General features: G+C 59.5%; 51 protein-coding genes and 7 pseudogenes (1 of these 58 only partly in view). 11 read left to right on the forward strand and 47 right to left on the reverse strand.

What is annotated here, in order from left to right; genetic code table 11:
* The 5 genes from MESCI2_RS1000000137165 to MESCI2_RS0122150 all read right to left on the reverse strand — a co-directional run.
* Positions 1 to 179 (reverse strand): transposase (locus tag MESCI2_RS1000000137165; protein WP_155936647.1); only part of this gene is annotated, 179 nt, incomplete at its 3' end.
* A 52-nt stretch (positions 180 to 231) separates the two neighbouring features.
* Positions 232 to 450: a sugar ABC transporter permease gene (locus MESCI2_RS1000000138015; protein ID WP_155936648.1), complete on the reverse strand. Its 219-nt coding sequence runs from the start codon at positions 448 to 450 to the stop codon at positions 232 to 234.
* 66 nt (positions 451 to 516) lie between these two features.
* Positions 517 to 1755, reverse strand: a complete 1239-nt coding sequence (locus tag MESCI2_RS0122140; RefSeq protein WP_027038476.1) for an ABC transporter substrate-binding protein — start codon at positions 1753 to 1755, stop codon at positions 517 to 519.
* Between the two features lie 201 nt (positions 1756 to 1956).
* Positions 1957 to 3036 (reverse strand): ABC transporter ATP-binding protein, encoded by a 1080-nt coding sequence (locus tag MESCI2_RS0122145; RefSeq protein WP_027038477.1) that lies wholly within the window; start codon positions 3034 to 3036, stop codon positions 1957 to 1959.
* A 40-nt stretch (positions 3037 to 3076) separates the two neighbouring features.
* Positions 3077 to 4336, reverse strand: a complete 1260-nt coding sequence (locus tag MESCI2_RS0122150) for an NAD(P)/FAD-dependent oxidoreductase (protein WP_027038478.1) — start codon at positions 4334 to 4336, stop codon at positions 3077 to 3079.
* A 986-nt stretch (positions 4337 to 5322) separates the two neighbouring features.
* Between MESCI2_RS0122150 and MESCI2_RS01000000135080 the strand changes: the two genes are divergently transcribed.
* Positions 5323 to 6150 (forward strand): MurR/RpiR family transcriptional regulator, encoded by an 828-nt coding sequence (locus MESCI2_RS01000000135080; RefSeq protein ID WP_155936649.1) that lies wholly within the window; start codon positions 5323 to 5325, stop codon positions 6148 to 6150.
* Between the two features lie 379 nt (positions 6151 to 6529).
* Here MESCI2_RS01000000135080 and MESCI2_RS0122160 read toward each other — a convergent pair whose 3' ends face one another.
* From MESCI2_RS0122160 to MESCI2_RS0122195, 8 genes are all read right to left on the reverse strand, one after another.
* Positions 6530 to 7528: an SIS domain-containing protein gene (locus tag MESCI2_RS0122160; RefSeq protein WP_027038479.1), complete on the reverse strand. Its 999-nt coding sequence runs from the start codon at positions 7526 to 7528 to the stop codon at positions 6530 to 6532.
* Between the two features lie 3 nt (positions 7529 to 7531).
* Positions 7532 to 8437 carry a BadF/BadG/BcrA/BcrD ATPase family protein gene (locus MESCI2_RS1000000139300; protein WP_027038480.1) on the reverse strand — a complete coding sequence of 302 codons (906 nt, stop codon included), beginning with the start codon at positions 8435 to 8437 and terminating at the stop codon, positions 7532 to 7534.
* A gap of 406 nt (positions 8438 to 8843) precedes the next feature.
* Positions 8844 to 9554, reverse strand: coding sequence for an HAD family hydrolase (locus MESCI2_RS01000000135085; RefSeq protein WP_050596627.1), 711 nt, complete (start codon positions 9552 to 9554; stop codon positions 8844 to 8846).
* Positions 9551 to 10348 carry a metallophosphoesterase gene (locus tag MESCI2_RS1000000137175; protein WP_197031580.1) on the reverse strand — a complete coding sequence of 266 codons (798 nt, stop codon included), beginning with the start codon at positions 10346 to 10348 and terminating at the stop codon, positions 9551 to 9553. Before MESCI2_RS1000000137175 ends, MESCI2_RS01000000135085 begins: the two co-directional genes overlap by 4 nt.
* Before the next feature lie 152 nt (positions 10349 to 10500).
* Positions 10501 to 11976, reverse strand: a complete 1476-nt coding sequence (locus tag MESCI2_RS0122180) for a sulfatase family protein (protein WP_032901196.1) — start codon at positions 11974 to 11976, stop codon at positions 10501 to 10503.
* Positions 11977 to 12054: 78 nt separating this feature from the next.
* Positions 12055 to 13356, reverse strand: coding sequence for an ABC transporter substrate-binding protein (locus MESCI2_RS0122185; RefSeq protein WP_027038482.1), 1302 nt, complete (start codon positions 13354 to 13356; stop codon positions 12055 to 12057).
* 25 nt (positions 13357 to 13381) lie between these two features.
* On the reverse strand, positions 13382 to 14206 hold the full coding sequence (locus MESCI2_RS01000000135095) for a carbohydrate ABC transporter permease (RefSeq protein ID WP_050596629.1): 825 nt from the start codon (positions 14204 to 14206) through the stop codon (positions 13382 to 13384).
* A gap of 4 nt (positions 14207 to 14210) precedes the next feature.
* Positions 14211 to 15089 carry a carbohydrate ABC transporter permease gene (locus tag MESCI2_RS0122195; protein ID WP_081738843.1) on the reverse strand — a complete coding sequence of 293 codons (879 nt, stop codon included), beginning with the start codon at positions 15087 to 15089 and terminating at the stop codon, positions 14211 to 14213.
* A gap of 477 nt (positions 15090 to 15566) precedes the next feature.
* Here MESCI2_RS0122195 and MESCI2_RS0122200 point away from each other — a divergent pair, with 477 nt between their 5' ends.
* The gene (locus tag MESCI2_RS0122200; protein ID WP_197031581.1) at positions 15567 to 16850 is read left to right on the forward strand and encodes a D-arabinono-1,4-lactone oxidase; all 1284 of its coding nucleotides are present in this window, start codon (positions 15567 to 15569) and stop codon (positions 16848 to 16850) included.
* A gap of 396 nt (positions 16851 to 17246) precedes the next feature.
* Here MESCI2_RS0122200 and MESCI2_RS0122205 read toward each other — a convergent pair whose 3' ends face one another.
* The 14 genes and pseudogenes from MESCI2_RS0122205 to MESCI2_RS0122265 all read right to left on the reverse strand — a co-directional run bounded on the left by MESCI2_RS0122205 (position 17247) and on the right by MESCI2_RS0122265 (position 29664).
* Positions 17247 to 17633, reverse strand: coding sequence for a hypothetical protein (locus tag MESCI2_RS0122205; protein ID WP_027038485.1), 387 nt, complete (start codon positions 17631 to 17633; stop codon positions 17247 to 17249).
* A gap of 129 nt (positions 17634 to 17762) precedes the next feature.
* A pseudogene (locus MESCI2_RS1000000138900) lies at positions 17763 to 17877 on the reverse strand (IS110 family transposase); the annotation flags it as partial.
* A 511-nt stretch (positions 17878 to 18388) separates the two neighbouring features.
* Positions 18389 to 18584, reverse strand: a pseudogene (locus tag MESCI2_RS1000000138905) (transposase); the annotation flags it as partial.
* A gap of 148 nt (positions 18585 to 18732) precedes the next feature.
* Positions 18733 to 19431, reverse strand: coding sequence for an FkbM family methyltransferase (locus MESCI2_RS0122215; protein ID WP_430981679.1), 699 nt, complete (start codon positions 19429 to 19431; stop codon positions 18733 to 18735).
* 806 nt (positions 19432 to 20237) lie between these two features.
* Positions 20238 to 21161 carry an SMP-30/gluconolactonase/LRE family protein gene (locus MESCI2_RS0122220; RefSeq protein WP_027038488.1) on the reverse strand — a complete coding sequence of 308 codons (924 nt, stop codon included), beginning with the start codon at positions 21159 to 21161 and terminating at the stop codon, positions 20238 to 20240.
* A 424-nt stretch (positions 21162 to 21585) separates the two neighbouring features.
* Positions 21586 to 23556, reverse strand: coding sequence for a relaxase/mobilization nuclease RlxS (rlxS, locus tag MESCI2_RS0122225; RefSeq protein ID WP_027038489.1), 1971 nt, complete (start codon positions 23554 to 23556; stop codon positions 21586 to 21588).
* 181 nt (positions 23557 to 23737) lie between these two features.
* Positions 23738 to 24421 (reverse strand): lytic transglycosylase domain-containing protein, encoded by a 684-nt coding sequence (locus MESCI2_RS0122230; RefSeq protein WP_027038490.1) that lies wholly within the window; start codon positions 24419 to 24421, stop codon positions 23738 to 23740.
* Positions 24409 to 24957: a S26 family signal peptidase gene (locus MESCI2_RS0122235; protein ID WP_027038491.1), complete on the reverse strand. Its 549-nt coding sequence runs from the start codon at positions 24955 to 24957 to the stop codon at positions 24409 to 24411. Before MESCI2_RS0122235 ends, MESCI2_RS0122230 begins: the two co-directional genes overlap by 13 nt.
* Positions 24954 to 25214 (reverse strand): helix-turn-helix transcriptional regulator, encoded by a 261-nt coding sequence (locus MESCI2_RS0122240; RefSeq protein WP_027038492.1) that lies wholly within the window; start codon positions 25212 to 25214, stop codon positions 24954 to 24956. The genes MESCI2_RS0122235 and MESCI2_RS0122240 overlap by 4 nt, the downstream gene beginning before the upstream one ends.
* Before the next feature lie 146 nt (positions 25215 to 25360).
* Positions 25361 to 25684, reverse strand: coding sequence for a DUF736 domain-containing protein (locus MESCI2_RS0122245; RefSeq protein ID WP_027038493.1), 324 nt, complete (start codon positions 25682 to 25684; stop codon positions 25361 to 25363).
* 537 nt (positions 25685 to 26221) lie between these two features.
* Positions 26222 to 27952: a ParB/RepB/Spo0J family partition protein gene (locus tag MESCI2_RS0122250; RefSeq protein WP_027038494.1), complete on the reverse strand. Its 1731-nt coding sequence runs from the start codon at positions 27950 to 27952 to the stop codon at positions 26222 to 26224.
* A gap of 76 nt (positions 27953 to 28028) precedes the next feature.
* Positions 28029 to 28445 (reverse strand): DUF2958 domain-containing protein, encoded by a 417-nt coding sequence (locus MESCI2_RS0122255; protein WP_027038495.1) that lies wholly within the window; start codon positions 28443 to 28445, stop codon positions 28029 to 28031.
* A gap of 59 nt (positions 28446 to 28504) precedes the next feature.
* Positions 28505 to 28705, reverse strand: coding sequence for a hypothetical protein (locus MESCI2_RS0122260; protein WP_027038496.1), 201 nt, complete (start codon positions 28703 to 28705; stop codon positions 28505 to 28507).
* Positions 28702 to 29664: an ArdC family protein gene (locus MESCI2_RS0122265; RefSeq protein ID WP_027038497.1), complete on the reverse strand. Its 963-nt coding sequence runs from the start codon at positions 29662 to 29664 to the stop codon at positions 28702 to 28704. The genes MESCI2_RS0122260 and MESCI2_RS0122265 overlap by 4 nt, the downstream gene beginning before the upstream one ends.
* Positions 29665 to 30019: 355 nt before the next feature.
* Here MESCI2_RS0122265 and MESCI2_RS0122270 point away from each other — a divergent pair, with 355 nt between their 5' ends.
* Positions 30020 to 31192, forward strand: coding sequence for an IS110 family transposase (locus MESCI2_RS0122270; protein ID WP_032901187.1), 1173 nt, complete (start codon positions 30020 to 30022; stop codon positions 31190 to 31192).
* A gap of 828 nt (positions 31193 to 32020) precedes the next feature.
* Here MESCI2_RS0122270 and MESCI2_RS0122280 read toward each other — a convergent pair.
* The 3 genes and pseudogenes from MESCI2_RS0122280 to hisC form a co-directional block, all read right to left on the reverse strand.
* A pseudogene (locus MESCI2_RS0122280) lies at positions 32021 to 32213 on the reverse strand (DUF932 domain-containing protein); the annotation flags it as partial.
* Positions 32214 to 32262: 49 nt separating this feature from the next.
* Positions 32263 to 33315, reverse strand: coding sequence for an LLM class flavin-dependent oxidoreductase (locus MESCI2_RS1000000137185; protein WP_081738850.1), 1053 nt, complete (start codon positions 33313 to 33315; stop codon positions 32263 to 32265).
* 143 nt (positions 33316 to 33458) lie between these two features.
* Entirely contained in the window at positions 33459 to 34547 is a 1089-nt protein-coding gene (gene hisC / locus MESCI2_RS0122285; protein ID WP_027038501.1) for a histidinol-phosphate transaminase, read from the reverse strand.
* A 1734-nt stretch (positions 34548 to 36281) separates the two neighbouring features.
* On the opposite strand from hisC, the pseudogene MESCI2_RS0122290 reads away from it, so the two are divergent.
* The 4 genes and pseudogenes from MESCI2_RS0122290 to MESCI2_RS1000000138025 form a co-directional block, all read left to right on the forward strand.
* Positions 36282 to 36587, forward strand: a pseudogene (locus MESCI2_RS0122290) (MBL fold metallo-hydrolase); the annotation flags it as partial.
* Between the two features lies 1 nt (position 36588).
* Positions 36589 to 36858: a nuclear transport factor 2 family protein gene (locus MESCI2_RS1000000138910; RefSeq protein WP_245270423.1), complete on the forward strand. Its 270-nt coding sequence runs from the start codon at positions 36589 to 36591 to the stop codon at positions 36856 to 36858.
* A 143-nt stretch (positions 36859 to 37001) separates the two neighbouring features.
* On the forward strand, positions 37002 to 37496 hold the full coding sequence (locus tag MESCI2_RS0122300; RefSeq protein WP_027038503.1) for a nuclear transport factor 2 family protein: 495 nt from the start codon (positions 37002 to 37004) through the stop codon (positions 37494 to 37496).
* Positions 37497 to 37604: 108 nt separating this feature from the next.
* A complete protein-coding gene (locus tag MESCI2_RS1000000138025) occupies positions 37605 to 37913 on the forward strand; it encodes a helix-turn-helix domain-containing protein (RefSeq protein ID WP_050596631.1) in 309 nt (102 codons plus the stop codon).
* Between the two features lie 26 nt (positions 37914 to 37939).
* Here the strand turns inward: MESCI2_RS1000000138025 and MESCI2_RS0122310 are convergent, their stop codons facing one another.
* The 6 genes and pseudogenes from MESCI2_RS0122310 to MESCI2_RS1000000137200 form a co-directional block, all read right to left on the reverse strand.
* Positions 37940 to 40360, reverse strand: coding sequence for a bifunctional diguanylate cyclase/phosphodiesterase (locus MESCI2_RS0122310; protein ID WP_027038504.1), 2421 nt, complete (start codon positions 40358 to 40360; stop codon positions 37940 to 37942).
* 259 nt (positions 40361 to 40619) lie between these two features.
* Positions 40620 to 40922 carry a DUF982 domain-containing protein gene (locus tag MESCI2_RS1000000138030; RefSeq protein ID WP_027038505.1) on the reverse strand — a complete coding sequence of 101 codons (303 nt, stop codon included), beginning with the start codon at positions 40920 to 40922 and terminating at the stop codon, positions 40620 to 40622.
* 294 nt (positions 40923 to 41216) lie between these two features.
* Positions 41217 to 41342 (reverse strand): annotated as a pseudogene (locus MESCI2_RS1000000139305) (transposase); the annotation flags it as partial.
* Positions 41343 to 41553: 211 nt separating this feature from the next.
* On the reverse strand, positions 41554 to 43509 hold the full coding sequence (locus tag MESCI2_RS0122320) for a putative bifunctional diguanylate cyclase/phosphodiesterase (protein WP_027038506.1): 1956 nt from the start codon (positions 43507 to 43509) through the stop codon (positions 41554 to 41556).
* A 943-nt stretch (positions 43510 to 44452) separates the two neighbouring features.
* Positions 44453 to 44884, reverse strand: a complete 432-nt coding sequence (locus MESCI2_RS0122325; RefSeq protein ID WP_081738851.1) for a c-type cytochrome — start codon at positions 44882 to 44884, stop codon at positions 44453 to 44455.
* Positions 44885 to 45505: 621 nt separating this feature from the next.
* Positions 45506 to 45766, reverse strand: coding sequence for a helix-turn-helix domain-containing protein (locus MESCI2_RS1000000137200; protein WP_081738846.1), 261 nt, complete (start codon positions 45764 to 45766; stop codon positions 45506 to 45508).
* A gap of 140 nt (positions 45767 to 45906) precedes the next feature.
* Between MESCI2_RS1000000137200 and MESCI2_RS0122335 the strand changes: the two genes are divergently transcribed.
* The gene (locus MESCI2_RS0122335; RefSeq protein WP_032901188.1) at positions 45907 to 46158 is read left to right on the forward strand and encodes a DNA -binding domain-containing protein; all 252 of its coding nucleotides are present in this window, start codon (positions 45907 to 45909) and stop codon (positions 46156 to 46158) included.
* A 337-nt stretch (positions 46159 to 46495) separates the two neighbouring features.
* On the opposite strand, the gene MESCI2_RS0122345 is transcribed toward MESCI2_RS0122335, so the two are convergent.
* From MESCI2_RS0122345 to MESCI2_RS01000000135120, 9 genes and pseudogenes are all read right to left on the reverse strand, one after another.
* Positions 46496 to 47782, reverse strand: a complete 1287-nt coding sequence (locus MESCI2_RS0122345) for an NAD(P)/FAD-dependent oxidoreductase (protein ID WP_027038509.1) — start codon at positions 47780 to 47782, stop codon at positions 46496 to 46498.
* Positions 47783 to 48252: 470 nt separating this feature from the next.
* On the reverse strand, positions 48253 to 48987 hold the full coding sequence (gene queE, locus MESCI2_RS0122360) for a 7-carboxy-7-deazaguanine synthase QueE (protein WP_027038510.1): 735 nt from the start codon (positions 48985 to 48987) through the stop codon (positions 48253 to 48255).
* Positions 48984 to 49340, reverse strand: coding sequence for a 6-carboxytetrahydropterin synthase QueD (queD, locus tag MESCI2_RS0122365; RefSeq protein ID WP_027038511.1), 357 nt, complete (start codon positions 49338 to 49340; stop codon positions 48984 to 48986). The genes queE and queD overlap by 4 nt, the downstream gene beginning before the upstream one ends.
* Complete coding sequence (gene queC, locus MESCI2_RS0122370; RefSeq protein ID WP_027038512.1) at positions 49340 to 50038, reverse strand: 7-cyano-7-deazaguanine synthase QueC; 699 nt, start codon at positions 50036 to 50038, stop codon at positions 49340 to 49342. Before queC ends, queD begins: the two co-directional genes overlap by 1 nt.
* Positions 50039 to 50199: 161 nt before the next feature.
* Positions 50200 to 50710, reverse strand: a pseudogene (locus tag MESCI2_RS1000000137205) (recombinase family protein); the annotation flags it as partial.
* A gap of 59 nt (positions 50711 to 50769) precedes the next feature.
* Positions 50770 to 51129, reverse strand: coding sequence for a type II toxin-antitoxin system PemK/MazF family toxin (locus tag MESCI2_RS0122380; protein WP_027038514.1), 360 nt, complete (start codon positions 51127 to 51129; stop codon positions 50770 to 50772).
* Positions 51126 to 51341 (reverse strand): antitoxin MazE family protein, encoded by a 216-nt coding sequence (locus MESCI2_RS0122385; RefSeq protein ID WP_027038515.1) that lies wholly within the window; start codon positions 51339 to 51341, stop codon positions 51126 to 51128. The genes MESCI2_RS0122380 and MESCI2_RS0122385 overlap by 4 nt, the downstream gene beginning before the upstream one ends.
* A gap of 369 nt (positions 51342 to 51710) precedes the next feature.
* Positions 51711 to 52040 (reverse strand): hypothetical protein, encoded by a 330-nt coding sequence (locus MESCI2_RS01000000135115; protein ID WP_032901189.1) that lies wholly within the window; start codon positions 52038 to 52040, stop codon positions 51711 to 51713.
* Between the two features lie 589 nt (positions 52041 to 52629).
* Positions 52630 to 52932, reverse strand: a pseudogene (locus tag MESCI2_RS01000000135120) (cation transporter); the annotation flags it as partial.
* Between the two features lie 237 nt (positions 52933 to 53169).
* Here MESCI2_RS01000000135120 and MESCI2_RS0122400 point away from each other — a divergent pair.
* From MESCI2_RS0122400 to MESCI2_RS0122410, 3 genes are read left to right on the forward strand one after another with little or no spacing between them, the layout of a single operon-like run.
* Complete coding sequence (locus tag MESCI2_RS0122400; protein WP_050596633.1) at positions 53170 to 53649, forward strand: DUF6932 family protein; 480 nt, start codon at positions 53170 to 53172, stop codon at positions 53647 to 53649.
* Positions 53646 to 54923, forward strand: coding sequence for an XRE family transcriptional regulator (locus tag MESCI2_RS0122405; protein WP_027038518.1), 1278 nt, complete (start codon positions 53646 to 53648; stop codon positions 54921 to 54923). The genes MESCI2_RS0122400 and MESCI2_RS0122405 overlap by 4 nt, the downstream gene beginning before the upstream one ends.
* A gap of 4 nt (positions 54924 to 54927) precedes the next feature.
* Positions 54928 to 55995 (forward strand): beta family protein, encoded by a 1068-nt coding sequence (locus tag MESCI2_RS0122410; RefSeq protein WP_032901192.1) that lies wholly within the window; start codon positions 54928 to 54930, stop codon positions 55993 to 55995.
* Here the strand turns inward: MESCI2_RS0122410 and MESCI2_RS0122415 are convergent.
* Positions 55949 to 56554, reverse strand: a complete 606-nt coding sequence (locus MESCI2_RS0122415) for a sce7726 family protein (protein WP_027038520.1) — start codon at positions 56552 to 56554, stop codon at positions 55949 to 55951. The genes MESCI2_RS0122410 and MESCI2_RS0122415 overlap by 47 nt on opposite strands.
* A gap of 188 nt (positions 56555 to 56742) precedes the next feature.
* Positions 56743 to 56904, reverse strand: partial view of a hypothetical protein gene (locus tag MESCI2_RS0122420; protein ID WP_027038521.1) — the 3' end only. The gene runs 231 nt beyond the window's last position; only the last 162 of its 393 coding nucleotides appear in the window; its start codon lies beyond the right edge, outside the window; the stop codon is at positions 56743 to 56745.

The following is a 56904-nucleotide window of genomic DNA, read 5'->3' on the forward strand; positions in this document are numbered from 1 at the left end:
CGTCGCGCCACAACCGACACCGGATCACCGGACTCCTGCACCTCACGCACAATCGCCAGCTTCTGCTCGACCGTCCAGGAGCGGCGCGTCCGCTGTCGGCCCGCATCCGGCGGCTGCGGCACAGCCGCGGCCGTGCTCGCTTCCAACGTCGACGGCTGCTCCATAGCCAGATACTTCATTCGCCAAGCGTCCACTTAAATCTAAGCGGACACTAACGCCTCAAGGTACGCGTCAGTAGGCGGCCTTCGTCGTATGCATACGCGGATCCCAAAGGGCCGCGATGTAGTTCCCGAAGCCGACAAATTGCGGGGCAGAAAAAGCTCCCAGCGTTTCGTTTCGGAACGACAGATACAATGCTGCAAGAATTGGAGCAGCAAAAACTGCGAGCAGCAGCACCCAACTCGGCGCGACCAGAAATTCCGCCGAACGGCGTCTTGTAGACTCACTCACTGGCCGCGCCTCCCATCTGCTTCCACACTAACGGCTGGCGACAGCGGTCGCGGGTCAAAGAGGCCATTACGGCGCCTTTTCCTGGGCAAGTATGGGCTTTAGTTTCTCGTTGAGCGCATCCAGGCCACCTTGGATATCCGTGCTGCCATCGAGCATCGGCGGCAAGGCGTCGAGGATCGCCTTTTCCATTTCCGGCCACACTCGAAGTTGCGGGAGACGCTCGATTCTGGAGCTGGCGGGTATGTTCAGAAGCGGCAAGTATGGGTGAATCGCCAAAAGCTCGGCATCGTTGGTCACTGATTTACGGCCGATTGCAGCAGCACCGGCCAACAGATAAGCCCTGGCATTCGGCTTCCCAAGGACAAACTCAAGGAACTTCCACGCTGCGTCCGGATCCCTGGCGTCGCTGGGAATGCCAATATTCCAGCCGGCAAGGTGGGTCACGTCGACGGAGCCCATGGGCATCTTGGCGGTGCCAATTTTCCCTACGTGTTGGCTGTTCGCTGGATCCAGCGCCATGCCCCAATAGCCCGAATATTGTATCATCGCTCCGACGTTGGTTGACAGGAACTTGTTGGCAACGTCATCGCCGGTGGCGGAGATGCCTCCAGCCGGACCGTAGGCCAACATTTCCTTGAAATAGCGCGTCGCAGTGACAGCTTCAGCAGTGTTGACCGTGGGGCGCAACTGTTCGTCGTACAGGTGGCCTCCAAAACTCCACACAAGGGTCATCCACCACCAACTTGCGTTGGGTCCCCAGCCGAACATCGCGCCGTCGCCTTTGCCGGCCTCTTTGACAGCTTTGGCATTAGACTCGAACTCTGCCCAAGTGGTGGCTGGCTTCAGGCCGAGTTCGGCGTAGATGTCTGTGCGGTACCATTGGATCATCGGCTCGGTAGAAAGCGTCAGCCCGAGCGTCTTTCCGTCATATTTTCCGTAATCTTGCTGCCCTACCGCGAAGTCACCGATGTCGTACACGGAGGAAGTCGCCAAGTGGTCGTCCAGCGGAGCCATGACTCCAGCGGCTCCGAATGCAGCAAGAAACGAGTTGTCGAATTGTGCAATGTCGTATTGCCCCTGGTGCAATTGGACGGACAGCAGCAGCTTCTGATGTGCCTCCCCGTATGGTACCTCCGTGACGTTCACCGTTATGCCTGTTTTGCGTTCAAATTCCGGAATAAACGACTGGATTGCGGTAGAGGACGGGCTCGGGATAAGAAACAGGTTTATTTCTTCGGCAGCAACGGAGGTGCTAATTAGGCATGCAAGCACCGATGCGCTCACCAGCGATTTGAAAAGCGTCATGACTTTCCCTTCATATATTGTGTAAGTTTCATGTCTTTCAGAATGGCCGGAGATAATCGATCGCTAGTGCCCAGCTGCGGCAAGCGAGACATCAAGGGCTTACGAGAAGACGACTGTTCTCACCTGTCTTGTGTTAAACTGTAGCGCCTATGTTTTCGGCACCGAATGACAAGAGCCTCGCTGACCGGGCTCGGAAGAAACTCACATGCGCCGCCCTGTTTCAGGATCGAACAGGTGCAAGCGCTCCGCATTGGCATGCAGGAAGACTGGCGAACCGGGCATATGCCTCACCGTCGGGGCGCAACGTGCTGTGACTCGAGCACCGCCCAACTGGCCTATTATGAATGTGTCTGAACCGAGCGTCTCCGAAATGAGATAATCGACCCTCAGCCCTTTGGATTTGTTGATGGTGCCTATGCGACTTTCGTCGGTAATGTCCTCGGGCCTAATGCCGACTAAAACCCTTCTTTTCGACGATTTAGCGATAGGTTTCTGGGCCAAGCTTAATGTTTGTCCATCGCTCAAGGTCAGAATATCGCCATCCAATTCAGCTTCGATGATGTTAATCTGAGGGGATCCGATGAACGATGCAACGAAGAGATTTTTCGGCTCATTGTAAAGCTCTTCTGGCGTTCCGGTTTGCGCGATCTTACCCCCGTGAAGACAGACAATCTTGTCGGCCAAGGTCATCGCTTCAGTCTGGTCATGGGTCACAAAAATCGACGTCATACCAAGTTTTTGGTGCAGGATTTTGATCTGCGTGCGGACCTCGGTTCGAAGTTGGGCGTCCAGGTTTGAAAGTGGTTCGTCAAACAGAAATAGTTGCGCACTGCGTGCCAACGCCCTGCCCATCGCCACTCGCTGCCGCTGCCCGCCCGAGAGCGCGCGCGGTTTGCGCTCAAGATAGTCGGATAACTGAAGGAGCTGAGCGATCTCGCGTATGCGCCTCTCCCGAGCTTCAGCCGGGACCTTGTTCATCTTCAGACCGAAGCCAATGTTGGAGGCAACGGTCATGTTCGGATAAAGTGCGTAATCCTGGAAGACCATTGCCAGATTGCGGTCCTTTGGGCTGAGGTCGTTTGCCATGATGCCGCCCAGGATCAGCTCACCAGCTGTAATATCTTCCAGACCTGCGACCATTCTCAGGATCGTACTCTTCCCGCAACCGGACGGACCGACCAAGACGACAAACTCTCCATCTTGAATATCCAAATCGACGCCATGAACAACAGGGTGCGAGCCAAATGACTTACTTAGTCCTCTAAGCGACACATCGACCATGCATGCTCCTCATCAATTGCGGCACGGCCGCAAGGACATTTCAAGTCAGGGTAAATCCATCATTGCTCTCGCGAAGCATTTTTTCCACGTCGTGCTGGACCTGCGCGGCGTTGCTGTATCGTTTTCCGAACCGGTCCATCCGCCATTGCTCCAAGCCCACCCATGGCTCTCCGGCGTGTCCTGTAATGTGCTCTGCCATTGCTCTGCCGAGCCCCGGGCCATGGGTCATGCCGAATTCATTGTCGCCCGAAGCCACATAGAGGCCATCGATACCAGGAACCGCCCCTGCCAGAAGCCGACGGTCCGGCGTATAAAGGGGCACGCCCTGCTTCACCTTTAGCCCAGACCTGCGCGAGAACGCAGGCAGCATAGGAAGGGCGAGGTCGGCTCGACGTTGCACTTCCAGAGCGCCGTCAATGGGCACATCGTCAAAGCGAGCTGGCACTGTGGTTTCAACAAACATGTCGCGTGGGTAGGCCGTGTACATGCCACCAAAAACCAACCCACCTTCGTGCTGGCGCACCCACAACACGTTGCCGCTTTGGCCGTCGGGTGCAATTCCCGTCAGAAAGAGCGCCGGCATAGACACAGGAATTTCCAAGGGCCTCGTCATCAATCGGGTCGCCACATGCGGCACCATAGGCAAATAGATCCCGTGCGGCTCAAGCAGCGCATTGCTCCAAGCCCCGGCTGCGATGACCACCCGTTCTGTCGCGATGTATCCGACCGAAGTCTCTACGCCGACTACCCTTCCCTGCCGCACGACCAGACTGAGCACTGAACAATGGGCATCGACTCGCAGACCTCCGCGGCTCAACTCTTCAGCCATTGCCGGGCCTACTTTCGACGCCGACAGCTGTCCAGCTGTCGGCTGCAGGACGCCCCCAAGTATGCGACCCGCGGGCACCACGCCGCCCGTAATCTCTTGAACCTGAACCGGGTCGAGGCGATGAGTTGATGGCTCCTCAGGATGTGCGACCATCGACTGCATATGAGACCAGGAGACCTCATTCCCGGCCACCCACAAGAGGCCGTTCTGCCGGAAGTCGATCTCGTTCCTGGCGTGTAGTGCCGCGTAGAACTCCAGGCCATATCGCTCGAGGCGCGCTTCCTCGGCGCCTTGAGTTGCGGCAGAAACAGCCCAGATCGAAATGAACCCGGCCGCTGCGGAACTCGTCCCACTGAAGAGGCCGTCTCGTTCGATTAAGCTTATGTCTGTGACACCCCGCTCTTGTAGATGCCACGCGATCGCGCATCCGAAAATGCCGCCGCCGACGATTACAACGTCCCTGGTATCCATCGCGTCACCTGCATTCTCTATCGACGCTGAAACGGCGCATTCGTGCGCATATTGAATGCCACGCCGGTCTCGGCCAGCGAGCCCATTTCTCGATCATTTTTTCTCGGGATCAGCATGTTGAGCTTCCCGTCTTAGTCAAAAGGCGAGCCGGCCGTGACCCGGCCGGCTCTGACGCTGGGGAGGATGCGCCATGGAACATATGGTGGTGGCAAAGCCAATTCGTCTTGTTGGGAACAACTCTGGTAAGGCAACTCATGAAAACGGCTCACCTAAATATTGAAGCCTTTTTTCATCACTTTTGCAATAGGTGATGCTGGTTTTTTTCTCTCCCGCGAGTCTTGCCGGCATCAGAGCCCGATCCGCCCTACGATGCGGCGTGATCGCTGTGCTGGTTCGCTCCCTAACAAACGCCTCTGCGATTGCGCAACGATGCGGGCAATATCGGCGAACTCGCGCTCGCGAACCAAGTTGCCGTCGCGCCAGATGCCGTAGCCTGGTCGGTTGTCTTTGATGCTAAAGGGGCGGCGCCGGCGCCACGTGTCCTCGCGATCCCGGCGGGTCAGGCACATCAAGCAAGTGTCCGGGCGAGAAAGCGCGAAGCGGGCACCTTCCGTCCGAGCAGCGTGCGCCATCACTATCGCACACGTTGAGGCGACGATGCAGTGTGGGTGCCATGCGGTGGGGAAGTGCGAACTAACCGCCCACGTGCCCCTCCCCCGCAACCGGCGGGCGCGGCTTCGACAACACGCGATCAATCTTAACCGAGACGAAACAGGCCAAGGCACCCTATCGCTCACAGCTACCGGCCAGCGTCGAACGTAGTTCCGGTGTTGAGGCGAGGTGCGAGGTCGACAGTGCAGCAATTGCGGAGCAGCGGAAAAAATCTTAGCTTGGGGTTGGCGTTCCTGCTGAAAATTTTCAATATGTCAGCCACCTTTGGTGAATTGCCGCTTGATTCGATCTAAGATTAGGGTGGGGTGGTCATTATGCAGGAAAACGTCATTGCCCGGCTTCGCTCATCTCAACCAAGCCTTAGCCCCGCGCTCCTTCGCATCGGAGAGTATGTTCTCAAGGATCCGTCCGTCGTCGTAAACCAGACGATTACGGAGGTCGCGGATGGTGCGGGCGCCAGCGAAGCAAGCGTTTTGCGTTTCTGTCGGGATATCGGCTTCACAAGCTTCCAGCGCTTTAAGTTGGCTCTCGGCATCGAACTGTCGAGCGGGCGGGCAAAGGAGGTTCGCACTCCCTCGGGAGATATTGTCGAAGATGCACTTTCGGAGGTGATAACCGCTCTAACACGCACCGGCGACTTGCTCGACCGGTCGCAGCTTTCCTCCGCAGCAAAACACATAGTCAAGGCAACAAGCATTGATCTATACGGCGTTGCGGGATCGGCAAGCGTTGCGCGCTATGCACATTACTCCTTCACACGCTTGGGTCTCATATCACGCGTTCTTGACGACCCTCACCTGGCAATCATGAGTGCGGTCGGGCTTGGGCCCAAGCAGGTCGCAATTGCCATTTCCGAGTCCGGATCAACTAAAGAGACGATTAACGCGATCGTTGCCGCAAAGGCGACTGGCGCTTTCACGATTGCCATCACCAGCCACATCCGGAGCCCGATAGTAGCGCACGCCAACGCTGTGCTGGCATCAGCTTCATCCGACACGCCAATAATGAGAGGCTTCTTCCTGCGCACGGCTGGGCAATATCTCATTCTTGACTTGCTTACGTCCATGATTGCCAAGACCTCGAAGCAGGCTGGCATCTCCATGCAAGCTACCGCAGAAGCGACAATCGACAAAAGCTATTGACGCATCTTGGTCCCGGTCCGCAGCGCTCCGTCGGGAACGTCCCGAGTGCTGCTTTTGACTTCAGGTCCGTTCGATACCTATGCTCAAAATCCAGCAACACCATTGCTTACCTCGCGCGAGAAAACGAGCGACAGTGCGGAGCCGTCGCAAGTGCCAATCATTCAGCCTCTATCGCGGGGCCAATGTTTGAGACTCGATCGCGGCTCTGCCCCAGTGCGAACGCGCACTTGCATGCTGCCATATCGGGCGCAGCCCTGACGGCGTGTCTTCACTGGCGTTTCATCGGACAGCCAGTCCTTGGCGACGAAAATTCATCGACGCGAGCCAGCCTGCCAGCAACGAGTGGAAGGAGCTCCACAAGCGTTCAACGACGGTTCCGCTAGAGAGCCTCAAGTACCTTTGTATCAGACTGCGAATACCGAAATGGCGTGTCTGTCAGGCCCGCCGCATCGGACAGTTCGGCGGCCAGCAATTGCGCCGGCAAAATGTCGACGATTGAGCGCGCCGCCCGATTCTTGAGATCTGGAACTTTGACCACGACAAGGTTGCGCCGATCGTCCACCGCATTATCGGCGGTCACCAACAGTACTGAGCAGCCGATCTCCGCCAGGTCGTGAGCTAATTTGATTTCTCTGGCGTCACCGAAGATGACCACACCGGTTTTTTCGTCCATCGATTCCATAGGGCCGTGCAAATAGTGTAAGGTGTCCTCTCTGCCGGTGGGGATTCTTGCTGCCTCACGCAGCAGCAGGCAGGCTTCTCCCGCAGTGCCAAAACCGGATAAAGCTCCAACACTATCGATTGCGCGGCGGTTCCGAAATATCTCCAGAGCGGCTTGCATTTTTTTGGAAGAGCTATCCAATACGTCTGCGGCGATCGACGGCATGTCTTTCCAATCGAACTCCCCGCCGTCGCATAGCGCGTCGACGAGCAATCCGCCCGCCATGACTGAGCCTGTGTAGCCAGTAGCCGAGGGAAGAGCATCTGGTCCGCATTCAAATCGTAGGCTCGCGGACGCGGTGCGCGAAAGAGGATCATTTCCTTCGCTGGTTATTGCCACGGATGGCAAGTTCGCATGGGATCGGATAGCCGAGATCGGCTCGATGCTTCTACCGCCGGCTGAAAAAGCAATGATGGCGTCGCCCGGGTTGCCGGGCTCCATTAGGTCGACGGCGCGCCACGGAGCGGCCCTCTTGCCACGACGTTGAAGTTCACCAGCTACGACAACCGCCGCCTCGTAGCTGGCACCAATTCCTGTGAGAACCAAGGAGCCTTCCCTGAAGGGAGCGCAGTCAAAATTGCGCAATTGGGCGCTTACCACTTCGCTAATATGCGAGAACTGCTTAGGCTGACGTGAGATGGTTGACCTATAAGACATGCATCATTTCCCTGTGCAAGTGAAAGAGAGTTTTTCGGCTATATGGCAAGCGCCCTCGACCGGGGCACGGTCCAAAAAACGGACGGAAATATTCTGGTCAAATCGAGCCCTCATCTCTCGCAGGAATGCTGTCGCCAGCAGTCTCTGGCCCAAGATGACTGCACCGCCAGCCACAACGTTCTCGACACCGACGCCCGATAAGTTGAGATGCCGGACAAGTTGCGCCAACGCAGCCGCACCCTCGTCAATCACTCGCCTCGCCAATGTTGAGCCGGCCTCCGCGGCTTCAAAGACCCGCGGAGCGTGCCGGCCCAGATCTGCAGCACTACCTTCTTCAGCAAGCGCCGTGCCCAAGTGGGTAGGTCGGTCGAGTTGGAATGCGCTGCACAGAATCGCCACTAGCGGTTCCGCACAGGAGCCGCCCCGATCGATGTGCAATCGAGCAGCTTTCGCCGCTTCTCGCACCAATCCTGGCGCACTTCCCTCATCGCCAATTATCCAGCCCCATCCGCCAGCGACCTGCATGCGGCCAAGGCCGTCGCGAGAAACTGCAATCGACCCTGTCCCGGCTACAACGCCTATGCAATTGTGAAATCCCATGGCTGGTCCGAACAATTCGGCATCGTTGACGACCATTATCGGGCAATCAAAAAACGCCTCGAATTGCGCACGAAATTGACTGCATTCCAAATCATCGTCACAACCATGAGCGCCGATTACGATTGCAGACGGCAGGTCTCCGTCCAGAAAATGGATGAGGAGGTCGGCCAGGCCCTTCACGGAATGAGATGAGCCCGCGGGCCGCCAATCGGCACTGGGCAAGATCAAGTCCCTGGCCTGAGATGACCTAGGGCTGACTCGCATATGCGTCTTGGTACCGCCGACATCGATGCCAATTGGGACCAACATTCACACACCGCACCGTGCACTGGTTCGCATATGATGATTTTTACCATCTTGTGATTATAATGAGAAGGGAATTTTTATCGCCGGTCGAATTCAACTAAGCCATGATTGAAATTCAAGCATGAGGAGTGCGCAAGCTAGCGGCGCCACTGGGGCATCAAGCCAATGACCCAACCGCACGTGAGTGGCTCTCCGACGCCGGCGCCTGGCTTGGGGCGCTCACTACCTCGAGAAGCTTATTGCCGCTTCGGCTGGACGGCCGCTAAGCCATCCCTCGTCGAGGGCGTCGGGCCGAACTTCTTCGGAACCAGCGTTGCATGATGAGAGCTGAAGGCGAGACGGCCGATGCTGAACGGCGCCCGTGCCAACTGTAATACACCACCTGATCAGGATGCGGCTCGTTTGCAGCTCATGCAGCGTTGCAAGAGGTCAAAATGCTCAAAAGCTCAGCGCCATTGCAGGCCGTACCAAACACCGGCACGCCAGAGAGTTTGGCGATATATTGAGGGGTGCAATGACGTCCGCCGAGAAACTTTACCGCTTGCATCCCTGCGGCACTGGCAGCTTTCAGCCCTGAAAAGCTGTCCTCGACAACCAGACAGCGCTCCGGCCTGGTTCCCATCAGCTCCGCGGCAAACAAAAACAGATGCGGTGCAGGCTTAGGGTAGACGACGTCCTCGGCGGAAACGAACCGTGTGCCGATGAAGGGCAGAAGATTTGCGGCACGCAATTTTACAATCAACCGGTCGCGGGGGCTGTTGGAGGCCACGCAAAATGGCAGCTCCAAATTACCCAGCAGTTCAATGACCCCGGGCACCGGCTTCAATTTTTCGCGCAGTGCTGCTTCCAGACGACCAAGGAACCGAGACCAGAACTCTGATTCAAGGCGGATGCCGAGTTCCCGTGCAATGTTGGATGAAATATCGGCCAGCTGGCGTCCCGCAAACCGGCAAACCGCCTCATCGACAGTGATTTCAATGCCCTCCCCCCTGAGGCTTTCCGTCAACAACTCGCCTTCCAGCCATTCGCTTTCCACGAGCACACCATCGCAATCGAAGATCACAAGATCAAAAGATCGGGTGGGGTGCGTGCCATTGGCCGCTCGTGTCAGTTGCGTCATTTGGGCATATGCGGCCTGACGATGGTGCTCTCATTCAGAAAACTCCATTCGTGCACGCAAACGCTGTCGCCGCCGACAAGAATTACGTTGTACGTGGGCTCGGCATCGACGAACTCGGGGCGACGGAAATTTGCCAGATCGAGAACAATTTGATGCGAAGTACCTCGTGAGACCACTATCGGGTGCCCATTCACCACCGCGTTCACCGGTAGATGATAATGACCGGCGAAGATTTGGAGGACGTGTCCCGCGGCAACAGCATTCCAGAAGCTTTCCGGATCCACAAACGCAATGTCTGAAAATCCGGGAACTCCAAAACCGGTTCCTTCTGGCGCATGGTGCATAAAAATCAAGAGACGCTTATCACCAGCAGCTGACACACAGCTGCGCAACCACTCGAGTCGTGCGCTGCACAGCAATCCATATCCTTCGTCAGGCACGTGGGTATCGAGGAAAATGCAGCGAACGCCATCCTTGTCAAAGCTACTTTGCACAAAACCGTTTTCGTCAACCTCACATCCAGGAAACACGCCGCGAAAATTTTCGCGGTGGTCATGATTGCCAAGAAGCAATCTAATTGGCAGCGAAAAGTGCGCGACGATCTCTTTCAGTGCAAGATAAGCCAAAGGGTCTCCATCGTGCACCAGGTCGCCGGTGAAAACGACTAGCTCGGCATCGCCATGATGTGCCTCGATATGCTTGAGACACTTCAACAGCCGACGTGCGGGATGAAGCCCAAATAGCTCTCCATCGCCTGCGACCAAGTGTATATCCGACAGCTGAATGATCTTCACGATAAGCTCTAAGGTTGAGCGCTGCATCAAAGATGCAACGTTTGTTTGGCAGCGATGAGCTATTTGAGGGTCTTGGCGACGCTGGTCGCCTCTGAATCGGGACAAGGCCCGCCCAGTGACTACCAAGAAAAGCTATCGGGGCGGCGCGAGCGTTAGTAGTCTTGAATTCTCTCTGGCCCCGCGCCGCTTCTAACCATCATCGCGGAAAAGCTGTTTAGCAAGAGCTCCGCTTTCAACTCAATATGATCGCTGCTGTCCCAAAGATCATAATGCTCATTGGGATCGGTATTATGGTCGAACAACTCTCCTATCCCGGCGTCATGATATACGTTAAGCTTGTACTGGCCGTCGAAGTACATCGATGCACGTGAGCCTTGGCTTCCCCGAAAACGGAGGGAGTTGTAGTATTCGCTGACGACGAAGGGTTTGTGCTTTTCAAGCGAGCGCTTTCCGAGCAGCATCTGATCGAGAGATAGCCCCTGCATGCTCTTTGGCACTTCAAGGCCAGTTAGCGTAAGCAGCGTAGGCGCTAGATCAACAAGCTCGACCAGTGCATTCGATTTTGCTCCGGCTGGGTTGCCAGGGACATAGATAAGCAGTGGCACATGAACGACTCCCTCATAGAAGCGGCAGCCCTTGTAGAGGAGACCATGGTCCCCCATCATGTCACCGTGGTCGCTCGTGAAGACGATTATGGTGCGATCCAGTTGCCTGGTTTCCGTCAGAGCGTCCAATATGCGGCCCACCAGATCATCCACTTGCGCCACCTCGGCGTGGTAAGCTGCTCTCATCTTCCAAATGTTGAAACTGGTGGGCGGCGCCTCATGGGTTGGACCGGCCGATTCATTGTGCCCCCTCTCACCATCCTCTGTCGCCGCCCGCCACGGGTCTACAGCGCATTTCGCTTGCTGATCGACCCTTGCGAATTTCTTGTTGTGTTCAAGATCGACCGGCTTGAACGCGGGATCCGGCATATCGGCAGGGTTGAACCGCTGCAGGTACTCGATTGGGGGATTGAAGGGCGGATGAGGGGCGTCGATGTTTATGGCCAAATACCAGCTACGGGCAGCATGCATCTGGATAAAACGCTCAGCTCGATCGCCGGCCCAGCGGGTCTGCCGATACTCTGCGGCGGGACCTGGCCCATAGTGCTGGTCCAAATACGGTTTGTAATAGGCCTCGGGATCGACGCCCTTTGACCACATCCAGGCGTGATAATCATGGTTTCCCGACCATTCGGGCAGTGGCTCGGGGCTCCAATAGAACTCGGCATACCCGTCGTCGGGACGCTTCTCTATCATACCGCGCGTGGCAGACAGATGCAGCTTTCCGATATGGCCTGTGTAGTATCCGGCGTCCGCCATAAGCTTCGGCAGCAAAACGAGATGTGGAGGAAATGCACCAGCACCATTTTGATGAACCTGGTGTGCAATCGGATATGAGCCGGTCAGGAAACTGGTTCGGCTTGGCGTGCAGATGGGACTTTGGCAATACGCACGACGAAATACAGTTCCCATCGCAGCCAAGCGGTCAATGCTGGGGGTACTGGTGCCTTTGAACCCCAGGCACTGCAGTGTGTCCCACCGCTGCTGATCACTACATACCCACAAAATATTAAAAGCGCTCAACTCATTCCCCTGACGCAACGGTCGGCTATCCTGGAACGGCGGTGGCGCGCGCCGGGCGCGCCACCGATGCGTGGATTGCTATTTAAGGTACCCTGCCCGCTTCATGATGCCCTCCACGTCAGCCTGCGCATCATCCAAGGCAGCTTTCGGACTCTTGCTGCCGACAACCGCCTCTTGCAACGCACGACCGAGCCGATCGCCAATCTCCTTGAATTCAGAAATTCGAGGATAATACCACTCGGGCGCCCCCTTGAGCGTCTCAGCATATGTCGCGGCGAAAGAGCCATGGCCGTAATTGTAGTCGTGTTTGCCAAGCACTTCCTTGTCTTTCCACAACGACTGCCTCGTAATCGCGACGAATGTGCTATCAAGCGAGATGCGCTTCATGACATCTGCGCTCGTCGCCCATTGAATGAAGGCCGCCGCGGCCGCCTTGTTTTCCGAGGCAGCTGGGATCACATAGGCCTGACCTGCAAACGGCGGAAACCTTCCGCTCGGTCCGGCAGGCGGCAAGGCGAAACCAAGCTTACCCACGACCTTTGAAAGCTCCGGGTCGAGGATACGGCCGGCAGTGGGAGCGCCTTCCACCGTCATTGCAATACGGCCCTGCTGCATGGCAATCACGACGTCGTCAAATGTCGCTGAGGCGCTGCCAGGCAGGGTGAAGTTCGTCATCGTGTCGGTGTACCATTTGAGGGCATCAAGCGCGGCCGGCGAATTCACCGTTGGTGTCAGATCCGTCGGCTCCTTGGCGAAATAGCTGCCGCCGAAGCCATACAGAACCTGGCCCCAGAACCAGATATTCTCCCCCGTGTCCGGCTGTCCTCGCAGCGTTGTGCATGCAATGCCAGCCTTGGTCAGCAGAGCACAATCGTTCCGAAATTCCTCCCAGGTCTGCGGCGGACCTTTTATGCCGGCCTTATCCAACAGATCAGGGCGATAATACATTATCTGGGTGGCCGCAAAATGCGGCAAGGCATACTGCTTACCGTCCATGCTATAAAGTCGCAAAACCGGAGCTATGAAGTCCTGAACATCGGCACTCTTCACATCGATGTAACCGTCCAGAGGCTCAAGGATGTTTCCCGAAGCGTACCGCCCGAATTCTTCGCTACCGAGGTACACGACGTCATAGCTGTTTGAGCGGGTCAACAGCTCAACCGAAACCTTTTGGACGGTTGGCGCGTAACCGAAGAGATTAAACTGGACTTCCGCGCCGGTCTTTTCCGTAAACTCGTGAGCAAATTTCTGCAGCTCGAGGTCATAGGCTGAGTTTGTGGAAAGAACCTTTATTTTGACGCCATCAAAGCGTTGCTGAGCAGATGCTCCGCCAGCAAACGCAACACTTATTGCGAGAATAGCTAACCCCAGGCACTTCATGGATATCTCCTGTTCTTTAGAGGCATTACCCTTTGACCGCTCCTATTGTCGTCGGACCGGCCATGTATTTCTTTATGAATGGCACGAAGATCACGATCGGAGCCAACATAAGGACGCATGCGGCGGCGGCCCGGCCCCAATCCGTCCCCTCAAATGGCATAAAGTTCAGAATGGCTACGGCTGCTGTCTTTGCCTCGTCACGCGTCAGCGTGAGCGCGAACAGAAATTCATTCCATGAGCCGATGAAGATGAGTATCCCTGTTGCCGCAATCCCGGACCTGGCTACTGGTATTGAGATAAGCACCATCGTTTGCACCATGGACGCGCCGTCCATGATCGCAGCTTCCTCAACTTCGCGCGGCACCTGATCGAAAAATGACGACAAATACCATATAGCCAACGGCGTGGCGAACATGGTGTTGATGATTATCAGGCCTAGCCTTGTATCGATAAGGTGAATCTCACGAAATAGAAGGAAGTACGGGATTATATAAATCATTCCAGGCGCAGCCCGTAACAACAACACCAGAGTTAATAGCCTGCGCATGGCCTTCTTTTGCAGGTGCGAAATTCCAAAAGCGGCTGGGATCGATAGGGTCATTGTGAGTACGACAGTGCTCATCGAGACGATTATGGAATTGATCAACGCTGAGGAGAATTCCTTGTCCGCAATGATTGCCGCATAGTGCTGGCCGGACGGCTCACCTACGATTACAGGCGGCCATTGGAACATCTCGATCGGGCGCTTCATCGAGGTCGATAGCGTCCACAATATCGGGCTGAACAAAAATACCGCAAAAGCGAAACACACGGCGTAGCCATATACGTAGCGCGCTAGATTGTGACGCATGGGTCTAGCTCCCCACCCGGCCGGCCGATATTCGGCGAATTGACCAGAAGCACGCACATACGAGCGTACACGTGAAGACTACCAGGAGAGCAGCTGAATAGTCGAAGTCCAGATACGTGAACCCAGTCAGGAAAGCGTAATAGTTTAGGGGCTCTGTTGCTCCCGCGGGTCCGCCGCCAGTTAATACGAAAATGACCGGGAATATTCCTAAGACCTCTAGGGCCTGAAAGACCGCGACCGTCCCCATAGCGGGCAGGACGAGGGGTATGGAAATGCACCACTGCGCCTGGAGCCAACTGGCCCCGTCGATGCTTGCCGCTTCATAAATGTCGTCGGGAATCGATTCCAAAGACGACAGGAGCAGCAGAGCGACAATTGGCACTCCGAACCAGACCGATACCAAGATGACGGCGGCTAGGGCCGATGCCCTGCTGCCCAGGAGATCCGCTTGGAGATGTACACCCGACAGACTCGCCAGATAGGACAAGCCCCCCACACCAGGAATCAAGAACAGCTTCCAAAGAATTCCGCCAACCGCCGGCGGCACAACCGACGGAAGCAGAAAGGCTGCCCGCATCCATCGTGTTGCGATGAGCTTTTCTTTCAGAGCTATCGCCAAGCCGAGCCCGCACAGTAATTGCAGTCCGACCGGGATGACGACTAACACCAGCGTCACCGCAACGGAGTTCAAAAAGCGGCTGTCCGAAATCAGCCTTTTAAAGTTATCGAGCCCGACAAAGCTTATTTTGTCCGGAAACGCGATATCGTAGTGCAAGGTCGAAAGCACGAGTACAGCTGCGATCGGAATGAAAGTCGCAGCGCATAGCATTGCTATCGCGGGCGCAATGAGGGCCCAGCGTTCGTTCAGCCGGCGGGATGCCATTGCCCCGGACTCCTCCTACCTTGTTTCCCGCGCGGGGAGCGAGCGTTTCTAGCCAGCAGCCGATGACGCTAGGCGGGAACGAGAGCCAATGCTAGAATGATGACAAGTTTCATATTATATGTCAATGTTGATGGAAATTTTTTTAAGACGTATCGGCGCTGGTTCTTTCGGACGATCTATTCGAACGCTGCCTTGAGGCCCTCTGCCTTCTCGGGAAAGCGCAATTGTGAGCCATGCCGCGCGGGTCAGTGGCTTGGCACTGGGGGCGATGGGACGCAGGCCTCGGGAGAGGACAAACCCACGAACCCTGCACTGTTACTCATCCGGAGCGGCGGGTCGCCCCAGAGACGAGTGAGCATGACGCAGAAGGCTCAGGCGCGTAGTTCGGATGAAAATCTTCATCTTCCGCAGCGAATGGAATGATGATATCGGTCATAGATGGAACGCCTTTTAAACCCCGTGGAGGAGATCAGCGTCTTGGCTTCTGAGCAGTTCATACCCGGCGGAGCCGACTTGGGACCAAGCCTCATTTGGCGAAATTGGGTAAGCAACCAGGTGCGGCGGGCAAAGCATTTTGTGATGCCAAGCACCGATTCAGACGTTTGCCAGACAATCAAAGCTGCGGCAGCCGCGAAGCTGACGGTCCGCGTCGTGGGCACCGGGCACTCCTACACGCCGATCGTGCCAACAGACGGCGTGCTTATCTCGGCAGAACGATTGAGCGGAATTGAATCGATAGACCCCTCTACCGGCCTTGTGACAATGCGCGGAGGCACGCGAATTTGTGACATTGGTCCGGAACTGCGAGCAGCAGGATGGGCTCTGCCAAACCAGGGCGACATAGATCTTCAGACCATTAGCGGCGCGGTCTCTACCGGAACGCACGGTAGCGGCGACACCCTGCAGTGCCTTGCGGGACCCATTGTAGGAATGCGGCTAGCGATCGGAGACGGATCCATTGTCGAATTGAATAATGTTTCAAATGCCACGGCGTTGCAGGCTGCTGCTGTTTCAATGGGAATGGCTGGGGTCATCCTTGCAATCACGATGAGGCTCCAGCCAGCGTTTGATTTACACGACAAAATTTGGAGAGAAGACTTCGAGGATTGCATGTCCCATCTGGAGGATTTGTGCAGCGCCAATCGTAGCGCCCGAATTTTCTGGTGTCCGACGGAACATTCAGCCTCCCTGTACAGCCTGCCCGATACCTCCACGTTTGGCGTGACGAGCAAAAATTCGGACGTCTGTGAAATCCGAACTCTCAACGTAACAACGGCGCAGCCAGAGTCGGTCGCAGAGAACCCCGGCGAACGAATCGGCCCCAGCTACCGGATTTTTCCAGGCTCCATCCCCATGCCTAATCACAATGAATGCGAGTATGCGGTACCCTACGAGGAAGGACCGAACGTCCTGCGCGAAATTCGTAGACTGATTCAGACGAAATACCCTGACCAGATATTTCCCGTTGAGTACAGAACGGTTGCGGCCGATGAAATTTTGCTGAGCCCTTACTACCTTATGAAGACGGCTATGATCTCTGTATCAGGTGCGGCGGGCGAAGATTATTGGCCCTTCATCCGCGATTGCGAGGCGATATTTTCTTCGGTGAAGGGCCGCCCGCATTGGGGAAAACTCAATTCACTCGACCGCGCTCACATCGAAGCGCTCTATCCAAGATATGGCGACTTTGTAAAACAAAGAGAAGCCTTTGATCCTAAGGGGATATTCCTCAACGAGTACTTGAGAGAACGGTTCGCCTAAATGGCGGCATTCCCCTCGCACAGTCTGCAATGCTCAAGCACCTAATCAGTGCGTGTTGTGCGAACACGGACACGCGGCGCGGCCGCGCCTAATAAGCGTCCCCGGCCCAGGCGAATGCGCTGTCAGGTTGCTACCTTGACCAATTGAATGATCGAGCCGCTAGACGTTGATGGACGGGTCGCATAGGAGCCTCCCGTCTTCGGATAGGAGGCCTCCAGCTAAAAGTCAGCCACTCGGGCTAGACTCTTCGAAGCGTCGCAGCCGCAGACGCAGGGTACCGCATCGGATCAGCGGTGATGAGCTCACCATAGTCTGGGTTCAACAGGGGGGTAAGCGATCCTCCCATTTGAGCCGAGGAGTGATTTGGCCGCCCGTTAAGAAGCAGCGCTGGCCGAGCTAGAGACGGCCGAAGTGACCTGAGCTACGGAGCTTCGCCAGCAGCTTGCTGGCCGTTCCGCAGTGGTCAACCGTTGCTTGCTCACTCAGCGGAGACGCATTCCAGGCTGCCAGTTCTGCCACCAAAAGAGCGGTATCTCCGTTTATTGATTCGGCTCTGAGGTGTCCGTTCTTCTCCATCACGATGATGGCTGTGCCGGTTACGCCATATCCAATCGCGGCCATCCGCTGAACGCAGGGATCGCCGTCGACGCGAACATCGAACAGAAGCGACCCTGCGGTTTTTTCCGCAGCGTCAGCCACGCGATCGTAGAACGGTCGATTGAGCCCCTCAATATTGCCGAGCGACTGCTCAAACAACGCCAATTCAACATGCTCCGCCACCATGGCTGCCAGAGTGCGCGCCGGCCGGCGCAATCGGCAAGCCGCCAGCGCTGATTATCCACACACCAGCCGTTCATGCAGCCAAAAAACGCCGCGGTTTTGCTCAGGGCGACATTTTCCGCGCCGGAGCGAGGCGGCGTGTCGCCGTCGGGCATCGACGCAGATCGCCGGAAGTCCTTCGGCGCTCGAGGAATGATAAAACCACACCGAAGCGTCCGGTCTCGAATTCCATCCGCTTGGCCGCCGGCGACCGCTCATTGTTGTTCTCCGTTAGATCCGGGTCCGGCCTCCAGCCTGCGCCCGTACTTCCACCCTGTCGGGGAACAATCAGCCGCTTTTCAATATGTGACCGCTTCCGGCTTCAGAGCGACTCGTTCCGCAATCACCCATGTTCGAGATTCCGCTCCGATCACAATAGGCGCTTTCGCCCATTTCCGTCTGGAAATAGGCGGAAGCGCAAACCATCTTGAAAGCCTGCAAAAGCGCGCCCGCGTGACGCCAATCAACTGGCGCAGTTAATTCGTCGATCTAGTAAAGGATGATACCGCTGCCCCGGCCGATGGTGCCCGTCATGCGTCTGTCCAGCCGCCACGCCGGATCGACGACATGGACCTTGGCCGTGAGCCGCCGCCTGATCGGCCGTGACAATGATCTGCACCCGCCTGTTCGCCGTCGCGGTCTGCTGAGGGGCGCGGACGGAGGTGCTGTGGATCATCTGAATGTCACCCTGCGCGCGGCGGTATGGCGTTTAGCCGAGGCCCTGCCTTTCGCCATCGCACCAAGGGGATAAAAGGTGGTGCGCGCGCCATAACGTTCCGACAGAGCGCGCCACGGCGCACCTGACTCTAGCACCCAGAAAAGACCGCTCAGCACGCGGCGGTCGTCAATGCGAGGCACGCCGCACGGCTTCTCGGGCGGGGGGACGGACACCTCGCAAGAGGCACCGGAGGCAATGCTGACCGTGCCCAGAGTCGTGCGCACCGTCTGCGTAACAATCAGGCGCAGAGCATAGCCGCCGCACAAACTCGCTTCCCTGTTTATCGGTTGACGACCTAGTAGAGGATCGAGAGCTGGCGCCGATCAGAAGCGGAACAGGCCCGTTCTAGAGACTCGTGTTCCTAAGCAATACATCTCCCTCCACTCCGCGAGGATAGCAGGTCACCACTTCGAACGAAGGCAAAAGATCAAGGATGGCCTGCAGGGACAGCTGCCCTTCATAGAGCTCTTGGTCGCTATATTCCGTATAAAGGAACCGTGTGTTGCTCAAGGTCCGTGTGGCCCCAGCGATGACATCTGACTCGGCCCCCTGCACATCCATCCAGATGAAATCGATCTTGTTCAGATTGGCTTCGCTGCACCAGTCGTCAAGCCTTCGCGTTTCAACCGGTATGGGATGATCGAACCTGACCCAATCATGTTCGACAAGGTGATTCTTGGGTCGGCGTATCGAGCCAGATCGGTCCCATTCCTTGGCGCTTCCGTCTCCGTTGCTTGGATGGAAATCGACACTGCCGTTCCGGCTACTGATCGCGATCTCGAACAGCCTCACCTTGTCCAGGTAGAGCTCCATGTACTTCTTAAAGCGGGCAGCCGCTCGAGGGTCGGGCTCAAAGCAGTAGAGCTGAGCTCTTGGGCAAAGCCTGAGAAAACGTCGCGTATCAGTCCCGTCATTGCAGCCGATGTCGAGGATCACCGGATTGGGCTTTTGAAGGAGGGAAACAATCTGCCGATGTAACTTCAACGACGACACCGGTTCGCGCACACGCTCCAGAAGCTCTTGCCAGAGCCGCTGCATGGACATTGGAAAGGTCTCCTTGGAAGGCCGGAATATTTCCATTGAACTCGTCCTCAGCGCCTTGAATGTCGTCAGCCCTAGAGGGTGTAGACCGCGCGGAACCTAGGGCTGACACCGGGCGACTTGGATTGCTTTCGAGTCCTGCGGTGTCGGCCGGGTTCATAAGTCTTCCTAAGGAACGGGGGCAGTCAGGGGAGGCATCTCGCACTCCTTAGGAGACCTGTTTCCCCGGTCGACGTATTCACATCCCCCATTATCCAGAATTGGTAAAATCGATTGTCTTGATGGAACGCATGCGCGCGGTGGATACACATCTGCCAGTCGCCTGTGACTGAGTGAGCGAAGGATGCTTCGGCCGTCAGCGTCCCTTCGAGACTTTTGCAGCATCACGTCGGAGGCTTTCCGCGGTTCACCAGGAATCGCAGGTCCGCAGCGCCCATCGGATTTCGGCGGCGTGCCACAAGGCGCTGGTCCACCTACGCGGCGATTGCTTCGAGGCCCGCCGGACCCAAAGCGTCAACTTGGAGAGCTACATCTCGCGACACGCCGATCTGCTGGGGACTAGCTATAGCTAGGGTATCGGCACTCAGCATGCCGCCGGACGACTATTTTGACGATTCGCTGGCGACCGCGTTCGCGCGGCTGGACAGCGCCGCTCCCTGTTCAACAACGAGCCAGGCCCATATGCCCGGTAAACATGGCATCTGAAGCGCTCCTCGCTCACAGCGCGTGATCGTCTGCGCCGGCAGCCGGATCGACCTCGTCCCGCAGTCATGCGTAGCCAAGCTTGCCCGCATGGCCGGGAGACGAGCCTAGGGTTGCGCTGCCGGATTGGCGACCACAAAGACGGCATAGAGCGACTGTCGCGCCGTGATGAACAGGCGATTGCGCTTGGGGCCGCCGAAGGTGAGGTTGGCCACAGTCTCGGGGATGCGGATCTTGCCGATCAGCGTGCCGTCGGGATCGAAGCAATGGATGCCGTCGCCTGCCGCAGCCCAGACACGGCCAGCCGTGTCCACCCTGAACCCGTCGAACAGGCCGGCCGTGCATGTCGCGAAAACGCCGAGCTCGCGCAGACTGCTGCCCTCGACAGCGAACTTGCGGATGTGCCTTGGCCCGTCCTTCTCATGCGTGGCGCCGGTGTCGCTCACATAGAGCATGGTCTCGTCCGGCGAGAAGGCAAGTCCGTTGGGCTTCGCCATCGTCGCGACGACGCACACCACCTCACCGGTTGCGGGATCAGTGCGGTAGACATGGCAGCCCTCGATCTCCTGCTCGGCGCGGTCGCCCTCATAATCCGTGGCGATGCCGTAGGACGGATCGGAAAACCAGATGGTGCCGTCCGAGCGAACCACAACGTCGTTGGGTGAGTTCAGCCGCTTGCCTTCGAAACGATCGGCGATCACCGTGATCGAGCCGTCGTGCTCGGTGCGCGTGACGCGCCGTGTCCGATGCTCGCAGGTTACCAGCCGCCCCTGCGGGTCGACTGTGTTCCCATTGGCGTTGTCGGACGGCGCGCGGAAGATCGAGACTACGCCATTGGTGTCGTCGTAGCGCATGATTCGATCGTTCGGGATGTCCGAGAACAGCAAGTAGCGGCCAGCGGCAAACCAGGCGGGGCCCTCAAGCCAGCGGCCGCCCGTCCACAGCCGCTCGACCGTCGCATGGCCGACGAAACTGCGCTCGAAACGCTCGTCCAGAACTTCGAATCCGGCGCCTTCAATGTCTCCGAACATGGCTGCTTCTCCACGACATCAGCTTATCGACAGCCGTCGCGGTCCCCTGTTTTCGAGACTTGGCCTTGAGGAGGACTCGCGCTGCTAGGCCTTCATCCGCAATTTGCATGCCGGTTTGTGAGCAGAACCTTGCAGCGGTACGATTGTCGCTCGGCGTTGGCGACTGCCCTCCCGGGATGTCGTTCTGATTCGGCGGGCCGCGGCCGCCAAGACCGGATTGTAGTTGCCATGCGTCCACCATCGGTTGTCCGGGCGTCGCGATCTGCCGGGTCAATGGCAAGCTCCGCCCCGCTTGGCGGGCAATTGCATTTGTAGGTCGCTTAGCTCTTCAGGACTTCCGTCACCACCAAAGTGGTCCGCCGGCCAGACACCTCTCGACAGAGCATCGATCGGTCACGTCCCGACGAAGATCCCGGCACTCATGTCACGAGACACTCGGTCCACTCCTCTGTCGGCCGATAGTCCATGAAATCCCCTCTCCGCGCATGGTGCCGGACACCTCCTTGCCGATGTGCCGATCAAGCACTGGCCGCCATGGCACGAGCGTGAACTCGCGCGACTTCTCGATGACAGCGTATCGGCCGCTGGCAAGCTCGACGGAGCGGCGGAGCGTACCCTCTACTCGTTCTCCAGACCGGGCCTCGGAATACGATAGCCCAAGTTCGTCTGACAGCTGACCGGCAACACGGTTCAGTTCGCGCTGGCGCAGGATGGAAAGCATGTTCGCGCGGAAAACCATCCTGCCCTGCTCTTCATGCGCCAGGCCTTGCACGATCAGCCATTGCCCCCGGCGGATCTGCACCTCACGCACCTCACGGCCGAAGCCCGAGTTGCGCAGGGGCTCCGGCTTGTCGGAAACCAGCTCTTGGTCTGTCCAGGTCACGCCGTCGAAGCCAGCTTGGCGCTGCACCGACAATGAAGAGAGCTTCTCGACGACCACAGGTTCAGCCCTGGCCCGCAGCCGCTCGTATTCGGATGCGCGATCGAGATGATCCGACCCGATGAGCCAGGTGCCGTCCGGCTGGCGCTCGACGGCCCGGGTGGCGCGCCGGATCGCCTCCAGCCGGCGCACATGTGTTGCGGCAAAGCTTTCGGTCGCTGACGGATCATGCCGCAGGTGGATATCGACGTTGTAACGGCCGCCATGCGCGGCGGCGATCTCGGCCGTCGTCAGATCAACCTGCCTGGGCTCGGTGTTCCTCGGTGTGACCCGGACGATGCAGCCGTCGGGCGTCGGTTCGGTGCCCTCACCTTTGCCGATGTCGATGTAACGGGTTTTTCCATCCACCCCGTCGACGATGAGGTAATGACGGTCGTCGATCTCGTCGGCAAGCCCGCGCCCGACAACGCGGCCGACGACACGCTGGGCCGGCTCACCGGATCGATGATGGATCACCCAGCCGGCGGCACTGCGGGCGAGCCCCTTGCCTGTCAGCTCGCGATGCATGGTCTTGAAGATGTCACCGCGCTCGCCGATGCCGCGCAACGTGGCTTCGAGCTCGCCATCGAGGCGCCAGCGACCCGACCCGACCTCTTGTGCCAAGCCCATCCGCTCGAGCTTGCGCAGCCGGCCCTGGTGCAGCGTGTGGCGAAAAGCCTCGCGGGTGGCTGGCGAGACAACGCCGTCATCGTCGCGCATGCGCAGCAGCTGCCGGTCGATGCTGGTGAAGCGTTCCTGCTCCACTTCCTGACGCAGGCGCTGTTCGATCTGCCGGTCGGTGCGGGGACCGAGATCGAGACTTACCAATTCGGCCGCGCGCTCGCGCAAACCAGAGGCGACGTAGTCGCGCGCGATCACAAGATTCGCACCCCGATCGTCCTTGCCACGGACGATGATATGCGTGTGCGGATGGCCGGTGTTGAAATGGTCCACGGCAACCCAGTCAAGCCTCGTGCCGAGGTCCTCTTCCATCTGCGCCATGAGGCGACGGGTCAGCGGCTTGAGGTCGTCATACTCGATGCCGTCTTCTGGCGCGACGATGAAGCGGAACTGATGTCGGTCGCCATCCGCGCGATCGACAAACGCCTTACCATCAATGCGGTCGCTGTCGGCACCGTAAAGCTCGCCAGGCGCGCCTTCCCTGGTGACGCCGTCACGCTGGATGTAGCGCAGATGCGCACGCGCTCCGACCGCGCCCCTGCCGGCCAGCTTCACGATGCGGGCCTTGACGACGACGCGACGCTGACGGAAGCCAGCATAGCGATCGCGCGATTTCAGCAGCGCAGCCGCTGCCCCGCCGCGCCCTGCCCGGCTTCCGGTGAACCGCGCACCGCCCCGCGGCCGGCCGCCGGCTCTGTTGATGGCCGCACGGAGCTGGCCAGCGTAGCGTTTGCCGGCCTTGGAGCCGCGGGAGCCTATTTTCCCAAGCTTCGGCCTGAACTCGTCATCCTGCATTCCCAGCCTCCGGGTGTAATGGAGTCGAATCAGCCACTTGCGCTCGCCTGCTCTCCTGATGCTGGAGGCAGCCTCCGGCAAAAACGATGTGCAGACAGACACTTGCACGCCTCGTGGAGGCGGTGCCTTTATCTTGCCTTCCGCGCCCTGCCCATTCGGACGCGTCCGGCCCGCACCATCGCTACCCCTCCGGCTCCTGCGCTCGCGCGCCGACCTTGCCAAGCGGCACGAAGAGATCGCCGTCTCGCGCGCTGGCGCGAACACCATCTTGAAGGAAAAACAGCGAGCGCCCGGAGGGGGCACTTTGCGTTTTTGGAGAGACAGGTTTGCCCTTCAATTCCTTCATGTCGGTGGCAGAAACACCCGCCGCCCTGAGCTGCTGGAGATAGTCGACCGTTTCTTTCGGCAGCGGCTTGCCGCGTTTGAGATGCGCTTCGTAGCGCTCGGGGCCGGCATTGTAGGCGGCAAACAGGCCGGGGAATCCGAAGCGGTCATACATGGCGCTGAGATAGGCGGTGCCGGCCAGGATGTTGTCGCGCGGGTCGTGCGGATTTGGCCCCAGGCCATGCGCCGCGCGCATCTGTGCATAAGTGCCGGGCATCACCTGCATGAGGCCCATGGCGCCGGCGCGCGAGGTGATCGGCCGGCCGTCAAGCATCGTCTTGCCGCTGCTTTCGGCATCGATGACGGCGCCAATCCAGGCTTGCGGAACATGGAAGCGCCGGCTTGCTTCGGCTATGAATCCCTGCCATCTTTGCAGATGCGGACTTAGGGAGATGACGACCGGTTGGGCACCGGTCGCGGCGGAGCAGGCGCATGGCGCGACAGCGATCATGCCAAAGAGCAGGAGAGTCACTCGGTCCATAGCGGCACGAGCCTCCCGATGATATTCGCGGCCGGCACCGGCCCGAAATAGCGGCTGTCGAAGGAGCGAGTGGTGTCGCTGCCGAGCAGGAACACCTCGTTCCGGTCAAGCGCTCGGCAGCCGTTCCACCATGGCAACGGCCGGCCCTGGGCATCGGTCTTGAGGCGGCGCGCGACGATGTCGCCGCCGATGATGATGGCATCATGGAAGGCGCAGACATGCTCGGTCGGGAGCGCTGCGAGCCGCTTGACCAGCGGGATGTTGCGCGGCAGGTAGCCGCGTTGGGCGGCCAGATAGGCCACGTAATCAGGCGTGCGGACGAGCACGAGATCGCCTCGCGCCGGCGCGCCGGCTGCGACGCGATAAAGGCCGATCGGCGCGCTGGCCGAGGCATTCCAGACCAGCCATGGCGCTGGTTGAGCGAGGCCGGCGAAGCCGATCAGGGCGAGCCCGATCGCGGCAGCGGCGATCGTCTTGCGCGCGCGAAGGCGGCGTAGGCCGGAGCCGATCAGACGGAGGGAAGGAAGCCTCTTCATGAGCGGCCTCCCGCGTCGTCCGGCGCGGAGCCGGCGTTGGCGAAAGGGTCCAGCGGTTGGCCTTTCGACCACTCGTCGAGTTCGTCGATGTGGTAGCGGACATAGCGGCCGTGCTTGCGGAATTTCGGGCCGCCGCCCTTGAGCCGCATCTTTTCCAGGGTGCGCAGGGACAGCCCGACATAGAAGGCGGCCTGCGCGGTGTTGAGAAACGGGCTGCCCTTCTTGGCGCGGGCCGCGCGTTCGTTTTCGTCGTCCATGGTGATCCTCGTCGCTTATGGAGAAGCGATGGAGAGGATCGGCGAACGAGGGCGCCTGCGGGACGGGCGAAGAGTCCGGGGGCGGGTTTTCGCCGCTCTTCGAAGAAGCCCCGCGCCGGTCGCGGCGCGGGGCTCGGTGTGGCCGATCAGTCGACCGGGTTCCAGATGATGGCGTAGGTGTCGTCGTCATCCTGGCCGGCGGCGCGGCCGAGATTGGCGTAGAGCTTGCGCGGTCCGAACTCGGGGGCGGCGATCGACAGGCTCACATAGTCCTTGCCGGAGGCCTCGCCGATGCGGATCCAGCCGGCGCCCACCTCGACGCCTTGCGTCAGCACCCGGAAGTCGGGATGGTTGTCGGCGCTCTTGGCCTGGTTGGGCACGATGTCGATGTCGGCGCGCACGCTGAGCGTCTTGAGCTGGCCCTTGTAGCCGCCGTTGTCCTGCTTGGTGACGTATCCGATCGCGGTCATGTCAGTCTCCTTTTTGCTGTCGCCGGGGACCATTCCCCTGCGATGGCGGACCGTGATGGGCGGTCCGGACCGCCTGAACCCGACAGGGCCGCAGCGGCAGCGGAGGACCCGAGCAGGCAGGTTTTTTGCAGCGAAGCGGGCGCGAGGAGCCGCCGCAGGCGGCGGGGAAAAAACCTGCTGGCGAGGGTTTCGGGCGGGCCGGAACCGCCCATAGGTCGACAAGCCAGCCGCAGGGGAATGGTGCTCGAAGACGGCTGGGAGACTAGCTGCGCGATCGGCTGACACCAAGCAAAGGCGGCGGCGGGGTGCCAGTCTTGCGTCGCTCGCAGGCAAAATCCCATCGGCGTATGTGCCCATGGACCGGTCGCCGCGACAAAGCACGCGGGCGAGTTTGGGGCTGGCGAAGGCGTCGAATTGGCGCCGGGTGTGGTCTGCGGCGCGCGGCTCAAAGGCCGCAAAAGTGCAGCCGGCGCCGTCCCGGGAGATGGTCCCCCAAGCGGCGGCTTTTGAAAGAGCCGCCGCCTGGGCTTGGCTGGATCATTGCGCCGCAAACAGCGGCTGAACGCGGGCCCACTGGTCGGCGGTGCGGAAGCCGCCGCGCGCCGTGTAGCTTTCGACCGGGAATTTCATCCAGCGCGGCAGCCACGTCTCGACCTGCTCGCGGCCGTTCTCGCCGGCAAGGAAGTCGCGGATGATCTTCTTTTGCGTCTTGACCTTCTCGGCGACATTGCCGTCGGCGACATGCTTGCCGCCGATCTCACCAAGCATGACATTGGCGATTTCCTTGTCGCGCAGAAGCTCGAAAAAGGCGTCATCCGCCTGCCACCAACCGGCCATGTCGACCTTCAAATGATGCCCAAGCGCCTCGATCACGGCGCTGCCGGCTTCGAGCGTTTCGGCCATGACGATGGTGAGAACGCGCATGACATCGTCGTCGGACAGCGTCAGCAAACGAGCAAAGACATGCGCCGTGTCATAGCCGTCGCCATAGCGACCGACGACAGCGGCGTCCTCGTCCGGTTGCCCGAGCAGGGCCAGGACCGCGCGCCGCTTTTCGGCGAATGCGGCCTCGGCCTTGCAGGCTGCGAGGCTCGCCGCGACCGTCTCATTGGCGGCGCGCTGCGGCTCGCAGCGCACCTGCCACAGGCTTGAGCCGGCAATCGCATGCGCCACCATCAGGCGAAGCGCTGTGCCTGGATGATCAAGCAGCCCGGCGCGCACGGCGGCATGACGGTGCAGATCGACATAGTTCTGCATCGGGCCGCTGAGTTCGGGACGCGACGGTTTGGCGGCGATCTCCTCCTGCTCGCTCCCCTCGCTTTGATCGCGGGCGCGACGCGCTTCCTTGCGCGACAGCCAGCCTTCGTGGCACTCGACCTCGCCGCGATGCGACACGGTGATGACGACCTTGCCGCCCTTCTTCTTCGGCGTCTTCTCGTGGTCCCATGAGTGGAAATGCTGGCCGGGTTCGAGCACGGTCACTTCACTCCATCCCGCCTCGAGATAGGCGTCGCGGCTGGCGGCAATGGCCTCGTTCTGCTTGAGCCAGAACAGGTCGGCATCGGCGAAATAGCTCTCCTCGCCGAACAGATCTGAGACGATGAGGCCGGGATAGTCCTCGATGGCGAACAGGGCGACCTTGGTGGCAATCGACTGGCCGCCGAACAGCCATTGCTTCAGCTGGTAGCCGCGCGGCGCGTATTGCTCGGGATCGGCATAAAGAGCCAGCCAGTCCTTCTGCTGCGCTTTCGAAGCCATGGTGAGATAGCGCACTGTTTCGGCGTCGATCTCCTCGCGCCGATAGGCTTCACGGATCTTGGGCAACAAGTCGCCAAGCGCCAGCGAGCGCTTCACCATCAGCTCGGTGATGCCGAAGGTGACGGCGATGTCGGCAATCGTGCGGCCTTCCCTGATCAGCCGCGAGAACGTCTCCCATTGGGAGACTTCGTCGGGATCGAGGCGGGCGATGTTTTCGATGAGCGAGGCTTCGAGCGCATCGGCGTCATCGCCGTCTTCCATGATGGCGCAGGGCAAGGGCTCGCCCTCGCCGCGCTCCTCGGCGAGCGACTTGGCGGCGAAATAGCGTCGCCGACCGGCGACGATCTCGAAGCTTTCGGGCGTGCCGTTGGGCCGCACCAGAAGCGGCACCAGAACGCCGCGCGCACGCACGGACGGCAGAATGTCGGACAGGTCGGGCGCGCGTTTTGCGTGCCGCATGTTGGCGGCGGAAATGTTGAGCTTATCAAGCGCAATGTGGGCAAGCTGCATGGGTTAGTCTCCTTCGTTTGGGGTTGAGTTGCCCGCCGCGAGGGCGCAGGCCGGGCGGCGGGCGGGTTTTCCACGCCTAGCGGCGTGGTTCCGCCGTGTCCGGCGGAAGCTCGCAATCGGATTTGGCAAGTGCTTGCGCTGCCTGTCGCAAAAGCCGCTCGTCCTCGGTGATGTGGCAGGACAGCCGAGCGGCTTCGGCATAGACGCAGAGCCCAAACTCGGCCTTGAAATAGCGGTCGCGCTCGATGCCGAGGCCAAGCCGTCCCTTGACGCTTTCAAGCTCGGCAAGGCTGACGCTGCCCAGTTCGGGGAAGCCGAGGCCGAGGTCGCACAGGCCGAACAGCGTGTCGCCGTCGGCGTCGAGTTCGCTCAACAGCCAGGTCGCGGGCCCGGTCGGATCGAACAGTTTGACGACCGGGTGATGGTCGGTTTCTGTTTCGGCCGCGCCATTGACGAGCAGCCGGGCGCGAAGGTCGTCGGGGATGAGGATCATGGCAAAACTCCTTGTCAAAACGGGTCGAGCTGGTTGCGGGCGTTCGGCGGGAGAAAGATTCACTGGATCTTTCTCTGATCCGCCTCACCATCGAAAAGACCGATACCGAGCGGCTTTTGCGCCTTGCGTGGCCGCAAGGGCGCGCGCGTGAGAAGGCAAAGCCGGTCGCGCGCGGTGACAGGCCGGACACCGGAAATGAGGGTCTGCTCGCCTTCCGGCGTCTTCTCGGTCGGCAGCGCGTGGGGATTGCGCGCCTTCACGCCGCGATCTCCTCACGCTCCGAGGCTTCGGCGGTGCGGTGAGGGCCAAGCAGGAAATCGGCGGCTTTGGAGGCTTGGCTGGCGGCGCGGAAAATGGCGCGGTTGTCCTCGCGCAGCACGGTGAGCCATGAGCCGATATAGTCGGCATGGCGCACGGTCGGCTCGATGGCGAGAGAGCTGCAGACGAAGGCGGCGCAGATTTCGGCGACCAGTTCCTCGCGCGCATAGGTCTTGGTGCCGAAAGAGCCGGAGAGGTCGCGCGCAAGCCGCGCCGGGTGGCCGGTCCAGTGGCCAAGCTCGTGAAAGCAGGTGCGGTAATAGTCGATCTGGTGGAAGAATGCCGGCTGCGGCGGCACCTGAATGAAGTCGCTGCCGGGCATGTAGAAAGCGCGATCGCCGCCGATGCGGAAATCAGCGCCGCTTGCGTTGATTAGCGCCTCGGCCTGCGGGACGATCTGACGCTCGGGCAGCGGCTCGGCGGCGGCATGGAGGTGGTCGGGCAGTCCGTCGCACTGCGCGACATTGAAGACGGTGAAGCGCTTCAGGAAGGGGACGGCGTGCGGTTCGTCGCCATCGGTCTTGGCGCGCTCCTTCTCGTCCTTGGGAACAAAGCGATCGGCATGCACGATGGTGGTGCCGTGTTCGCCCTTGCGGACATTGCCGCCAAGCGCAAGCGCCTGCCGGAAGGTGAGCCAGTTCTGACTGGCATAGCTGCGCTCGAAGACGGCGCCCCACAGGATCAGGATGTTGATGCCGGAATAGAGCCGGCCGGTGGCCGCATTCTTGGGCAGGCCGAGCCCGGCCTTTGCCCGGCCCCATGGCTTGACCCATGGCACGGTGCCGCGCTCGAGCTCGGCGATGATGCGGTCGGTGATCTCCTGATAAAGGCCGGCGCCGGGGCGCCCGCCCTTAGCCGCGCCGGCCTGCCGGCTGGCGGAACGCTTGTTGTTTGCACGCATCGTTTGGTCCTCCGCTCTTCAATCGCGCCCTCCCCCGGAAGATCCCATGGGCGGTGGAGGCAGCGCTCGATCCCGATCTCGCGTGCCTGCCCCCGTGAGTGGGGTGGGCGGCAGAACGCGACTGGCTTGGCCCGCTGAACGAGGCAGGCCGCACCCGAAGGGCCGGAACGGAGTGGAGGATGTGAGCGGAGCGAACATTGCGGCCTGCCGCAGCGGGCCTAGAAAGGAGCGTCGCCCACCCCGCGAGCGGGGGGCAGGCAACTACCAAAACCACATCGCGAAGCGATGACCGCAGCTGCGATCAACTCGCTTTGGCCGGCGTATTGCTCATGAACAACTTGGAGGGATAGAACACATGAAAGCTGAAAACGTGACTGAGATTGAAACCGATGCGGTCCATACGACACTCGGCGCTATCTTCCTGTCCCTGGAACTCAGTCGCTCGAGCTGGTTGGTGACAAGCTTGTTGCCATGCAACAGAGAGAAGATGTCAAAGCGCGTCGTCAAGGCAGGCGATACAGCCGGATTGTTCGACCTTATCAGCCAGTTGAAGGCGACGGTTCGGCGCAGAACGGGCCGTGACGTGCCGGTGATCGCAATCCAGGAGGCTGGCCTGGACGGCTTCTGGATACATCGGATCCTTGAGCGTGACGGTATCGAAAGCCATGTGGTTGATGCAGCATCCATTGCCACGTCACGCAGGAAGCGCCGGGCGAAGACGGACAAGCTGGATGGCGAGACCCTCCTTCGCGCCCTGCTTGCCTACAAGCGCGGCGAGCCGCGGGTATGCGCCATGGTTGTTCCGCCATCGCCCGAGCAAGAGGACCGAAAGCGCAACAGCCGTGAGCGACGCGCTCTCATCGCGGAGCGGATCAAGATCGTGAACCGGGTCAAGGGGCTCTTGTTCTCGCAGGGCATAGTTGGATTTGAGCCGCTGAAGCGGGACCGCCGCACTCGACTGGAAGAACTCAGGACCGGAGACGGTCGTGAACTACCGTCGAATCTCAAAGCGGAGATTGTCCGTGCACTGGACCGGATCGAGCTCGTGCTTCGGCAAATCAAGGACGTGGAAGCAGCGCGTGACGAAGTGGCTCGCAATGAATGCGACCCATCAAAAGTCGCCAATGGAGTGTCGATGCTCAAGCAACTGCGCGGCGTGGGAGCGGACTTTGCCGAGGTGCTTTGGTCCGAGGGTCTGTATCGCGAATTTGCGAATCGAAGGCAGCTTGCCTCCTATGCCGGTCTGACGCCGACACCGTGGCAAAGCGGATCGATCAGCCGGGAACAGGGCGTATCGAAAGCGGGCAATCCGAGGCTGAGGACCGTGATGGTGCAATTGTCGTGGTTCTGGCTTTTGCATCAACCTCGATCGGCTTTAGCACAATGGTTCCAGGAGCGGGTCGCGCTCGACGGTGGCAGGCGCCGGAAGCCGGCAATTATTGCGCTCGCGAGAAAACTTCTGATCGCGCTATGGAAGTATGTTCATCATGGTGCTGTCATTGAGGGCGCTGTCATGAAGCCGGCATGATCAACGTACTCTTTTCCATCCGCCGGGATTGATCGCTCCCGGCTGATCCTGGGCGAACGAACCTCCCACCCCACTTGGCCTAAAATGCCGTCCGGAAGATTGGTCGCGTTCCCCTGAGCCTTACCGACGAAAGCGGGATGTTGGTGCAGCTGCCACAGCGCAGCGACCGTATGTGAGTTTGGACCGGTGTTGTCACCGCGCCAAGACGACAGGCTCGGACCTAGGATCACAACGCATTGAGGTAGATATGCGAAGACAGCCTTGACGACAAAGTTCCCATGTGAGCGGGGTGGGCGGCGAGAACGACCGGAAAGGCCCGCTGCCGAAGGCAGACCGCATCCGAAGGACCGGAACGAAGAGGAGGACCCTGAGCGGCAGCGAAGGGTTGCGGGATGCCGCGGCGGGCCTAGAAGGGAGAGCCGCCCACCGCGCGCCACCGGGGGATGGCCAACAGACAGACCACGCCGGCCAGCGGCCGGCGGCCATCAGCAGCCGAAAGGCTGCACGCGCCAGGGGGCGAAGCCGAATGGCCGAGACCGCCTGAGGCTTGCCGAAGAAAAGCGGGCTCGGTTCACGAGCACCCGGCGCGCGCCTTCAGGCGCGCGGGCGCTCCTCAGGTCCGCGACGACCGTAGCTTTGATCTTGGCGGTGATGCGCGTGTAAATGTCGGCACGCGCTCCGGACTGCATCCTGGAAGACATCGTGATAGCTCCTTGGGAGCGACGCGAGCGCACGGGATCGCCACCGGTTGCGGGCGGCGCCAGGCTCAACGTCGGTGGAAAGGGTCAGTGAAAAGCCGGCGAGACAGCTGACTGTTTAGATAATCACATAGTCCGGACCGGTCACCGCCCGCAGCTCGACGCGGCCGTTCTGGATTTCAAGCGTCTTTACCTGCTCGGCGCGTTGCGAGGTCAGCGCGTATTGGAGATTGATGGCGGCAAGCGGGGCCGGGAGTTGGCGCAGACAAGCAGCCGGTGCGCCGACCAGACTGGCCAAGCTGGCCAAAACGCCAATGGGTGGGGCAAGCGGTGCCTCGGCATATCTATGAGTGCTGCCTGTGATGCACGCGTCTAAGGGGCACTGCCGCACCGCAGTCCGCCAACTCGAGCTGTAATTACGGATTGAACCGCCGTTGCGGTATATAGGGAAGCATCCAACGACAGATTCCCAAATGCCGGTTGACAAAGGAGGTAGCTTGCACCTGCCTGTTCCAGTTGATCAAGAAGAGCTTGTCCCGCAGAAGCTGCCGTTCCTACTACGCACAATTCCTTCTCGATTGCTGCATCGAAGGTCAGCGGCAGGTTTGGTGGAGTCGGCATGGCATTGAGATCGTAAAGGAATTTAAAGCTCTTGAGCCACCGTTCGTAAGCAGGTGCGGCGAGTGAACGTGCATCTGTTTCAGAACGCCCGATCACGATCATTCTGAGCAATCCGAGAAATGGCGCTTGGTCATCCGCGTCACCGATGTGCTCTCGACCGGCGCGGAAGGCATCAGTAATTCTGCGAACAGAAGAGGAAGGTCCCACGCACGCGATGTTCACGCCATTCGCAGCGGCCCAGGCTGCCGATTCGGGTCGATTCGTGGCGATCCAAGTCGGCGGATGTGGACGCTGATGAGTTCTTAGCGTCAGCGGAACGCTGTTCAATTCAAAATGGCGTCCTTGATAAGATAGCGTACCGCCTTTCAGCGCATTGATAAGAATCTCGCTGGCTTCCGCATAGTGGTCTGGCGCCGCGTCCGAGCCAATCCCAAAGTAACCCAATTCGATCGGGAGCGAGCCGCTCCCTATTCCAAGTTCGAGCCTGCCACCGCTCAATTGATCCAGCATACAGATCTCTTCGAACGCACGTAGCGGATGGTAGAGGGCAAGCAGCATTACCATTGGGCCTACACGAAGGCGCCGGGTTCGCTGGGCTACGCTCGACAAAAACAGATTCGGTGATGGACCTCTCCCATGTGGGGTGCAATGGTGCTCTGCGAGATGATATGCATAGAACCCAAGGTGATCACAGGCCTCGGCTAACATCAGGCGATCTTCGTATTGTCGGGCGATATCGACGCCGCCATCATCCAGGTGATCGAAGATGCCGACAGCTAGGCCTGAAGGAAAGACTGTATTCATCATATTGTCTCCAATTTTGGCGCAACAAATCCCGTTGCTTCTATGTCAAAGCAATTCAAAGATCTCGCCCTTGTATAGTCGTGATGATTATTGCCGTCGACGCTAACGCAGAGTCTGCTACCTAACGTCTGAATATAGACCTATTAAATATTCGCATTAATATCCTTAGTTGCACTAAGAAATGCATCCATTTGCTCTTTTGTACCGATGCTGACGCGGATGCAATTTTCCAGACCTTTATCGGCAAAAACTGCGACAAGTATTTTTTGCCTTGCCAAGGCTGATTGCCACCATGAGCCATCCTGTCCCGTTGGCACACGGGCTAGCAAAAAGTTTGCGTGGGAAGGCATTACGGAAAATCCGAGTTGCGACAGCGCGAGCCTCACTCGCTGTCGTTGATGCCTGATATGTCTGTGGTTGTCGGCATAGGCGGCGCGATGCGCAAGGACGCTCATACCGACCGCATGCCCGATCACATTCATGTTGAAGACGTTCTGGATGTTGCGTAGCCGGCCGATAATTTCAGGGTGACCGAAACCGAAACCGACGCGAATGCCGGCGACAGCATAGCTTTTCGAAAATGTTCTTAAGACCAGAAGGTTCGGATAGCGATTGATGAGGTGCAGACCATTCTCGGGGGCAAAGTCGACGTAGGCCTCATCCAGCACGATCAAGCGGTCCGATTTCGCTACCAGGCGTTCGATATCCGCCACCGGAACGAACGCTCCGGTCGGATTGTTCGGATTGGCTAACAGAATGAACTTAGCGTCCTTTGCAGGACCCAAGAGCAATTGCTCGATCGGCAAGGAATGATCTTCGCCAAATTCGATTTCGAGAAATTGCGCACCCTGCAACATGGCAAGTTTGCGGTTAAACGAAAACCCCGGCGACATCATCGCTACCCTATCCCCCGCAGCAAGAAAAGCTCTGTAGACAAGTCCGAGCAGTTCAGACGATCCGTTACCGGCGATTACCTGATCAATGGAGACGCCGTAGGCATTGGCGGCGGCTTCCCGCAGGCTGATGTTATCCTCTTCTGGATATAGATACTGCCGTTCGAGGGCCGCAATCGCACTTTTCATTATCATTGTTGGAAGAGGGAAAGGGTTCTCATTCGTGTTTAGTTTCACCCAACTTGCATCCGGCGCTGGTCTATCGGATGGCAGGGCATCTGACTGCCTCGCCATTTGCGAAAGAGACGAAAGCACACTCTGCAATTTTGCATCCGACATGTTTTTCTCCGTTTCAGTCGCAGAGGGAATCCGGTCGACCATGGTCGAGAGCACATGGTCGACCGACGGTGCGTGCCTCGCTACAGTGTCGCTCCCGCTGCTGCCTGATGACTGACATCGGGTCCCGCTCGGGATGACGTGCTCAGGCGATGTGACGGGCGAGATCTGCCGCTAAGTGTCGCGGGGCTCGTGATCGGCGTTGGCGACCAGTTCCCTCCCGGCCCCGGCTTCGCCGGAACGGTGCTGTTGGACCTGGCTACTAACGCGACCCTCTCAATCAGCCCGCGGAGCGCCTCTCTGTCGCCAATGCTCTCCCTCACATGAGCCCTTTTTCGCTCCTGCCCACACTGTTCGTCGAATTGCCTTTGCATCTGGATTCCTCGGCCATCAGTCGCTCGCGGTCGGACGCGAACCGGCGAGCAGCTTCACATCTGCCCCCCAGATCGGCGCTTGTGCCAAGAGGCGGAGTTCGGAATCGAGGGAAGCTGATTTATTTCGAGGTCGGTCGCGTGGTCACGGGCAAGCGTGAAAACGCCCTGGCCGTAAGTCGGGGCGCCGCGACGTGGTCGAGTGCACAGCGGGGCGATGGCTGGCGCATGGCTTTCCTTTCATGAATCGCGACCGCCGACTGGCTTCTGCACGCCGCAACCGCACGTTGATGCAGGAGGCCGGAATGGGGCGGGAGAGTCAATCGAGCTTTCTTTCATTTGAGAAAGGAAACTCGGCGATCATGATAGAATTCCATCAGTTTGATGTATCTCCGGCAGATGAGATCGCACGGCTTCATAATCTCGGGTTGCAGCTCCTGACCTACGTCCGTTTGAACCGCGGTGCGATCGTAAACTATGGCAAGCGCTACCGAGCCGGCCTTGGAGGACTCTGGCGTCAGCCGGTGCCGAAGCTGGTCACAGCATTTTGTCGGTGTCCGATTGACGACAATCTGTGTTCAAGTCCAGACATCCTAGGGGTTAGGATCAAGCCGGCCAGGGGGCGACTCCGCCGATTTGCGGTCGCTGCTCGCAACCCGTTTGGTGGCATGCAAATTGCATATTATGACACGTGTTGCGACTTGGCCCGTCGCGCGGTCTTTAGCCCAGGAGTTCACATGACATTGGCCCGAACGCAATACAGGCTGCGCATCCCGTGGGACGCCCCAGCTCCGTTGGATCTCGCTGCGATCGGCAGACAGGATCGCCATCCCGCAGACCGCCTGCAGCTTTCAGGTCAGCTAGGGCCGCCATAAGGGTTCTCGTAAAACAAACATTCAGGAGAACTTATGACTCGACCACATGAATATCGGCCGATTCGCCGGCTCTCCCAATGGCACATAACACCAGATCCTCTTCAAACCCGTGATGATCCAGAAGGAAACGAAAAATGCCTACCTCAGAGAAGGACGCTGCGGGGCGCTCGAGGCTCCTTATAAAATTGCGGTCTCACTGGCCACGGACGATACTTGCCGCCACGGTGTTGGCCATTGTAATGACCGCTCCAGCTCCAGCCGTCGCCCAAGACGCTGATAAGCACTACTGCGACCAAAGCTTGGTTGAGCAAGGCTGGGGGGGTACGTTGGTGGTTGTGCATTGGCGATCCAGAGGTCAAACGAAGACCTGCCGGTCACCTGGTTGGAACGGTTGGTGCGGGTCCTGATTGGACCTGTGCAACCCGATCGGGCCTGAGCAAAACACAGCCCCATGCGCCAACGATTCGACACGCCGCATTGCGACGGCCTCTAATGTCTGGACCGCCGATACTCCCACCGAGGAGCAGCGCGCGGCCTGGATCGCCAATCTCGACAAGATTGCCGGCCGCAATCCGTCGGTGGTCATTCCGGGCCACATGGACCCCGCAGCTCCAACCGGTCTTGCCGCGATCGAGCACACCAAGGCGTACCTGCTGAATTTTGAGGAGGAACTGGCCAAGGGCGGCGATTCCGTCGCGCTCAAGGCCGCGCTGGAAGCGCGCTTTCCGAACCTGGGCATGGGTGTCGCTCTCGACATCGGCTCCAAGGTCGCCACCGGCGAAATGAAGTGTGGTTGAGATGAGCACGAATCTTGAGCTGATCCGGGGGACCTATGAAGGATCCTCCGAGGAGAACGGCCGCAATCTGCGGGCTGTCCTGTCGCCGGACGTGGAATGGAGCGAAGCGGAAGGCTTCCCCTACGCCGGTACCTATGTTGGACCAGAGGCACTGATCGACGGCGTATTCCGCCGCCTTGGCACGGAATGGACGGGCTATCGCGCCGAGGTCCACACCTACCTTGCCGACGGCGATCGCGTTGGCGCCTTCGGCGTCTATTCAGGCACGTAGAACGCGACGGGCAAGTCTATGACTGCGCCCTTTGCCCACCTTTACCAGATCAAGGACGGCAAGGTCATTCGCATGACCCAGTATGTCGACACCGTTCTGGTTCCCGCGCGCTCAATTAGGCGCAAACACCAGGAGACGATCCAATGCTCAAGAAGACAATCTTCGCATCTATCTTCCTCGTGACCGCCTCGGTCGCGGGATTAGCGGTACCTGTTTATGCCCAGGACGCCACCCAGACCCAGATCGTGCAGGACTACGAACTGGCTCAAGCCAACAAGGCGCTGGTCACAAAGGCGTTTCAGGAGCTGTTCGGCGACCACGATCTCACCGCTCTCGACCGCTATTGGGCCACCGACTACATCCAGCACAATCCCAGCATAAGCGACGGACGGGAGGCCGTGAAAACGTTCTTCGAAAGCCTCGGCATTTTGACGTGGCCAAAGCAGCAGGTAAAGTTTGAGCGCGTCATTGCCGAAGGCGATCTTGTGATGCTTCAGACCGTGCAGCCAGCATTGGAAAATTCACCTGCAACAGTCATCGTCGACATCTTCCGCGTCGAGAAAGGTAAGATCGTCGAGCATTGGGACGTGATCCAGCCGGTTCCCGCTGAAGCCACCAATCAGCGGCCCATGTACTGACCTCGTATCAGCGGCCATTTTGCCCTGACGGAATATTGTCGAGAGCACCTCCCAGACTGAGACAAGGCAAATCGCGGACAGTTTCCCTGCAAGAGAGGAAACTGGGGCATGGCCGGACGGCAAAGAGTTATTGATGAGGACCAAAAGCTGGAGCTTCTCCAGCGCATGGAGGCAGGCGAAACCGTCAGCAAGTTAGCCGACGAGGTTGGCATCAGTCGCCAACCACTTCACGAGTGGCGTGATCACCTCAGGCTTCGTGGTAATCTGAAGTCACGTCGGCGCGGCCGGCCGGCCAGATCGATAACAGGAGTTGACGCGCGATCGGGCGCGCGCCGTCATCGATGGTATGACGGCACCGAGGGCAAGGAGCTCGAGTCTTTCCGAGTGGGCCTCGGCCCGAGCGGCTTCCAACAGTAGATGGCAGCAGGCGACCCGCTTGCGCCCTAGGCCGCGCTGTTGTTGATCACGCGCAGTTCGTGGTTGCCCAGCCGCCGGGAAGCGGCTGCCCGACCATTGCCGATCGTGTGCTGAGCGAAGTCGGAAATCGGGCAAGGTCGGCCGAGAAGATAACCCTGGATCGCATCACAGGCTTCTCCCCGAAGAAAGGTCAGTTCCGCGTCCGTTTCAACGCCCTCAGCCAGGACCGGGAGCTTGAGACCCCGAGCCAGCCCAAAGACCGCACGCATGACGGCAGCCGCCTCATCGCTGGTATCCACCGTCCGGATAAGAGACTGGTCGACTTTGATCTTGTCGAACGGGAAAGCGCGCAAATTCGACAGCGACGAGTAGCCGGTGCCAAAATCGTCCATGGCGATTTGGACCCCAAGGCTTTTGAGCTGGCGCAGCGCGGTGAGCGCGCGCCCCATGTCCTTGATCATGCAAGATTCGGTGATTTCCAGCTCCAGGCGGCACGGATCGAGACCGGTCTGTTTCAACACTGCCCCGACCAGTTCCGGCAAATTCCCGCCGTGGAGTTGCATGGCCGAAACGTTGACGCTGATTGCCAGCGGTTGTTGCCAGCTTGCCGCTTCGGCGCAGGCGGTGCGCAGCACCCATTCACCGATCTTCAGAATGGCGCCACACTCCTCCGCGATCGGGATGAACACCGCCGGCGGAACGGCTCCGCGGTCCGGATGATCCCACCGCAGCAGCGCTTCGAAACCGAAGATCTCGTTGGACAGGAGTTCCGCCTGCGGTTGATAGACGAGGCGCAGTTGCTTGCGCGAGATGGCGTGGCGGATGTCGTGCTCGAACTGGCGACGATCGCGCAGATGCTCGCCCATGGACGGCTCGAAAACGCGATAAAGGCCGCGCCCCTGCATTTTGGCCTCATAAAGAGCTGCGTCGGCATGGCTCAGGAGCGTCTCCCGATCGGGCGCATCCTTTGGAAACACGGCGATGCCGAGGCTGGTCCCGATGGTGACGCCGGCCGGCAGGTTAGCGCCTGCGTCATTGAATGCGTCCAAGATGGCGTCAGCGGTGCGCGTCGCATAGGCGGCGCTCGGCAGACCGGGAACGATCACAGCGAACTCGTCGCCGCCCAAGCGCGCAACCATCTGCCCTGGCTTGAGGACGCTTCTGATCTTGTCGGCCACACACTGCAGCACGGCGTCTCCGACAAGATGGCCGAAGAGGTCGTTGATCTCCTTGAAACGGTCGAGATCGAGGAAGAGGACGGCAAGACACCGCTCAGTGTCGAGATGTGCCGTAAGCTCGGCGTCCAGCTTTTCGTTGAAGCTCGTGCGGTTCGGAAGCTTGGTCAGGGGATCGTGGTGGGCAAGGAAGTGAATTTCCTCCTCCGCCCGCTTGCGCCCGCGGATATCGCGCACGGCAAACACCTGATGCGGCTTGCCGGCATAAAGGATGGTGTGCCGGATCAGCTCCACCGGCACCAGGGTGCCGTCCGTCGCGCATAGCTCCACCTCCAGCGGCCTTTGCGCGGTGCCCGTGAGTTCGCCTAGGGAAGCCGTGGGAAAGAAGGACGTGAGCGGGCGTCCGACCGGTTGCAAGCCGTCGACGCAGGCAAGCGCGCAGAAACTGCGATTGGCAGCCACGATCTCGGTTTCGTTGCACACGATCAGCCCCTCGACGGCCGCGTCGACCAGCTCCTGCATACGCGCTATCTCGCCGGCGCGACGGAGATCACGCACATCGAGGGCGAGGCCGATGATGGCCAAAAGGACAATGACGATCGAGACGAGGGCTACGCCAGCCGCCATCCAGTCGGCGGGCAACGCCGTTGCGGAAACGACAATGCGCGGGTCTGGCATGATTGCGGCCGCGCCCATCGCGGTGAAATGGTGGCTGCAGATCGCGACCGTCAGCACGAGGGCGCCGAGCGCCTTCCACTTGAGCGTGTTGGCGTGAAGGGCAACCGGCAATGCGGCCGCACCGAACAGGCCACCAAGAATGATTGAGGCGGCGACGAGCGGTACATCCCAGACGACGCGGCCCGCGATCTCGAATGCGGCCATGCCAGTGTAGTGCATCACCGCGATGCCGCCCCCCACGATTGCACCGCCGATCCAGCGTCCGCGGGGAATGCGTGGCGAGATGCCGATGGTGAGACCCGTGCCGGTCAAAGCGATCGCGGCCAGTAATGAGATGATCGTCAAAGCGACGTTGTAGCCGCTCGGTACGGCGGGCTGGAAGGCCAACATGGCTATGAAATGCGTCGCCCAGATGCCGAAGCCAGTGGCGACCGCGGCGACCGCTAGCCAGATCCGTCGCATCTCGCTTTGACTGCGTTCGACATGGTGGAGGAGATTCACCGCCGTGAAGGAGGCCAGGGTGCAGATAAAAGCCGCCAGCGCAACCAGACGCAAATCATGCTGCGTCGCAATGCAGGTATAGACTTTCAACATGCTCTTCCCCCAAGCAGGATGATCACCCGCTGGGGAGAAGTCTACGGTCAAAACTTGAATAAAGCGCTTAAGCGGGAAATCCGCTTTGAATCATCGCGTCTGTCAAATCCGCTCAAGCCGCTTATCCCTGCGCCCTCAAAGGCATTTATGCGGCATGGGCAAAGTTCGTCTTGTTCTCAAGCCAATTTCGGCCGCGATCGCGAAATGGCGCGATGCCTCTCGATGTGCCCGCGCCAGCATCGCATGCGTCGCCGACGGCCTAGGCTCGCACTTTTCCGCTGCCCGACTTGCAGGCAGCGAGCCACTGCATGGCGGAGGTTGAATCTTCCAATATGCCGGCCCGTTTTGCAAAACCGAGAAACGCGTTGCGTGCGACGCCTCCAGGCTTTCGCCCATCGCATACATCATAGCATGCCTTGAGGGCGGCTTCGTGGATCAGGTCTCTGTCATCTTCTGGCCATTCGTTGAGGAAATCGATCGCGTCCGCAAGGCCGGCAATCTCCTGCACGATGTAGGTTGCACGCTTCACGAAAACCGGGCTGCTGAACGCCTCAGGGTTCATTTGTTCCTCCCAACCTGCTGAACAGTGGTTTGCGCCAACAGGGCCTTGTCTCAACACCCGCGGACCGTCGCATAATGTGTTGTCAGGGCAATGACGGTTCAAGAGGAAACCAGCGGCGTGATGATGCCCCCCGGTAGGGCAGTAGGCCGAGTACCAGACATTCTGCTGCAAGAGCGGCTGACCAGGTGGCAAAAAAATCGACATCGTTCCGACCATTGCGGACGAAGGGTTTGTTGTATCCTCCGGCGTTGACCCGCGCGAGGCGGCTCCGATCTCTCCGGAAAGCCGGCGCATATGAATGCCGGCCGATCGCGCGATCTCCGAAACACTGATTTCGGCCTCAAATGTCGCTGCGACCAGTTGTTCCTTCTCCTCTCGAGACCAGCTCCGGCTTGACCAAAGCCCTTTGTCAGACTGCAGCTCCCAGTGCTTGCACTCGGATTGCGGCGTTCAGCCCAAACGCGCCGCGCTGAAACGAATTCAGGCGACGCGCTTCAAGCCTTTGTTGATGGATATCGTGGTCCCACAACCGCTGCACAGTTCTGGGCGACATGCATTGGCTGAGCAAGGCGGCCGTCTCGTCGAGAGCAAGACCATCGCCGCCAAGGCGCCGGTCCTGCCAGTCAAGTCCCTAGCTCCCGACCCCAAACTGCCTTGCAGCAATGGCAGGAATGTCGTCAATCCGGCCAGGCTTGCCGATTAGATAGCCTTGAGCTTCATCACATCCGACGCGGCGCAGATAATCGAGCTGGTCGAGAGTTTCCACGCCTTCGGCCGTTACCTCAATTCGAAGCTCATGCGCCAACTCAACCAATGACTTTACAATCGCGGAGCAGTCCGCGTCTGTGAGCATATCCTGGACAAAAGATCGGTCGATCTTGAGCCGCGAAAGAGGCAATTTGCGAAGGTAAGTGAGTGAGGAATAGCCGGTGCCAAAATCATCAAGAGCAACTGTTACCGATAACGAACTCAACGATTGCAACAAACAGATCGTTTCCTCAAAATTCGAAATCAGCACATTTTCTGTAATTTCGACTTCTAGTCTTCGGGGCTCCAAACCGGCTTCAGCCAGCGTTTCTACAATGGCATCCAGCAAGGCCTTGTTCTTGAGCTGCACTACCGAGAAGTTGACGGAGACCCGCAAGTCGCGCGGCCAGCGCGCAGCCGCCAAACAAGCCGTTTTGACAGCCCAGTGACCGATGGCGTGAATCAACCCCGTTTGTTCAGCGATGGGGATGAACTCCGATGGAGGGATAGGGCCAAGGGTCGGATGCTGCCACCGCAGAAGCGCTTCATAACCTCGGATGCGATCGCTCCCGAGGTCGAGAAAGGGTTGAAATGCGAGCCAGAGCTGGTCATTGGCCAGGGCAGACGTCAGATCGCGTTCGAGGAGATGGCGCCTTGTGGCAGCTTCATCGTCGTTCGCGCTGAAAAACTGGATGGAACAACCCATCCCCAGCGTCTTGGCCCTGTGTAGCGCGGTGTCGACGCACCGCAGGAGCTGGTTGGCATCCAAACCGTCGGCGGGCGCCAAAGCGATACCGATAGAGGCCCTGCAATATATTTCACGCCCTTCGATCAGGAAGGGCGCGCGCATGGCATCTACGATCTGTTTGGCCACAAACCTGATTTGATCTGGCCTGACATCGCGCGTAGCAATTATTGCAAATTCGCCGCCCTCCAATCTGGCAATGCCATCGCTTTCCCGCGTCGATCTCCGAAGTCGCGCAGCCACTTCGACCAAAAGGGCATCCGCCATGGCTCGGCCAAGGCGATCATTCACCTGGGCAAAATTGTTAAGATCGAACAAAAGCAACGCACAGTGCTGGTCAAACTGCTTTGCGTCCGCCAACGCGTTCTCCAGCCGCTCGTTGAAGCTGAACCGGTTCGGCAGTCTCGTTAGAACATCCCTGCGAATGGCATTTTCGCTTTCCGCCTGCAGAATAAAGCGTTGGGTAAATTCGAACGCGTGAGCAAGCACAGCACGAAACAGCGTGATGGCGTAGCTCACCATCAGGATGGCCACGGGCAGATTGACGGCGCCTTCAACCCACACGATCGCAACGGCCGAGCCGACGAAGATCGGTAGCGTATATGCGATGGCCGCAATAGGAATCGTGTAAAAGGACGCGGCGCCGCCCGCGATCATCCCCGCGCTCAGGCAGGTAATGACGACCTGGGCGGCACTTGTTGCCCCACCGAAGAACAGAACGGGAAGTGCGCCCCACCAAGTACCGAACAGGAAGGCATTGCGCACCAGGTTTTGCGTTGTCCGGCGAGACACCGATCTTGGCTTGACGGACTGAAATGATGATCTCGCTCTGAGGCCGACGAAACCAGCGGCGATGATGATGACACTCGCCCAGAGGATGGCTTTGGTTTGGTTGGGCGAGCCCCAAACCGCCATGACAAAAGTGGCCGCATTGAGTATGTTCGCAACCATGCCAAGAAGCGTGTTGCGAAGCACGATACTGACCTGCTCCGCCCTGATCCGGCCGGCAAGCGGTTCGATCGTCGAAGGCCCGCCAAAAACACGCAAATCTCCCGCCAGAAGGTCTCCGAACCTTGTGGCCGACAGACGCTGCATCACTCTTTCACTCCCCGCGCTAGAGTAGTAGCTGCGTGGTGGTCTCCTAACACGGAACAATTCGCAAAAAAGTAAATTTCAACCGAAAATTTGACAACCCCAGTTTGGAAAACCAAAGGACTTCGGAATTCGAAGATAGTGAAACACATGATGCTCCCTATCCGGAATGTCGCCACGCAAGCCCACCAATTCTGCCTGAAGTCTGTTGCCGATCGACGCGGAGGACTTGTCCTTGTTGCCTTCTGAGGCCCACGTCGCTCTAATCCGGTCGCTGGCTTCACGGCCGCGATGTCCTATCTATCCGCGTCTGCACAAAAGGAGCGCCGCCTACTGGGCGGTAGCGGTTCCTTCACAAGTCCGAGCGCAGTGGCGGCAATCAATGTTGCGAGGCAGGCAACGCTGTAGCCGTCGAATCTGTTGCCGACATTCGAGCTGCCCTGCTGGAGGCCGGCGATTCCCGAGCCGGAACCAAAATCAGCACGTGTAAACGCAAAGCCGGTCCACCCGAACCGGATATCTCATTTTGCTAATATGCAGAACAGTTGCAGAACCCAAGGGGCTCGCTAAACTTTTGTGTTGGCCCGCCAGACCCCTTGGCCGTCCGCTCTTCTCCATAAGAACGAGAGTCGTTCATGGCGAGATACGGCCGCCCCAGCAAGAGGCATCACCCTCGGCGAAAGTGCCAAAAGCATTTCGCCCGCGACCAGTGCGTCGACACCATTCGGGCCGGGAACTGGAGCGTTCCCGCCGCGACGTTAAGCATCAGCGCGCGCGGCTTGCCGCTTGGACGCGGTGCGAAATGGTTGCAAGCGCGACCACTTTCGCCTTCGCCGTCTCGACTGGGGCTTCCGCCAACCCGCCCGGCCGAGCAGTCGGTTCTCAAAACGGGGCTTTGCGGCTGAAACACGATCACTGCTTGCGGTTGTTCTCGCAACCACGTTTTCTAACCTGACACACTCTTGAGATAGGCGATGACGTTTTTGATGTCGTCGGGATTGGCAAGGCCAGGGAAACCCATTTTGTTCGTCGGCACCTTCGCCTTGGGGTTGGCCAGATATTCCGTCAGGTTCGGCTCGTCCCATACGAGGCCCGCTGCACCCGCATCCCTCATGGCTTTCGAATACAAATAGCCAGGGACCGAACCCGCTGTTCGGGCCACGACACCTTTCAAGGTTGGTCCGACTTTGTTCGAATCGGTGTCAGCGTTGTGGCAGCCGGCGCACTTTTTGAAGAGCGCCTTGCCGGCCTCGATATCCTGTGCCTGGGCGATCCGAGGCAGTAGCGCCAAAGCTACGCCGGCGCCGATCGACAGACGTTTCACCCAGGAACTCCCCGAATGAACATACGGCGGGCGGCCCGTGTTTTTGTAAGCCATGATCCGATCCTCCATATTAAGTTGCGCCAAAGGAGCTCTCATCACTTCCTCGGTTTAGATTTTGCCTTGGCATCCATGCGAAGCACGTATTGTGGAATGTTTGGCCGTCGACGCCTCAGGAATCAGCGTCATGTGAGCAGCTCACCGGGGCAATTGTCGGTTTGCAGTTCGATGGGAATCTTGCTGCGAGCAAATGGTCGAGAACCTGACAATGTAGCCATGCGCTCCCGCGCCGCCTGATACCGTCGTGCTAACTGAAGTCGAGCAGTCCGCTAGGCTTCAGGTCGCCTAAGCTGCCGGCTGTTCGACAGGTATTCTCTTCTTCGAAATTGACGGGGACGGTCGGCCAGCTTGTTGCAGCGATCCACGCATGCCTCCTATTGGAGCGAGATGTTTCACAACGCTTTGCAAAGCTTGTGCCAGCCGAAAAAGCCTCGCCTGATATCGGCACCGCGCGAATGACTACGCCGTCCGGCTCGATCTGCACCGACCCAGATACTGTCGGCGTGACCTCGACAAAGCCGAGCCGAGCCCCGATGCGGCCTGCCCGCACCGCTCTTGACCGCCTTGCGCCGTCAGCCGAACAGCTGCGAGCTCGCCAGTCACGGGCTACGAGCGTGCTTAGGAGTTGGCTGGATTTCTTAAAGAAGCTGACCGCGAATGCCGAGGCTTGCGTTGCGGTTTTATAAGCTCGCAGGGATCGACGCTGAATGCCTGCGCAAGCCTTCCGAGCACGCTGACGCTCGCCGAAACGCGGGCACGCTCGATCGAGCCCACATAGCGCATGCTGAGATCCGCCCGTGCAGCCAGCTCTTCCTGCGTCAGATCCTGTTCATGGCGCAAACGACGCATGTTGACCGCCATGACCTCTTTGAGATCCACGCCCGAAATAGGCGCTGAAAAGGAATCATCGTTCTAGGAATGATCGTTCCTATTCGATATAAGAACCCCCATCGGCGAAGGCTCAGCCAGGCCGATAGCGAACTCGCCAAGGAATCGAGATCCAACAGCCAAAAAAGCACATGAAGCCAGATATTGCTGACGACGTCCCCTGGTCAGACAGCCTCACCAGTTATGACAAGGAGCATTTCACGGTATACCTGCGGATCCTGGACGCCTGTGCCGACAATGCCAGCGAAGAGGAGATGGCCGCTCTCATTCTCGGAATCGACCCGGTTGTTGATCCAGTCCGTGCCCGCAAGGCGCTTCGCAGCCATATCGATCGGGCGAACTGGATTGTGACGACGGGCTACAAGGAACTGTTCGCCGGCTGACGCACAACCCGCAGCCTCGAGGTTCCGGGCAAGGAAGTCCAACATCGCCATTCATGAACGTATGACCGTGGGACGGCGCGACGGATGCGGCGGTCGCGCAGTTGATCGCCGGGGCTGGTCCAGTTGCCATGCATACGGCCCGCGCCGATCAGTGCTTCAGCGATTGCAATGTCATGCTCCGCGAGCGAGCCATCAAGCGGACGAAAGTCGACCGGCGCCAAAACAAGCGCTCGGGCCAATCGTCCGCGTGGAAAATGACAATGCGGCACTCCGCGACCAGCGGCGATGCATCAACCCGCTGCTAGGCTTGTTGAACTGAACACATGGGTTTTCCGGATCAGATGCGGGCGCCGACGAAATGGGCCAGTTGGGCGCCCACGGCGTAGTAGCTTTCCTGCAGCGCCCGCAGACGCGGCACTTCAGGCATGCTGACGGGAAGAGGCAAATCCGAATCCGGCACTGTCCCGAGAATGTGATCGGCGAGCACACGTCCGAAGGCGGTGCCCGGTGAAATACCACGGCCATTGTATCCGCAGATGCCGACTACGCGTGGTGCGAAGCGATGGAAACGAGGCAGATGATCGCGCGTCATCCCTATCATGCCATACCACGCGGCTTCAAACCGAACCCGCCCGATCTGCGGAAAGAGCTTACGCGCCGCGCGAGTGGCCCACGCACGGTGGATGCTGGCGCCGGTGCCCCGGAGGGCGCCGACACTGCCGAATACAAGCCGCCGTTCGCGGTCCAATCGATAAGAAATCAAGACTTCCCTGGTGTCCCAGCAGCCCTCGCGGCCGGGAAGTATCGACGTCTGCAGTTCGCGAGAAAGTGGCTTGGTCGCGAAATTGAAGTAGGGAACAGATATCTGCTCGCGTCTAATCTCTGGCCATGGCACGTTGGTATAGGCATCCGTCGCCACTATGATCCAGTCTGCCTCGACGGCTCCGAACTCAGTGCGAACCGTCCATCTTTTGCCCTTGGATCGCTCGGCACCCGTGACCGGGCTTGATCTATAGACCTTGGCTCCAGCGGCCATGGCAGCGCGAGCAAGTCCCCGCGCGTAGCCAAGTGGCTGAATGGTCCCGGCACGGGTGTCGAGAAGCGACCCCGAGTAAGCTCTCGTACCGGTTCGTTCCGCGGTCTCCTCCGCATTCAGAAGGTGAACGGGGGCGCCTCTGATTTGCCACTGTTCTTCGCGTTCTTTCAGATCTTTGAGACCGGACGCGCCGACTGCGCAATGAAGTGTGCCGTTCCTCACAGCGTCACAGTCGATGCCGTGCTTGTCGATAAGCGACCAGACTTCGGCAGGTCCGTTGCCGAGAAGCTGAAGCACCCGCTCGCCGAACGGAGCGCCGAGGCTTGATTTGACATCTTCCGGCTTCATCCACAGGCCGGCGTTGACCAGACCGACATTGCGCCCCGAGGCGCCATAGCCAATCTCAAACGCCTCAAGGACACTGACCTTTAGACCAGCTTCGGCGAGATGCAGTGCTGCCGAAAGACCCGTATAACCGCCGCCGACGATGGCGACGTCCTGTCTACATGTGCGCCGGAGAACTTGCGTGGCTGGCGCATTGGGTGCGGTCAATTCCCACAGTCCATGGGAACGAGTGTCGTTGTGCATGCAATCTTCCTGTTCTGGTTGGCATCATAAGCGACCTCATCCCGGAACTTTGAAAAACTTTGTGAAGTTTTGTTTGCGCCAGGCGTTGAGGTTGGCGGATCCTGTCGCGGCTTCGACCCGGTTCGCATGTCGCAGGAAGATCAGAACACCATGTTTGCCGGCTTCAAGCGCCAGGACATTGTCGTCTGTTGGGCAACGCATGGGGATCGGGCACCCTCATCCCGCGATCTTCTCACTGTTCGAGGTCCCGGCAACCGGCCTTTTGGCCGAGCCGGAAATCGGCGGCAAGGGTGTTCCAAGTCCCGAGCCACAGGTGAGCCACTTCGGCGTACGCTCGCGTTCGAAGCAGCAACGCCTCATCCATCTCGGGCCCGAACACCACCGCAACTGCCCGGCAGCGCCGTCGGTTTCGAGCCACCCGTTCAGCCGAAGCTGGGCAGGCACAGTTTCCAGCATAAAGCAGGCGCAGACTAGACGCCTCTCTTGTTACCCCAGAGCAGAACGTGCAGCTGCGGTAGCACGCGGGCTTCGAACCACCTGTCACGGGTCACCTTATCGACCAGCCACTGCATGCGTTTTATTATTCCATCCAGGTCGACAGACGCGTCTTCGTTGCCGGGACGGGGCGGCGTGTGATTGCCGGGTTGCAGAAAGACAGGAAGGCGCGAAAATCGCGCGGCGGCTTCTTTCGCGTAAGCGTAGTCACTCTCGTCGAAAACGACGAGCTTGAGCACGACTTGCGGCTTTTCCTGCGCCGCATCCACGCACGCCTGGATAGCAGCCCAGTCGGTCCTCATTTCGCTTGACGGGGGCTTTGGGCTGAGGACCAGCACGTCAAGATCCACGAACCAATCCCTGACCACTGAACCTTGGGTTTCCAGCGCAAAACGGTAACCTGCACCGTGCCCTCGGTCGATGAGCGCACCCAATGGCTGAATGGCCGGATTGCCGCCGGACAGCGACACCATCACTGGCTGGGTACCGGAAAGCTCAACGACGCTTTGCCAGACCGCATCGACTGGCATCATCTTCCATTCATGGCGGAATTGATTGTCGACCGCATGAAGGGTGTCACACCACGAACAGCGATAGTCACACCCGCCGGTTCTGATGAAGACAGTTGGCAAACCGATGAGCGGGCCCTCGCCCTGGATCGTTGGCCCGAAGATCTCGCTCACACGGATTGCGGGATTGGTCTCGATCATGGCCGGTATTGTGCCCAGGTTTTCGGGGTTTCGCTCACCCGCACGGCCGAGGTTTCGGGTAGGCGTGCCTTGCACCACTCATAGAAATGTCTGGCCAGGTATTCCGCAGTGACTTGCTCATGATCCAGGACGTCGTTGAGGTGGCGATGGTCGAAGCTTTCGTCGATGTAGCGTTTGAGCGGCGTCAGATCGTGATAGTCGCGCACAAAGCCGTGCGCGTTCAATTCATTGGCCGCAAGCTCTATTTCGACGATGTAATTATGCCCGTGCAGGCGCGCACACTGGTGGTCGGGCGGCAAGCAGGTGAGCTGATGCGAGGCTGAGAAGTGGAATTGCTTGGTGATCCGGAACATTACGCGTTCGCCCTCCGCAGCGCGACCAGCCAGAAATCGTCATCCTCGTAGTCGGTGGGGTCCGGGTGCCCAGACAGGTGAAACGCTTCGCGCCGCTCGACGCAGGTCCCGCAGCGTCCGCAGTGACGCTCGCCGCCCTTGTAGCACGACCAGGTCTCCGCAAACGGCGTGCCGTATTTTGCTCCGTCGCAAACGATGTCCGCCTTGCTGAAATGCAGGTACGGCGCATGGAGGTGAACCCGCGCATAGCCGTCCAGCGCGCGGTCTTGCATCGTCTGGAAAGTGTCGATGAAAGCCGGACGGCAATCGGGATAGATGAAGTGATCCCCGCCATGCACCGCCGTCGCCACCGCTTCGGCCTTGTGTGCGGCGGCGAGACCGAAAGCGATTGCCAGCATAATGGCATTCCGGTTCGGCACAACCGTCACCCTCATCGTGTCTTCGGCGTAGTGGCCGTCCGGCACGTCGATACTGTCGGTCAGCGCGGAGCCGGAAAGACCGCGGCCGATTTGGCCGATGTCGATGATTTGGTGCGGCACGTTCAGTCGCTGCGCGCAGAGGGCGGCGAAGCCCAATTCCTTCCTGTGCCGTTGGCCGTAATCGAAGGACAGGAGGCAGTCGAGCTCGTGCTCCCCCGCCAGCCTGTGAGCAAGGGAAACGGAATCCAGTCCGCCGGAGCAGACGACGAGAGTCTTCATCATTGGTGTCCTTGTTTTGACCGGGTAAGGCTGCGACCGGAGATTTCTCTGCCCTCCCCGTACTCCCGCGAATCAAGGTTGTGAACCCGGGGGGAGTTTGATGCGCTGACGTGCCGCGGTGGGCCCTGTTCAGTACAGAACTGCGAACGCCGAGAGCCGCCGATTCCCATCGGGCCGGAGTTGCCCTCGCCTTCGGGGAACACGCGGTAGATCAGCCGCACGGTGTCGGCGTGCAGCGGATCGATCTCCAGCTTCTTCTTGGTCTTCGATCCGCGCTGCTCGGCAGGGACGATGCGATAGCCGATCGGCGGCAGCGCGCCGTTCCAAAACCCTGGCGGGCGTTCTCGTTCATGGCGCGAAGTTGGCGTTCTCCTTCGACTGATACTCGTCGAACAGAGCCATGATCTGGCGCATCATCGCATGCATGGGATCGTCGCGCATCTCCTGCGTGATGGAGACGAGCTTGACGCCGTTCTTTGCGAGTTTCCTGACATAGAACTCAAGCTCGAAGTGGTCGCGGAAGAAACGCGAGAAGCTATGAACCACAGCGACGTCGGCGGGCGCGGGCTTCGACGTGGCCGCCTCGACGACGCGCTGGAACTCAGGCCGGCGATCACTGGTAGCGGAGGCTCCGGCCTCTACGAACGTCTCAACCACCTGATAGCCGCGCGAAATGGCCAATGTGCCGCGATTTGCCGTCCTTTGCGCCTGACCGGAGCGCGGTTCGCGTGTCAGGGGAGCTCCCCCCTTCCAGTTCGGGGAGAGACCGCCATGCCGAGGAACACGGTCATGGCTCGATTGAGCCGCAACATGTCCTCGTCATCAAGCCGCCCGATCTGCATGCCCATCTTCGCCTTCGGAACGGTGGTGATTTTGTCCACCATCAGTCGGCAGGTCGCGCGCAGGCCGTTGCGCTCGCTCGGGTCCACGACCAGGCGGAACAAGGGGGCGTCGGTGGGGTCGGTCGTAAAGACGCAGATCGTGATCGAGTCGGTTGCGTCGAAGCTGTCGTCCTGGACGATGACGGCGGGACGCGGCTTGCCCGCATAGTCCTTAGCGCCTGAGACCGTCCAGACCTCGCCGCGCCTCATTCGTTCCAATCCGACACTGCGTCGATGAAGTCCTGATCCTCGCGGGCCTGAGTACTGGCGGCGACTGCCTGCGACTGGCGATGTGCCTGTGCCCGGAAAGAGGAAGAGCGAACGTCCGGGACCCAAATCTGGATCGGCCGCAGCCCCTGCGCGCGCAGCCGCTCGCGATGCTCGCGCACCTTCACGCGGACCGGCTTCGGTGCAGTTGTCATATCAGCCTCGTATTCAATAGTTACATGTAACCTATCACACAACTCTCCCCGCAGCCAGGATTTTCTCGCAACGGAAGCGCGCCCGCGCCCGATCGAACCCGATCGGCTTCCTGCCTGGGCTTCGGTCGAACGATGTGGCCAAGTCGAATGCAAAAGTCGCGCTCTGCGCTACGATCCTGCGTTCGTCGAGTTCCGATGCGCCATGCAGTCTCCCGCGCCCGGCGACGGCGTGTTGCGGCTGCGTTCGTGCAGCCTTGGAGCCGTATAGTCCTCTTTCGCAGCCGTTCCGGACGGTCGATCCGGCCGGCATGTCACCCAACGCGTCAACACAAGGACGAGAGGCGGCGGATGCCGCCTCTCGTCTCGACTTTAGTCGCGGTCCGGATCCTCAAGCTCCCGGATCACAGCTTTGACGACATAGTCACCGATCTTGGTGCGGCGTTGCGCGACCAGGATGCTGACAGCCGTCTCGTTCGCCTCGATCGCCAGGATCGCGTCCTCCATGTCGGCATATGGCCGGAGGTTTTCGATGGGGATGACGTCGCCGTACTCGTCATAGCCGCCGTGGAGATACATCGGTGCCCGCTCCAGGCGCGAAAGCGCCCACTCCGCCTCGCGGATGAGCCGGAAGCCCAGCTTGCGCTGCCGCCAGTATTCTGCGCTGCCGCCGTCGATGGTGACTGTGTTGCGATGTGTCATGGAAATCTCCTTTCGCTCTTTGGCGGAAGGAGGCCGCACCGGTGCATCGAGGGGTCAAGGATCGCTTTAGCGACCGCTACGCGGTGTGCGGGGGAGCCGATTTTGTTGGCGGGCGCTTAAGCGTCCGGCGGCAAAATTGGGGGGACCGCACGTCCTTGACGCCGGAGAGGCGGTGCTACAATGGGAGTCAGAGAGAGATAGCCCACGCCCCCCGGGCCGTGTCCGTATCCGGCGACTAGCCGGTCCGGCGCCGTCCCACCGCGTCCCTCCGGTAGGGAGGGCTATAGCGTAAACGTAGTTCTCATCACCACCCGGTGAGGCGCGCCATCATTTCAACGACCTAGCAGAGCTCCGCAGACTAAAGGCACGAATTAGTCTGCACAGCGGCGTCTGCTTGCCCCGGCGCCCTTACGTGAAGCCGAGAATGATGCCTTCTTGGCGGGCGCCGATCCGCACCGATTCAATTCGCGGGCGCTGAAGCGGTTTTGAACGGCCGGACTGTTCGTGCCATTTTCGCGGGTAGGAGGTGCAGATATGTTCTACTGCTAACCTGATGCATATCCTAGAGTTCGTCCGCTCAGATGTCGGCTTACAAATGGTGTTGTGCCTGTTCCACCTCGATCGTAACATGCGAGAGCCCGTGGATTTTAGCCAGCCGCGCCTTGTAGTGCGACGGTTGATTCGGGTCCACAGACGCTAGCGCAATGATCGCCGCGTGGTGGCCAGGCCCGACTTGCCAGATGTGCAAATCGGTGATGCGCTCGCCGCTACGCTCGATGGCTTCGCGGATTTCACCGGGAAGATCTTCATCACCCGGTACCCTGTCCAGCAGTACACCGCCGGCGTCGCGGATCAATCCCCATGACCAGCGGGCGATGACCAGTCCCTCAACCGATCGGTCTCTTGATGAGAGCGGATTGGCGGCTTGGTGGTGGCGAAGAGCGACATTGGACATTGGTGCGTGCCCAAGGGTGCTACCTAATCCTTGCGAAGGCATTCGCCGCCGGTTCAACGGGGGAACTTCCCACTGGCGTTCCATTTGGGTTTCCCAAGCCGAATCCGGCGGCGACCGGGTGCCCAATCCCTCCCACGCTTGCTTTTTAGTGCTTACAACATTATTGTTGTAAACATGATTCCTGCCCTCGTCCCATTGCCCGGCTCTCCGTGGACCGTTCTGCCCCCCGGGGTGCACGCGGCGAGTTTGAAAGACGTGGCGGTTGCTTTCGCAACGAATGCCTGGCGGCGTGAGCTTTTCGAGGGCCTCGTTCTCGCCTCTGGCAGGTTGCGATTGGCTGGATGTCCGGCGATCTATCTCGACGGCAGCTATGTGACCGGCAAGCCGAGGCCCGGCGACTTCGATGCATGCTGGGACCCTACCGGGGTCGATCCGGCCAAGCTTGATCCCGTGTTCCTGGAATTTGCGAACGGTCGGGCAGCGCAGAAGGCGGCATTCATGGGCGAGTTCTTTCCGTCCTCAATGATGTGCGTGGATGTCGGGCAGGCATTCGTCGATTTTTTCCAACTGGATCGTTTCACAGGAAAACAGAAAGGGATCGTCTCCATTCCGCTTTCGGCCGATCCACTTCTCTCCGGGAAGGTGCAGCCATGATTTACAGCGACAAACAGTATGGCGTATCGAGTGCGCAACTAGCGAAGTTGCAAGACGCGCTTGCTGCTGCGAAGGCGCGCGCATCGGATCAGGCGTGGCTCAAACAGGCGGAGATCGATGGGCTCGAAAGCCAAATCGCCGATATCGAGGCCGAGCTTGCCGAATTCGATCTGTTGAAATCCGGCCAAGTCTCGTTCTCGAAAACCTATGCGCTGGAAGAATTGCCGCGCGTGCTGGTGCAGGCGCGAATTGCCTCCGGCATGAGTCAGACGGACCTCGCCGAAAAACTTGGCATGAAGCCGCAACAGGTGCAGCGCTACGAGGCGACCGACTACATGGGCGCAAGCCTTGGTCGGCTGATCGAGATTTCGAAGGCGCTCGGTGTGAAGGCGTCAGGAAGTTTTGAGGGACCGAAGCAGGCCGGCGGATCGGTGTTCGCGTGGGGCGATGCCGACGATATCGTCTGGGGTCAGCTTCCCTACAAGGAGATGATCAAACGCAAGTGGTTTGATCTGCCGCGTGGCGCAAACCCGATTAAGCGCGTGAAGGAATATTTCCTGCACGCGGCCGGACCGCAATTTGCGACGGCGTTTCACCGCAAGAAGATGCGCAGCGGGAACGTGCCGAACGAATATGCGCTACTCGCGTGGCAGGCGCGCATTCTGGAGCGGGCGCGTAGCAAGATTGAAGCAGAAGAGATCGGAGCCTTCGAACTCGATGACCGGTGGCTGCCAGAGTTGGTGCGTCTCACGAAACGGAAGGACGGGCCAAAGCGTGCCCGCGATCTGTTGGCCGACAAGGGCATCGTGCTTATCGTCGAACGGCACCTCTCGGGATCGTATCTCGACGGCGCAGCCATGCTTGCTGACGGCGATACGCCGGTTGTGGGCCTTACGCTGCGATACGACCGACTGGATAATTTCTGGTTCGTGCTAATGCACGAGCTCGGTCACGTCTTCCTGCATCTCTTCGACGGTTTGCGCTTCGACTTCTTCGACGAGGAAGGCGGCAATGACGGTGATGCGATCGAGGCGGAGGCCGACAAATTCGCGCTCGACGCGCTGATACCGGAAGCATTGTGGGATCAGTGTCTGTCCCGCTTCGCCCTGTCGGAAGAGGCGGTGAAGATCGACGCGGAGACGATCGGCATCGATCCGAGCATCATCGCGGGGCGCATCAGGAAAGAGCGAGGCAACTACACCATCCTGAACGATTTGGTTGGTCGGGATCAGGTGCGCTCGCAGCTAGAGGAGGCGAGCGATGATCTTGACTGAGGATATGTATGTTCCGGCGCTGCGATGGCGTCAGGGCGAATACCAGGCGCTTGCCCGCCTTGCCGCCGCCGCCAAGGACCGTACCGTTCCCTATGTCACCATTCCGGAAGTCGAATTCGATTTCGAGTTGTGGCAGCCGAAGAAGACGGTTCAGGAGCACGTCCATCCGTTTGCGGCCCGCTTCAATGCCAAGTGGGGGCAGCGGCCCGCGTGGGTTGGCGTGCATCCAACCATTTCCGGCAAACCGATGGGGGACGGCCGCGACATCTTCACATACGTGTTCGAAGCCCTGCGGGAATTCCAGGCGAATGCGATGCCGGCCGTTCACCTCGATGCCTCCCCACCCATGGTCGCATCCGTTGCAGGGATCGTTGCGGCCGATGGCCTTGGAGCGGCCATCGCGGTCCGGCTGGAGGACCTGATGAAGCCGGATGCGCGCACGCGCATCGAGGCTTTGACCGCGTCGCTCGCTTTATCCTTCGACGAAGTTGACCTCGTTATCGATCTCGGTGCACCGAATTTTGAGCCCTACAATGCTTTCGCAGGCGCGCTTATTGCGGCCATGCAAAAGCTTGGTGACCTGCATGCCTTCCGCAATTTCGTCGTCATCGGTACGGCGATTCCGGAGACGTTCAAGGATGTTGCCAAGGGTGCCGACCAGCTCCCGCGCCATGACTGGCTCTTCTATCAAACGCTACTCGGCAAGTTGCCTCCCGGCATGCGGCAGCCCAATTTCGGCGACTACACAATCGTCCATCCGGAATTCGCGCCGGTGGACATGCGCAAGATCAAGTCGGCCGGCAAGCTCGTCTATACGACGTCGACGGCGTGGGAGGTCCGCAAAGGCGGGGCATTCCGAGACCATCCGGAGCAGATGCACGACCACTGTGATTCGATCGTGGCGTCCGGCAAGTTCAGCGGAGCGGGTTTCTCAAGCGGCGATGACTACATCGCCAAATGTGCGGCGCGGACGGCGAAGCCCAGCAATCAGCCCTGGTGGAAGTTCGTTACGATCAACCACCACATCACGCATGTGCTGGACGATCTCTCCACGTCTGGCGCTGCACCATGAAAGCGCGGATGGAGGCGGTGATCTCACGAAGCGTCATGGTCTCGCAAAGTATCTCGTAAAGCTGTCTTCTCGGCCGTCGCAGGTCCTTCGGCGCATATCCGGCCTGGCCCAGGAGTTCGATGACTTCATCCCGCCAGAGAAGATGCGCCATCATGACCGGATCGATGTCGGGGTTGGCGACGGAGTTTCGCAACACATGGAAGCTGACACCGCCCCTTGGTCCCTGCTCGGCCGCGATCACGCCGCACCATTCGGGAGCGTGACTCATGATGCTTGCGACATGCTTCGGCGCGGCCACGAGTGTGAGCTTTTGTAGCGTCTGGCGGTAGATATCTATCTGCGTAGCGAACCGGTCTAGGCTGTCCTTGGCGCTCTTGATTTCATAGCCGTGGATGCAGCCGTTGATGACGGCGACATCGATGCGGCTTCGGGCGTGCGCGAGGCCAAGTTCGTCGATCACGAGCGTATCGGGATGAGATTTGGCGTGTCGCAATCGTTTGGCGTGTAGCGCAGAGCGAATGTCTGCGTCTGTCGTTCCCAACTTTGTCATGGCTGGCATTGTTATCCTCCAGCTTATGTTCTGCCGGAGGTTATGCTCCAAGCCAAGGTGGCATTCTGACTCACCTGACATTTCTCAAGCGTGTCACCGGCAATGTCCGCTTCTGGTCGTCGGAAAGCCAGCTGGAACGACCGAATCCGTCGCGCATACCAGACATTCGGCATCTGCTCCCCCTCGCGTTGCTCGTCTCATGCCTTCCACATCGTCGATCGGAGAACAGCCTGCATATGCTCTGCGAGGTCGAGTTCACCGCGCGCCTCAATCTCTAAAAGATATCGGGCCTTGGCCAGGCGATCCCCTTCCCCAACGGCGGCATAGCTGCAGACGGCGACCAGCGCCCTCTCCTCCGC

Origin of the sequence: Mesorhizobium ciceri WSM4083, assembly GCF_000519305.1 — a bacterium.
GTDB classification, from domain to species: Bacteria; Pseudomonadota; Alphaproteobacteria; order Rhizobiales; family Rhizobiaceae; genus Mesorhizobium; species Mesorhizobium ciceri_B.

Bases quoted from the DNA above. Each gene is read 5' to 3' on its own strand.
- MESCI2_RS0122185 (WP_027038482.1), bottom strand. From the start codon at position 13,356: ATGAAGTGCCTGGGGTTAGCTATTCTCGCAATAAGTGTTGCGTTTGCT.
- MESCI2_RS0122205 (WP_027038485.1), bottom strand. From the start codon at position 17,633: ATGGTGGCGGAGCATGTTGAATTGGCGTTGTTTGAGCAGTCGCTCGGC.
- MESCI2_RS0122140 (WP_027038476.1), bottom strand. From the start codon at position 1,755: ATGACGCTTTTCAAATCGCTGGTGAGCGCATCGGTGCTTGCATGCCTA.
- MESCI2_RS0122400 (WP_050596633.1), top strand. From the start codon at position 53,170: ATGATTCCTGCCCTCGTCCCATTGCCCGGCTCTCCGTGGACCGTTCTG.
- MESCI2_RS0122160 (WP_027038479.1), bottom strand. From the start codon at position 7,528: ATGTCTTATAGGTCAACCATCTCACGTCAGCCTAAGCAGTTCTCGCAT.
- MESCI2_RS0122220 (WP_027038488.1), bottom strand. From the start codon at position 21,161: ATGTTCGGAGACATTGAAGGCGCCGGATTCGAAGTTCTGGACGAGCGT.
- MESCI2_RS0122380 (WP_027038514.1), bottom strand. From the start codon at position 51,129: ATGAGGCGCGGCGAGGTCTGGACGGTCTCAGGCGCTAAGGACTATGCG.
- MESCI2_RS0122235 (WP_027038491.1), bottom strand. From the start codon at position 24,957: ATGAAGAGGCTTCCTTCCCTCCGTCTGATCGGCTCCGGCCTACGCCGC.
- MESCI2_RS0122300 (WP_027038503.1), top strand. From the start codon at position 37,002: ATGCTCAAGAAGACAATCTTCGCATCTATCTTCCTCGTGACCGCCTCG.
- MESCI2_RS0122230 (WP_027038490.1), bottom strand. From the start codon at position 24,421: ATGGACCGAGTGACTCTCCTGCTCTTTGGCATGATCGCTGTCGCGCCA.
- MESCI2_RS0122250 (WP_027038494.1), bottom strand. From the start codon at position 27,952: ATGCAGCTTGCCCACATTGCGCTTGATAAGCTCAACATTTCCGCCGCC.
- MESCI2_RS1000000139300 (WP_027038480.1), bottom strand. From the start codon at position 8,437: ATGTTGGTCCCAATTGGCATCGATGTCGGCGGTACCAAGACGCATATG.
- MESCI2_RS1000000137185 (WP_081738850.1), bottom strand. From the start codon at position 33,315: ATGAATACAGTCTTTCCTTCAGGCCTAGCTGTCGGCATCTTCGATCAC.
- MESCI2_RS0122405 (WP_027038518.1), top strand. From the start codon at position 53,646: ATGATTTACAGCGACAAACAGTATGGCGTATCGAGTGCGCAACTAGCG.
- MESCI2_RS0122145 (WP_027038477.1), bottom strand. From the start codon at position 3,036: ATGGTCGATGTGTCGCTTAGAGGACTAAGTAAGTCATTTGGCTCGCAC.
- MESCI2_RS0122270 (WP_032901187.1), top strand. From the start codon at position 30,020: ATGAAAGCTGAAAACGTGACTGAGATTGAAACCGATGCGGTCCATACG.
- MESCI2_RS0122415 (WP_027038520.1), bottom strand. From the start codon at position 56,554: ATGCCAGCCATGACAAAGTTGGGAACGACAGACGCAGACATTCGCTCT.
- queD (WP_027038511.1), bottom strand. From the start codon at position 49,340: ATGTTCCGGATCACCAAGCAATTCCACTTCTCAGCCTCGCATCAGCTC.
- MESCI2_RS0122195 (WP_081738843.1), bottom strand. From the start codon at position 15,089: ATGGCATCCCGCCGGCTGAACGAACGCTGGGCCCTCATTGCGCCCGCG.
- MESCI2_RS01000000135080 (WP_155936649.1), top strand. From the start codon at position 5,323: ATGCAGGAAAACGTCATTGCCCGGCTTCGCTCATCTCAACCAAGCCTT.
- hisC (WP_027038501.1), bottom strand. From the start codon at position 34,547: ATGTCGGATGCAAAATTGCAGAGTGTGCTTTCGTCTCTTTCGCAAATG.
- MESCI2_RS0122215 (WP_430981679.1), bottom strand. From the start codon at position 19,431: ATGTCCATGCAGCGGCTCTGGCAAGAGCTTCTGGAGCGTGTGCGCGAA.
- MESCI2_RS0122255 (WP_027038495.1), bottom strand. From the start codon at position 28,445: ATGATCCTCATCCCCGACGACCTTCGCGCCCGGCTGCTCGTCAATGGC.
- MESCI2_RS0122410 (WP_032901192.1), top strand. From the start codon at position 54,928: ATGTATGTTCCGGCGCTGCGATGGCGTCAGGGCGAATACCAGGCGCTT.
- MESCI2_RS0122335 (WP_032901188.1), top strand. From the start codon at position 45,907: ATGAAGCCAGATATTGCTGACGACGTCCCCTGGTCAGACAGCCTCACC.
- MESCI2_RS0122320 (WP_027038506.1), bottom strand. From the start codon at position 43,509: ATGCAGCGTCTGTCGGCCACAAGGTTCGGAGACCTTCTGGCGGGAGAT.
- MESCI2_RS0122245 (WP_027038493.1), bottom strand. From the start codon at position 25,684: ATGACCGCGATCGGATACGTCACCAAGCAGGACAACGGCGGCTACAAG.
- MESCI2_RS1000000138030 (WP_027038505.1), bottom strand. From the start codon at position 40,922: ATGAACCCTGAGGCGTTCAGCAGCCCGGTTTTCGTGAAGCGTGCAACC.
- MESCI2_RS0122385 (WP_027038515.1), bottom strand. From the start codon at position 51,341: ATGACAACTGCACCGAAGCCGGTCCGCGTGAAGGTGCGCGAGCATCGC.
- MESCI2_RS01000000135095 (WP_050596629.1), bottom strand. From the start codon at position 14,206: ATGCGTCACAATCTAGCGCGCTACGTATATGGCTACGCCGTGTGTTTC.
- queC (WP_027038512.1), bottom strand. From the start codon at position 50,038: ATGAAGACTCTCGTCGTCTGCTCCGGCGGACTGGATTCCGTTTCCCTT.
- rlxS (WP_027038489.1), bottom strand. From the start codon at position 23,556: ATGCAGGATGACGAGTTCAGGCCGAAGCTTGGGAAAATAGGCTCCCGC.
- MESCI2_RS1000000138025 (WP_050596631.1), top strand. From the start codon at position 37,605: ATGGCCGGACGGCAAAGAGTTATTGATGAGGACCAAAAGCTGGAGCTT.
- MESCI2_RS0122150 (WP_027038478.1), bottom strand. From the start codon at position 4,336: ATGGATACCAGGGACGTTGTAATCGTCGGCGGCGGCATTTTCGGATGC.
- MESCI2_RS1000000138910 (WP_245270423.1), top strand. From the start codon at position 36,589: ATGAGCACGAATCTTGAGCTGATCCGGGGGACCTATGAAGGATCCTCC.
- MESCI2_RS01000000135115 (WP_032901189.1), bottom strand. From the start codon at position 52,040: ATGACACATCGCAACACAGTCACCATCGACGGCGGCAGCGCAGAATAC.
- queE (WP_027038510.1), bottom strand. From the start codon at position 48,987: ATGATCGAGACCAATCCCGCAATCCGTGTGAGCGAGATCTTCGGGCCA.
- MESCI2_RS01000000135085 (WP_050596627.1), bottom strand. From the start codon at position 9,554: ATGACGCAACTGACACGAGCGGCCAATGGCACGCACCCCACCCGATCT.
- MESCI2_RS0122240 (WP_027038492.1), bottom strand. From the start codon at position 25,214: ATGGACGACGAAAACGAACGCGCGGCCCGCGCCAAGAAGGGCAGCCCG.
- MESCI2_RS0122265 (WP_027038497.1), bottom strand. From the start codon at position 29,664: ATGCGTGCAAACAACAAGCGTTCCGCCAGCCGGCAGGCCGGCGCGGCT.
- MESCI2_RS0122325 (WP_081738851.1), bottom strand. From the start codon at position 44,884: ATGGCTTACAAAAACACGGGCCGCCCGCCGTATGTTCATTCGGGGAGT.
- MESCI2_RS0122345 (WP_027038509.1), bottom strand. From the start codon at position 47,782: ATGCACAACGACACTCGTTCCCATGGACTGTGGGAATTGACCGCACCC.
- MESCI2_RS0122310 (WP_027038504.1), bottom strand. From the start codon at position 40,360: ATGTTGAAAGTCTATACCTGCATTGCGACGCAGCATGATTTGCGTCTG.